General features: G+C 36.2%; 39 protein-coding genes, 1 pseudogene and 1 riboswitch (1 of these 41 only partly in view). Of the genes and pseudogenes, 33 read left to right on the top strand and 7 right to left on the bottom strand.

What is annotated here, in order from left to right; genetic code table 11:
- Positions 1-647 precede the first annotated feature (647 nt).
- The 5 genes from QQZ16_RS00985 (at position 648) to QQZ16_RS00965 (ending at position 5,506) form a co-directional block, all read left to right on the top strand.
- Positions 648-2,342 (top strand): spore germination protein, encoded by a 1,695-nt coding sequence (locus QQZ16_RS00985; RefSeq protein WP_031540429.1) that lies wholly within the window; start codon positions 648-650, stop codon positions 2,340-2,342.
- Complete coding sequence (locus QQZ16_RS00980; RefSeq protein ID WP_031540428.1) at positions 2,339-3,550, top strand: Ger(x)C family spore germination protein; 1,212 nt, start codon at positions 2,339-2,341, stop codon at positions 3,548-3,550. Before QQZ16_RS00985 ends, QQZ16_RS00980 begins: the two co-directional genes overlap by 4 nt.
- Positions 3,550-4,659, top strand: a complete 1,110-nt coding sequence (locus tag QQZ16_RS00975) for a GerAB/ArcD/ProY family transporter (RefSeq protein ID WP_031540427.1) — start codon at positions 3,550-3,552, stop codon at positions 4,657-4,659. The genes QQZ16_RS00980 and QQZ16_RS00975 overlap by 1 nt, the downstream gene beginning before the upstream one ends.
- 99 nt (positions 4,660-4,758) lie before the next feature.
- The gene (locus QQZ16_RS00970) at positions 4,759-5,235 is read left to right on the top strand and encodes a hypothetical protein (protein WP_031540426.1); all 477 of its coding nucleotides are present in this window, start codon (positions 4,759-4,761) and stop codon (positions 5,233-5,235) included.
- A gap of 118 nt (positions 5,236-5,353) precedes the next feature.
- On the top strand, positions 5,354-5,506 hold the full coding sequence (locus QQZ16_RS00965; RefSeq protein WP_155986809.1) for a hypothetical protein: 153 nt from the start codon (positions 5,354-5,356) through the stop codon (positions 5,504-5,506).
- A gap of 194 nt (positions 5,507-5,700) precedes the next feature.
- Here QQZ16_RS00965 and QQZ16_RS00960 read toward each other — a convergent pair whose 3' ends face one another.
- On the bottom strand, positions 5,701-7,335 hold the full coding sequence (locus tag QQZ16_RS00960; protein ID WP_048716718.1) for a PucR family transcriptional regulator: 1,635 nt from the start codon (positions 7,333-7,335) through the stop codon (positions 5,701-5,703).
- A gap of 185 nt (positions 7,336-7,520) precedes the next feature.
- Here QQZ16_RS00960 and QQZ16_RS00955 point away from each other — a divergent pair, with 185 nt between their 5' ends.
- The 8 genes from QQZ16_RS00955 to QQZ16_RS00920 all read left to right on the top strand — a co-directional run bounded on the left by QQZ16_RS00955 (position 7,521) and on the right by QQZ16_RS00920 (position 18,556).
- Positions 7,521-8,897, top strand: a complete 1,377-nt coding sequence (locus QQZ16_RS00955) for an aspartate aminotransferase family protein (RefSeq protein ID WP_031540423.1) — start codon at positions 7,521-7,523, stop codon at positions 8,895-8,897.
- 407 nt (positions 8,898-9,304) lie between these two features.
- The gene (locus tag QQZ16_RS00950) at positions 9,305-10,678 is read left to right on the top strand and encodes an NAD(P)-dependent oxidoreductase (protein WP_031540422.1); all 1,374 of its coding nucleotides are present in this window, start codon (positions 9,305-9,307) and stop codon (positions 10,676-10,678) included.
- A 15-nt stretch (positions 10,679-10,693) separates the two neighbouring features.
- Positions 10,694-11,980: an NAD-dependent dihydropyrimidine dehydrogenase subunit PreA gene (gene preA / locus QQZ16_RS00945; RefSeq protein WP_031540421.1), complete on the top strand. Its 1,287-nt coding sequence runs from the start codon at positions 10,694-10,696 to the stop codon at positions 11,978-11,980.
- Positions 11,981-12,037: 57 nt separating this feature from the next.
- On the top strand, positions 12,038-13,456 hold the full coding sequence (hydA, locus tag QQZ16_RS00940) for a dihydropyrimidinase (protein ID WP_031540420.1): 1,419 nt from the start codon (positions 12,038-12,040) through the stop codon (positions 13,454-13,456).
- A 57-nt stretch (positions 13,457-13,513) separates the two neighbouring features.
- Positions 13,514-14,989 (top strand): NCS1 family transporter, encoded by a 1,476-nt coding sequence (locus tag QQZ16_RS00935; protein ID WP_031540419.1) that lies wholly within the window; start codon positions 13,514-13,516, stop codon positions 14,987-14,989.
- Positions 14,990-15,126: 137 nt separating this feature from the next.
- On the top strand, positions 15,127-15,369 hold the full coding sequence (locus tag QQZ16_RS00930; RefSeq protein ID WP_031540418.1) for a hypothetical protein: 243 nt from the start codon (positions 15,127-15,129) through the stop codon (positions 15,367-15,369).
- A gap of 19 nt (positions 15,370-15,388) precedes the next feature.
- On the top strand, positions 15,389-16,621 hold the full coding sequence (locus QQZ16_RS00925) for a Zn-dependent hydrolase (protein WP_284560990.1): 1,233 nt from the start codon (positions 15,389-15,391) through the stop codon (positions 16,619-16,621).
- 453 nt (positions 16,622-17,074) lie between these two features.
- Positions 17,075-18,556: a glycosyltransferase family 2 protein gene (locus QQZ16_RS00920; RefSeq protein ID WP_235250683.1), complete on the top strand. Its 1,482-nt coding sequence runs from the start codon at positions 17,075-17,077 to the stop codon at positions 18,554-18,556.
- A 147-nt stretch (positions 18,557-18,703) separates the two neighbouring features.
- Here the strand turns inward: QQZ16_RS00920 and QQZ16_RS00915 are convergent, their stop codons facing one another.
- Positions 18,704-19,414, bottom strand: coding sequence for a Crp/Fnr family transcriptional regulator (locus QQZ16_RS00915; RefSeq protein WP_284560989.1), 711 nt, complete (start codon positions 19,412-19,414; stop codon positions 18,704-18,706).
- Between the two features lie 153 nt (positions 19,415-19,567).
- On the opposite strand from QQZ16_RS00915, the gene ric reads away from it, so the two are divergent.
- Entirely contained in the window at positions 19,568-20,257 is a 690-nt protein-coding gene (gene ric, locus QQZ16_RS00910; RefSeq protein WP_109767403.1) for an iron-sulfur cluster repair di-iron protein, read from the top strand.
- Between the two features lie 133 nt (positions 20,258-20,390).
- On the top strand, positions 20,391-21,254 hold the full coding sequence (locus QQZ16_RS00905; RefSeq protein ID WP_109767404.1) for an NAD(P)-dependent oxidoreductase: 864 nt from the start codon (positions 20,391-20,393) through the stop codon (positions 21,252-21,254).
- Between the two features lie 31 nt (positions 21,255-21,285).
- Here the strand turns inward: QQZ16_RS00905 and QQZ16_RS00900 are convergent, their stop codons facing one another.
- Positions 21,286-22,374 carry an iron-containing alcohol dehydrogenase family protein gene (locus QQZ16_RS00900; RefSeq protein WP_109767435.1) on the bottom strand — a complete coding sequence of 363 codons (1,089 nt, stop codon included), beginning with the start codon at positions 22,372-22,374 and terminating at the stop codon, positions 21,286-21,288.
- Between the two features lie 175 nt (positions 22,375-22,549).
- Here QQZ16_RS00900 and QQZ16_RS00895 point away from each other — a divergent pair, with 175 nt between their 5' ends.
- The 13 genes from QQZ16_RS00895 (at position 22,550) to QQZ16_RS00835 (ending at position 37,626) form a co-directional block, all read left to right on the top strand.
- The gene (locus QQZ16_RS00895) at positions 22,550-23,134 is read left to right on the top strand and encodes an AAA family ATPase (RefSeq protein WP_109767405.1); all 585 of its coding nucleotides are present in this window, start codon (positions 22,550-22,552) and stop codon (positions 23,132-23,134) included.
- Between the two features lie 48 nt (positions 23,135-23,182).
- Positions 23,183-23,995, top strand: coding sequence for a MurR/RpiR family transcriptional regulator (locus tag QQZ16_RS00890; RefSeq protein WP_109767406.1), 813 nt, complete (start codon positions 23,183-23,185; stop codon positions 23,993-23,995).
- 107 nt (positions 23,996-24,102) lie between these two features.
- A complete protein-coding gene (locus QQZ16_RS00885; RefSeq protein WP_251627690.1) occupies positions 24,103-25,098 on the top strand; it encodes an NADPH:quinone oxidoreductase family protein in 996 nt (331 codons plus the stop codon).
- Positions 25,099-25,140: 42 nt separating this feature from the next.
- Positions 25,141-26,064 carry a nuclease-related domain-containing protein gene (locus QQZ16_RS00880; protein ID WP_284560988.1) on the top strand — a complete coding sequence of 308 codons (924 nt, stop codon included), beginning with the start codon at positions 25,141-25,143 and terminating at the stop codon, positions 26,062-26,064.
- A gap of 1,242 nt (positions 26,065-27,306) precedes the next feature.
- Positions 27,307-27,747, top strand: coding sequence for a VanZ family protein (locus QQZ16_RS00875; RefSeq protein WP_284560987.1), 441 nt, complete (start codon positions 27,307-27,309; stop codon positions 27,745-27,747).
- A gap of 252 nt (positions 27,748-27,999) precedes the next feature.
- The gene (locus QQZ16_RS00870; protein ID WP_284560986.1) at positions 28,000-30,240 is read left to right on the top strand and encodes a GAP1-N2 domain-containing protein; all 2,241 of its coding nucleotides are present in this window, start codon (positions 28,000-28,002) and stop codon (positions 30,238-30,240) included.
- Between the two features lie 160 nt (positions 30,241-30,400).
- Positions 30,401-31,834 (top strand): NAD-dependent succinate-semialdehyde dehydrogenase, encoded by a 1,434-nt coding sequence (locus tag QQZ16_RS00865; RefSeq protein WP_031540404.1) that lies wholly within the window; start codon positions 30,401-30,403, stop codon positions 31,832-31,834.
- A gap of 237 nt (positions 31,835-32,071) precedes the next feature.
- Positions 32,072-32,464, top strand: a complete 393-nt coding sequence (locus tag QQZ16_RS00860; protein ID WP_285846403.1) for a Na-translocating system protein MpsC family protein — start codon at positions 32,072-32,074, stop codon at positions 32,462-32,464.
- 139 nt (positions 32,465-32,603) lie between these two features.
- Entirely contained in the window at positions 32,604-33,374 is a 771-nt protein-coding gene (locus QQZ16_RS00855; protein ID WP_109767437.1) for an ABC transporter ATP-binding protein, read from the top strand.
- Positions 33,375-33,397: 23 nt separating this feature from the next.
- Positions 33,398-34,258, top strand: a complete 861-nt coding sequence (locus QQZ16_RS00850) for an ABC transporter permease (RefSeq protein ID WP_284560985.1) — start codon at positions 33,398-33,400, stop codon at positions 34,256-34,258.
- Positions 34,259-34,314: 56 nt separating this feature from the next.
- A complete protein-coding gene (locus QQZ16_RS00845) occupies positions 34,315-35,349 on the top strand; it encodes an ABC transporter substrate-binding protein (RefSeq protein ID WP_284560984.1) in 1,035 nt (344 codons plus the stop codon).
- A 56-nt stretch (positions 35,350-35,405) separates the two neighbouring features.
- Complete coding sequence (locus QQZ16_RS00840; RefSeq protein WP_031540399.1) at positions 35,406-36,035, top strand: cysteine hydrolase family protein; 630 nt, start codon at positions 35,406-35,408, stop codon at positions 36,033-36,035.
- Between the two features lie 121 nt (positions 36,036-36,156).
- Entirely contained in the window at positions 36,157-37,626 is a 1,470-nt protein-coding gene (locus tag QQZ16_RS00835; protein WP_284560983.1) for an MFS transporter, read from the top strand.
- 191 nt (positions 37,627-37,817) lie between these two features.
- On the opposite strand, the gene QQZ16_RS23205 is transcribed toward QQZ16_RS00835, so the two are convergent.
- Together QQZ16_RS23205 and QQZ16_RS23200 are read right to left on the bottom strand one after the other, a co-directional pair.
- Positions 37,818-38,738 carry a methyl-accepting chemotaxis protein gene (locus QQZ16_RS23205; protein ID WP_446715442.1) on the bottom strand — a complete coding sequence of 307 codons (921 nt, stop codon included), beginning with the start codon at positions 38,736-38,738 and terminating at the stop codon, positions 37,818-37,820.
- Positions 38,739-38,768: 30 nt separating this feature from the next.
- Positions 38,769-38,960, bottom strand: a pseudogene (locus tag QQZ16_RS23200) (HAMP domain-containing protein); the annotation flags it as partial.
- A 799-nt stretch (positions 38,961-39,759) separates the two neighbouring features.
- On the opposite strand from QQZ16_RS23200, the gene QQZ16_RS00825 reads away from it, so the two are divergent.
- The 4 genes from QQZ16_RS00825 (at position 39,760) to QQZ16_RS00810 (ending at position 42,941) form a co-directional block, all read left to right on the top strand.
- On the top strand, positions 39,760-40,266 hold the full coding sequence (locus tag QQZ16_RS00825; protein ID WP_235250500.1) for a cupin domain-containing protein: 507 nt from the start codon (positions 39,760-39,762) through the stop codon (positions 40,264-40,266).
- Between the two features lie 170 nt (positions 40,267-40,436).
- Positions 40,437-42,173: a phospho-sugar mutase gene (locus tag QQZ16_RS00820; RefSeq protein WP_235250508.1), complete on the top strand. Its 1,737-nt coding sequence runs from the start codon at positions 40,437-40,439 to the stop codon at positions 42,171-42,173.
- Positions 42,174-42,438: 265 nt separating this feature from the next.
- Positions 42,439-42,780: a single-stranded DNA-binding protein gene (locus QQZ16_RS00815; RefSeq protein ID WP_031540392.1), complete on the top strand. Its 342-nt coding sequence runs from the start codon at positions 42,439-42,441 to the stop codon at positions 42,778-42,780.
- Positions 42,781-42,794: 14 nt separating this feature from the next.
- The gene (locus QQZ16_RS00810; protein ID WP_155986808.1) at positions 42,795-42,941 is read left to right on the top strand and encodes a hypothetical protein; all 147 of its coding nucleotides are present in this window, start codon (positions 42,795-42,797) and stop codon (positions 42,939-42,941) included.
- A 278-nt stretch (positions 42,942-43,219) separates the two neighbouring features.
- Here QQZ16_RS00810 and QQZ16_RS00805 read toward each other — a convergent pair whose 3' ends face one another.
- A complete protein-coding gene (locus QQZ16_RS00805; protein ID WP_109767414.1) occupies positions 43,220-43,363 on the bottom strand; it encodes an anti-repressor SinI family protein in 144 nt (47 codons plus the stop codon).
- 26 nt (positions 43,364-43,389) lie between these two features.
- Positions 43,390-43,476, bottom strand: a riboswitch (cyclic di-GMP riboswitch).
- A 255-nt stretch (positions 43,477-43,731) separates the two neighbouring features.
- Here QQZ16_RS00805 and QQZ16_RS00800 point away from each other — a divergent pair.
- Positions 43,732-44,475 (top strand): WecB/TagA/CpsF family glycosyltransferase, encoded by a 744-nt coding sequence (locus QQZ16_RS00800; RefSeq protein ID WP_235250518.1) that lies wholly within the window; start codon positions 43,732-43,734, stop codon positions 44,473-44,475.
- 47 nt (positions 44,476-44,522) lie between these two features.
- On the opposite strand, the gene QQZ16_RS00795 is transcribed toward QQZ16_RS00800, so the two are convergent.
- Positions 44,523-45,877, bottom strand: the end of a protein-coding gene (locus tag QQZ16_RS00795) for an alpha-amylase family glycosyl hydrolase (protein ID WP_235250692.1). It continues 2,257 nt past the right edge of the window; only the last 1,355 of its 3,612 coding nucleotides appear in the window; the start codon falls outside the window, past its right edge — the gene reads right to left on this strand; its stop codon occupies positions 44,523-44,525.

Raw genomic sequence — 45,877 nt, 5'->3', positions numbered from 1 at the left:
TACATTTCTCCATTTTTGTACCATCTCATCCAAGTTTCAATTTGAGTTTTATTTTTGATTTTGTATTTGTTCATAATTTCCCGTGTTGTTAATTTTCCTTCAAGCTTATCTCTTACTACCGCCCATTTAATCTCTTTTGTATATACAGTTTTTTTGCCCACGCAAAAACACCTCCGAATAATGTCACAATACTTATCTCAAGTATTGCCATTTTGGAGGTGTTTTATATTGTCTCACTATTTTAGGTTAGTCCAGTGAATGATATAGGAGAACACTCTTCTTTTGGAAATTATCTCAAATAGAATAAAAGAATTAGAACTTCTTCTCCTCTTTCGAATTTTTCTTTTTTTTCTTTCCTTTTCCCCATTTTAAGATGGATTTTCCATTCATTAAGCACCATATAATGATGGGGGACAAAATATTAAATGTTAGAACAAAAATAACAATCATCCACAAAAGCCATTCTGTATTTATAACATTTTTATATAGCCATGTATGGTAAAAATTCAAAATATCTCCGCCTTTAAATATGTTTCTTGTCACTTGTTTATACGAAAAAAAAACCTTTTATACATTTTCTTGTTCAGCGAATAGAAATTCCTTCACTTGGTTAGGAAGAATAATAGTAAATAGTAAGGGTGGACGATATGGAGACAACAAGCAAAGACAAAAGGTTCACAGCGGAATTAGAAAAAAATATAGCGATAATTAGAAGGGAATTAGGAGATAGTATCGACCTTGTTAAAAGGAATATTTTCTTTCTAGGGAATAGACAAGTTTCCTCCGTTCTTTTTTATATTGACGGTCTCGCTAGTGTAGAGCATGTGGAAAAAGTAATAGATGCGATGATGTTTGAAGGAAATGAATTTATTAAAAGAAATCAATTATTAATTTCCGATCTTCAAACTTTGATTGAACAACATGTTTTAATGAATACTTCTTTTTCCTTGATTGAAGAAGTGGAAAAGGCCCTTATAGCAATCCTTTCTGGTGATAGTATTCTTTTTGTAGATGGGTGCCAAAAGGCTTTTCATATCCAAACAAAAGGATGGGACACAAGAAGTGTGGATGAGCCGCAAACAGAGCAGGTTGTCCGCGGATCAAGAGATGGCTTCACCGAAAGTATACGTACTAATACTGCGCTAGTTAGAAGAAGAATCCGTGATCCAGAGCTAAGGTTAGAAACAATGAGTATTGGTTTACGGACAAGAACAGATGTAAATATTGCATACATTAACGGAGTAGTAAAAAAAGGATTAGTAGATGAGGTAAAGAAGCGATTAAATCGAATTCAGATTGATGGAATTCTGGAAAGTGGATATATAGAAGAAATGATCGCTGATTCTCCTTTTTCCCCGTTTACTACCATAATGAGTACAGAAAGACCAGATAAAGTGGCTTCAGCTTTGTTAGAGGGACGAGTAGCTATTTTTGTCGATAATACACCGTTTGTTTTAGTAGTTCCTACATATTTTTGGCAGTTCTTGCAGGCGAGTGATGACTATTATATGGGATTTATGGCAGGGAGTTTTTTTCGAATCATTCGCTATATTGCCTTTATTATTAGTCTCACGCTTACTTCAATTTATGTCATGCTAGTCAGTTTCCATCAGGAGATGATTCCTACTCCATTAGCATTAACCATTGCATCTGGGAGAGAAATAGTACCATTTCCCGTCCTTTTAGAGGCGCTATTAATGGAGATTACCTTCGAATTAATGAGGGAAGCGGGGCTCCGGATGCCAAAGCCGGTTGGGCAGGCTGTTAGTATTGTGGGCTCTCTTGTTATTGGACAGGCAGCTGTTCAGGCAGGGATTGTTTCCCCTTTTATGGTTATTGTAGTAGCGGTCACTGGGATATCGTCTTTTGCAATACCAAATTATTCTGCCTCTTACTCCATACGGTTAATTCGCTTTCCTTTATTAATTGCATCAGGAACGCTAGGATTACTTGGCTTTTCGGTTATGTTTACTTTATTGGCAATTCATGCGCTGAGTATTCGTTCTTTTGGGGAATCTTATTTAGCCCCAGCAACTCCTTTTCAACCAAATGATCAGAAGGATACACTTATTCGCTTTCCTTGGTGGGGGATGAAAAAAAGACCTCAGCTTGCAGATGGTGACACGATAAAATTAGGTAGCCATCAGAAGCCAAAACCACCAAATAAAGTGAAGGATCCAATAGAGAAGAATAAGGACAATCAATCAGAATCAGGAGGGGAAGAAAATCAAAAACAAGAGACTAAATCAAATATGGAAAGCAGAGATAATAGCGATATAACAGGCTTAAGAAGATGGAAAAAGAAAACCGGGGATAATAAAGGAGAGAAAAGAAAGGAATGAAGCTAGCTAAGTTTTTTATTTTCATTATTTTTAGTTCATTATTATTGACTGGTTGTGCTGGCAAAAGAGAAATCAATGATCTTGTCCTAGTAATGGCAGTTGGGATTGATAAGGGGTCAAAGGATGGAATGGTAAAGGTTACGGCACAAGTTTCTAGACCGGGAGACGCCAGGGGACAGACTGGTGCTCCTATAGGTCAATCAGGAGAAACATCATGGAATGTTGAAGCAGAGGGAGAGACTATTTTTGAAGCGATTCGAAATTTGACTGGCATTTCGTCGCGAAGAGTATTTTGGGCACATAATTTTATTATAGTAATAAATGAAGAAGTAGCAAAAGAAGGCATCGGAGATATTATTGATTTTTTTACAAGAAACCCAGAACTTCGAATGAGAACATTGGTTGCCCTTACCCCAGATAAAGCAAGTGAAATTACATCTACAATAACAAGTTTAGAAGTAGTTCCTGGAGAAGCATTAAGTAAATTATTTCGATATGCCAATATTTCAACCCTTGCACCCCATACGGAAATAAAAGACTTGCTAGCAGCATATTTAAGTGAGTCTACAGAGCCCATACTTGCAAGGCTAACCCTTGAAGAAAGAAAAATTGATAGTCTTAAACCAGAGGAAGGCGCAAAAGTGAACCAAGTTGAGTTATCTGGAGCAGGTGTTTTTAAAAACGATAAATTGGTAGGGATATTACAAGCAGATGAATTGCAAGGAATTATTCTTTTTAGAGACAAGATTGATTCAGAAGTAGTAGTTATTGATTGTCCTAAAGAACCAAAGAATGAGATTAGTGTCGAGTTAAATAAGCAAAAGTTTGATGTGGAACCAACTTATAAAAATGATAAAGTTAGTTTCAATGCTAAGCTAGATGCTACTGTCACTGTAGTAGAAGCAGGCTGTCCATTCTCTATTAGTGATAAAGAAGCTGTAAAACAATTAGAAAAGTCTGTAGAAGCTAAATTAAATGATGACATCAATAAGTCTATTGAGAAAATCCAAAAGGAATATCAATCCGATGTATTAGAATTAGGAAAAGTATTTCAAAATAAATACCCATATGAGTGGAAGAAGATGAAAAAGGATTGGGCAGATACATTTGCAAATGCAGAGATAACTCTTAGCATTCAAGCAAATGTAGAAAGTGGTTCATTATTATTCCAGCCTACAATATCTGGGAAAGAAAGGGAGGGAGAATAATGAAGGTGCAGATATCCAATGGTATGCTAATGGCATTAATTATCAATATGCTTTATGCAAAATCCATTGGCATGACACAAGGAATAATGGCACGTGAAGTGAAAGGAGATATTTGGATATCAACTTTCTTCTCCACTTTTCAGGGAGTTCTTCTAATTGCTCTAATCGTTATAGTAATGAAACGTATACCTGAAGGAGATTTAATTGATCAATTTCACCGCATTTTAGGGAAATTTCCCGGGAAACTTGTCGCTATTTCTGTGTTTGTATTTTTTGTGGGCGCATATGGGAGTATTATGGCAACATTTGTTTATCATTTAAAAGATTATTTCTTGCCAGAGGCTCCCACCTTATTATTTGTTTTAGCTGCCTTCTTAATCGGTATTTATGCTATTCATTTTGGAATTGAAGTGGTTGCAAGAATGGCATTGATTGGAGTATTCTCTATAATTGCTTTGAACATCTTGCTAATGCTTGGATCTCTTAGTAATTTTGATATAAGAGAGCTTCAGCCAGTTTTTCAATCAGGATTTAAAGAAACGGTTTGGGCGAGCCGTCATCATAATACAGATTATGCGATGGCTGCCATGATGATTTGTATGATTCTTCCTTTAGTAAGGGACAAAGAGACATGGATAAAATCTTCCACAGCAGGTATTTTTTATGGTGGAATAATCATCGTTATGTGGCCAATTCTCGAAACAGGAGTGCTTACAGCAGACGTCGCAGCCCAGTATATTGTTTCCTGTATGCAAATGGCAAGGAGTGCGGAAATTGGTCTTTTTATCCATCGTTATGAAATGATTATGATTGCATTTTTTGCGTTATCGATTTTAACTCAAATTATTATGGCATTTCTCTGCTCATCCATAGCTGTTCAAAAGCTATTGGGATTAAAAGATTATCGTCCAGTTATTATTCCTGTAGGTCTTATTTTAAGTGGCTCTTGCTATTGGCTAGTAAAGGATCATCATCGAGCAATGCATTTTATAGAAGGTCCATGGGTATATTTGAGCATTGGAACGGTGGTTGGATTAATTGGTATATTATGGATTTCAGGTCTTGTTTTTCGTAAAAAATGGAAAGCAAATTATGAGGTAAAGCAATAGCTTAGTCGTTTTCTCTTAAGGGTGGAGGTTACTATAACCTTGCACCTTGACTGGGTGAATTGCATAGATTAATACATCAAAAAAGAAAGGGGAAAAATGATGTATTTTCAGCCTTATTATCCTTACTATGTTCAACAAGTATCTCCACAACAAAATAGAATAATCTTCCCGCCGATTGGTGGAGGGACTGTTCCACATATACCTCCAATCGGAGGAGGCGTTTTGCCGCCATTTCCTGGAGGTGAAATGCCACCAGCAGGTCCAGGAGGACATCCTGCTCATCCGGATGCTCCAAATATTGGGGGTGGAGCAGATCACGGACCACCAACAACACCGCCACCATCCTTTACACCACAATTAAATCAGTCGTCTGTAAGTACTTTTGCAGTCGATTCTGGTTCAATGAGACCTTGTCTGTTCCGTTTTACTTATGTTTGGCTAGAGAATGGTCGAGGATTTTGGTTCTATCCAACTTTTGTTGGACGACATTCCATTGCAGGATATCGTTGGCGAATGAATCATTGGTCTTATTACGGCACAGATACTAACCGCATTCGTTCTTTTCAGTGTAATTAATAATAATAGAAAGGGAGGTGAATATAAAAATGTTCACCTCCCTATTCTGTTGATGAATAAATAATAATGAAAACCAAAAGAAGCAGATGCTTGAGGGAAAGTGGTGTTCATAGGGAAGATGAAAACCAAAAAGTGCAGGCAACAGAGAAAAAGTGGTGTTCATCCGGAAGATGAAAACCAAAAAGCAGAGGCAACAGCAGAAAAGTGGCGTTTATCCCAAAAACGAAAGCCGAAATTCATAAAAAATAAGGGGAAACCGGCGTTGCCTTAAACATAAAAGCCAGAATTCCCCATTGAATAGGAGACAAACAGCGGAATGTACCATTCTTCTCTCCAATCAGGACGGCTACCTAAATAATATTCGCCTTACCATAAAAGTAACAACCTAACTTGCTTCTTCCCCACGCAAAATAGGTCCCCACCCAAAATATGAAATAACAAAATCGAAGCATAGTAGAAGTCGAATTATTTTGCATCAGCAATTAGTTGATCTTTAACGTACATCTCGTCTTCTTCTAAGGAAAAGGCCTTTATGGCAACTTCAATTGCTAATCGATTAGACGAATGCATAAAGTCGGGGCCGAGAATTCCTTCAAGCTTCTCTATGCGGTGATAAAGGGTCTGTCGTACGATAAATAAGCGCTCAGAAGCTTCTTTTTTATTGCCGTTACAGTCTAAATAGATAGTAAGCGTTTTAAGGAGTTCGCTATTATTCACTCGATCATAATCGATCACTTTTCCTAGATGAACGTCGATATACGCTTTAATAATATTCGTTTTTAATAATGGAAGAACTAAATGGTAGATTCCTATTTGCTCATAAGTATGGGAATCAATTAATTTTTTCTGTTTTAAGAGGATGATTTGCTTTGCTTCTTCATAGGCAGTTCTTGCTTTAATTGGTTCTTGATGAATGGAACTGATACCAAAAAATGTTTGTGCAGGAAAATAAGTCTCAGTAAGTTTTGATATTTTATCAGTGATTTGTTGCCAATTTACTTTTTTTTCTTTGGAGAGATTCATATATATCATTACTATTAATTCTTGGTGTCGGAAGGAGATGATGGGATGAAATCCTAATTTGTTGAAAAAAGGGCGTAATAATGTTAAGAGATAGAGTTTAAATTCTTCCCCTTTACTGGAATTAACTTGTTCATCTTCAAGTAGTGGCCAGCAAATAAGTCGGAAAGAATGGGAAAAACAATACATTGGTAAGATGTTCTTTAGCTGGTTACTTTCCAAGTTTTCCATGTTAAGGAGTGAATGAATCAGCTCTGCCTCGTCGCTTTGCTTTCGTTCTTCTATCGTTCGATTGCGAAGGAGAATATGAGAAAGTGCAATTGATGCTCGATCTAACATAAGAGCAGTAAGCTCAGAGGAAGGGAATTTGCTAGTTTCTATTAATAGATAGCCCCAAACTTGTTCGAATACTTGCACTGCATTCACGCTAAATGATTTGTTATTTAAACAAAATGTTGATAATGTTTTTGGTTCATTTGAATGGTTATTTATTAATTCTCTAATGGCAGCTTCCGTTTCCCCTTGATTAGTAGGGTAGTAGTATTTTTCATTACTTGTAATGAAAAAGCATGGACTTTGGAAATATAGAGATAGCTCCTGAAGGATTTTTAGTATTCCGTTAGGTTGCAACGAAAGCTTATTAAAATTCTGAGATAAGCGGTCAAGATCCAACATATTTTGATGATGTCGATTAATCAACAGGGAATGAATATCTTGGGTTATATCAATGAATCTCACCGTTTTCTCAAAAATTATGATTGGATAATTTTGTTGTTCTGCTAAAGATAAAAGGTTCCTAGGAATTTCATGCATAAAAGAGCCTAATTCAATACATAATCCAGCTGTTTGCTTTTTTATCAATGTTTCTACATAGTTTCTTTGATTATCAGAATCTAATAATCCGATGCCAGTAGTTAAAATTAATTCTCCTCCATTGATAAATAAATCGATATCCTTCACTTCTAATATATGACACCAATTAATTACTCTATTTAATCCATTTACACCTGTCAATACTTTCGCGTGCTGAAACGTATGTCGTTTTAATGCTTCTTCAACCGTTAATTTGCCAAGAACCATTTTGAGCACCCTCCTAAATGTAAAATAAAATATTAAAACATTTGACACCATGTAAAATGAAAATAGTGAGAATAATCTGTAAATTATATAGTATCTTAGTTAACAAGCATCGTCAATTAATTGTCCTTTCTTTTATGGCAATTAAAAAAGTACGAATGCTTAACCTGTTTTTAAGGAGTGGTTCCATGGAAAAAACAAAGACAGATTCATTAATTGAACGGGATCAAAGTAATGTTTGGCATCATATCTCTCCATATGTTGAAGAAAACCCAGCAATGATTGCTGTTAAGGGGGAGGGATCATGGATTATCGATTATGATGGGAATCGCTACCTAGATGGAATGTCTGGACTCTGGTGTGTCAATATCGGATATGGAAGAGAGGAATTGGCAAAAGCAGCATATGAACAAATGAAAGAATTATGCTATATGCCCTTAACCCAAAGCCATATTCCGGCTATAAAGCTTGCAGAGAAAATTAATGAATGGCTAGAAGGAGAATATATGATTTTCTATTCAAATAGCGGTTCAGACGCGAATGAGGTCGCCTTTAAATTAATTCGTCAGTATCATCAGCAAAATGGAGAGCATGGTCGATTTAAATTCATTTCAAGACACCGTGCCTATCATGGAAGTTCAATGGGAGCCTTATCGGCAACGGGACAGGCACTTCGAAAATATAAATATGAGCCCCTTGCAAGTGGATTTCTTCACATCTCACCTCCAGATTCCTATCGGAGACCCGACAATATGTCAATAGAGGCATTTCATTCTATGTTGATGGAAGAATTGGAGAGAAAAATAATTTGGGAGCAAAAGGAGACAATTGCAGGGGTTATTATGGAGCCGTTGATAACGGGAGGAGGAGTATTAATTCCGCATCCTTCTTATCTAGAAAAGGTACAGGAGCTTTGTAAAAAATATGGAATCTTACTTATTATGGATGAAGTAATTTGTGGCTTTGGAAGAACTGGCAAGAAATTTGGTCACCAACATTTTAATATCAAACCAGATATTGTAACGATGGCTAAAGGGTTAACAAGTGCTTATTTACCTTTATCTGTAACAGCTGTTAAAAAAGAAATTTTTGAGAAGTTTAAAGGAACAGAAGAAAATGTCCATTTTCGCCATATCAATACCTTTGGTGGGAATCCATCTTCTTGTGCTGTTGCCTTAAAAAATCTCGAAATATTAGAAAAGGAAAATTTAGTAGAAAAATCTGCTCAGAGTGGGATATATCTTTTAGAACATCTAAAAAATGGCTTACATAGTCATCCAAATGTGGGAGATATAAGAGGATTAGGACTAGTTTTGGGTATAGAGCTAGTCGAAGATAAATTTACAAAGGTGCCTGTATCATCTAAATATATGGCTAAGATTGTTGCAGAATGTAAAAAAGAAGGACTTATAATAGGGAAAAATGGGGACACAGTTGATGGATACAATAATATTTTAACACTTAGCCCGCCATTATCATCTACAGAAGATGACCTAAACTTTATTATTTCTGTCTTAATGAAAGTGCTACAAAATAATCAATCGACTCAGAAAGTTCTTTCTTAGATAAAAATCGAAGTACCAAGAATATTAATTACGAAAGAAAATCTAACATGTTTAGCAACAATTTTAAGAAAATAGTAGGATATTGTTAATTTTCTATAAAATCCATTTACTAAATATGTCAATCAGCTTATAATAGGGAAATCTTATCCTATAAATGTTATGAAAACTAACATCATCAATCGTAACTTCTTCTTCGTCGTTTAACATTAAAACAACTATTCTACTTATTCTACAACAACACTTACTTAAACAGATTTAATTCCATACAAGACTCCGACACGGTAGAGAATTTTTTTCATGTCCAATAGGCTGTGATTTATTTAATACTAATTAAAGAGTTTGTTGTATAAACAGCCTATTAATTTTTCTTAATCGCAATTTAATAACCAATTTAAAGGAGGTCGATTATGAGAAAATCTAATGCTACGCTTTCTTATGAACAGTTATTGGCTAATTTCTCTGAAGTAGAAGAAGCACTTTCCAATCAGGAGGCATTAGAAGAAGCAAATCGTTGTCTATATTGTTATGATGCGCCTTGTATAACGGCTTGTCCAACTGGTATTGATATCCCTAGTTTTATTAAAAAAATTGCTTCAGGAAACTTGAAGGGATCTGCGAAGACAATTATGTCAGCAAATCCTGTCGGGGCAAGTTGTTCTAGAGTCTGTCCAACAGAAGAATTGTGTGAGGGAGCTTGTGTGCTGAACAATTCAACAAAACCAATTATGATTGGAAACCTTCAGCGATATGCAACGGATTGGGCGAGGTATAACAACCAGGTACTATTTAAGCGAAATGTCCCTCCAATAAATAAAAGCATCGCAATTGTAGGCGGTGGTCCAGCAGGACTTTCAGCAGCAAGAGAACTGGCGCTACTCGGGTATAATGTCACTATTTTTGAAGCGGAAAGTAATGCGGGAGGTTTAAATACATATGGAATTGTTTCCTTCCGCCTCCCAAAAGAAGTTTCTTATTGGGAAGTAGAACAAGTAAGAGATTTAGAAGTTGAAATCCGGACGAATACAAGGGTTGGAGAGGATATTTCTGTACAAGAGATTCTTGAAAACTATGATTCGGTATTGCTTGCGATTGGAATGGCTAATGTACCTAATATAGGTATTCCAGGTGAAGCATTAACTGGCGTTTATGATGCGATTGAGTTTGTAAAAGAAACAAAGACAAAGCCATTATCGACAGATTTAATTGGAAAAAGGGTTGCGGTAATTGGCGCTGGAAATACAGCGATAGATGCGGCAACTTGTTCCATTCGCTTAGGCGCCGAGAATGTCAAAATAGTATATCGGCGTACAGAAGCCGAAATGTCTGCATATGATTTTGAGTACGAATTTGCAAAACAGGATGGCATTGAATTCAGATGGCTAACTGCTCCGAAAAAAATTATTGGGAATGAAAAGGGAGAAGTTATTGGCTTAGAATGTGTCAAAATGATGCTTGGAGAACCAGATGCAGATGGTCGAAGAAGACCTATTGAACAAGAAAACTCAGAATTTATATTGGAAGTAGATGCTGTAATTAAGGCAATTGGGCAATCTAGATATATAGATTTAATCGAGGAATTCGGATTAGAGCATGATCAAGGAATTGTCAACATTCACTCTGCAACCTATCAAACTAGTAATAGTAAAGTATTCGCATGTGGTGATGTTATATTTGGAAAAGGGCAAGGTGAGGCTATGGTTGTATCAGCGGCACAGCAAGGGAAGGAAAGTGCCTATCGTATTCATCAATCTTTTCTTTCGAAAAAGATGGAAACCGCATAACAAAGGAGGAATAGCATGGCAGACTTACGTGTTGATTTAGCAGGTATTAAATCACCAAACCCGTTTTGGCTAGCTTCTGCTCCGCCAACAAATTCTGGTTATCAAGTGCAACGCGCCTTTGAAGCGGGTTGGGGAGGTGCTGTGTGGAAGACACTAGGAGATCCGATTTTAAATGTATCCTCAAGGTTTGCAGCTGTAAGCTTTAATGGGCAAAGGGTTGCGGGTTTTAATAATATTGAATTAATTACCGACAGACCATTAGATGTAAATTTAAAAGAAATATATGAAACAAAGAAAAGATTTCCCAATCATGCCATAGTTGCTTCTTTAATGGTGGAACCAAAGCAGGAAAAATGGCATGAAATTGTTAAAAAAGTAGAGGCAGTAGGTGTTGATGGATTAGAACTTAATTTTGGCTGTCCACACGGAATGGCAGAAAGAGGAATGGGGGCTGCATCTGGGCAAGTTCCAGAGTTGGTTGAAAAGCAGACATATTGGGTGAAGGAAGTAGCACAGACACCTGTAATTGTAAAATTAACCCCTAATATAACGGATATAACTGCAACTGCAGAAGCAGCAGTGAATGGAGGAGCAGATTCCATTAGTATGATAAATACAATTAATAGTTTAGCAGGGGTAGATATTGATACTTGGGATACGATTCCTCATGTTGCTGGAAAAGGGGCCCATGGTGGCTATTGTGGACCAGCAGTCAAGCCAATCGCATTGCATATGGTAGGAGAATGTGCTAGAAATCCATTAATTAATGTTCCTATTTCAGGAATTGGCGGCATCTCCAATTGGCAAAATGCTGTGGAATTTATGCTAATGGGAGCAACAAATGTGCAAATCTGTACAGCTGCTATGCACCATGGTTTTCGAATCGTCGAAGATATGATAGATGGGTTGAATAATTATTTAGATGATAAAAATCTTTCATCTGTTATGGAATTAGTAGGGAAATCTGTACCGAAATATTCGGACTGGGGAGACCTCGATTTAAATTACCAAATTGTAGCACAAATCAATAATGACGTTTGCATCAATTGCAATAAATGTCATATTGCTTGTGAAGATACAAGTCATCAATGTATTGACATGCTAAAGGATAGTAATGGAAAAAGCTATTTAAAGGTAAGAGAGGAGGATTGTGTAGGATGCAATCTCTGTTCCATTGTATGTCCAGTGGATGGAGCCATTGAAATGATAGAAGTTGCTCATTCTATGCCTGCGATGACATGGAATGAACGACAAGCCGTAATTGGAGCATTTCCTACTGCATTAGGAATAGGAAATAAGTAAATTTTTTCAGCTGAAAAAGATAATGTTCAGACCTAAAAAGTAAATGGAGGAATGACCATGAAAAAAATTATTAAAAATGGTTGTATTGTAACAGCAACTGATACGTATAATGCAGATATTGCAATGGAAAATGGAGTAATTACCCAAATTGCCGAGAACATAATAGATCTTCAGGCTGAAATCATTGATGCAAAAGGAATGTATGTTTTTCCAGGAGGCATTGATCCGCATACGCATTTAGATATGCCGTTTGGGGGGACAATGACGAAAGATGATTTTGAAACAGGAACAATGGCTGCTGCGTTTGGAGGGACGACTTCTATTATTGATTTTTGTTTAACGACGAAAGGAAAAAGCTTAAAAAGCGCAATCGAAACTTGGCATGCCAAAGCTAAAGATAAGGCAGTGATTGATTATGGATTTCATTTGCAAATAGTAGAAGTAACAGATCTGGTGCTAGAGGAACTACAGGAAATGATCACAGAGGAAGGCATCACTTCCTTAAAAGTATTTATGGCATATAAAAATCAATTTCAAGCGGACGACGAGACATTATTTAAGACGTTAATAGCAGCAAAGGAATTAGGCGCACTAGTTATGGTTCATGCAGAAAATGGGGATGTAATTGATTATTTGGTAAAAAAGGCATTGGAAGAAGGAAATACTGACCCCATTTATCATGCATTAACAAGACCACCAGAAGCAGAAGGAGAAGCAACAGGTAGAGCTGCAACATTAACACAGCTAGCCAATTCACAACTTTATGTTGTCCATGTTTCCTGTGCAGAAGCAGTGAAACAATTAGAGGAGGCTAGGAAAAAAGGAGTAGATATTTGGGGAGAAACATGTCCTCAATATTTGGTATTAGATCAATCCTATTTGGAAAAGCCTAATTTTGAAGGAGCGAAGTATGTATGGTCTCCGCCTTTAAGAGAAGCTTGGAATCAAGATGTATTATGGAATGCATTGAAAACTGGTCAACTGCAAACATTAGGATCAGATCAATGTTCATTTGATTTTAAAGGACAGAAAGATTTAGGGAGAGGCGATTTTTCAAAGATACCGAATGGTGGACCAATTATTGAAGATAGAATGAGTATTTTATTTTCTGAAGGTGTAAAAAAAGGAAGAATTACCTTAAATCAATTTGTAGAGATAACTTCCACTCGTGCTGCCAAGTTATTTGGTCTATATCCGAAAAAAGGAACGATTGCTATTGGTGCAGATGCTGATATCGTTCTTTTTGATCCAGAGACAGAAAGAATAATTTCCGCTGAAACACATCATATGGCTGTTGATTATAATCCGTTTGAAGGCATGGAGATTATAGGAGAGCCAGTTACGGTATTTTCAAGAGGAGAATATGTGATTAAAAATAAAGTATTTGTAGGGACAGCAGGTAAAGGTCAGTATTTAAAACGTGCAAAGTATGGAGAAGCATTATCTGCAAAAAGCAAATCACTAACAATGAAGTAGTAATGTATGATTTTTGAATTCTTAATATTCTGAATAAATAAAAGGAAGGTGTTTTATATGTCCCAAAAAAGTAATTATTTAAAATCTCCTGATTTATTGCCGATTAGTCACGAAAAACGAAGTATTGGACCATTTGGTTTTGCGGTTATTTGGGTAGGGATGGCAATTGTACTGGCGGCATTTGCCATTGGCGGGGGAGGGATTATAAACCTTCCTTTAGGTATGGTTATCTTAGCAACAATCATCGGTTCAGTAGCTATAGGAATTCTTATGACGATTATTGGCGATATAGGGGTGGAGCATGGCCTATCGTTTCCTGTTTATATGAGGGCTCCATTTGGAACGATTGGGACACATATTCCTTCTATTGTAAGGGGGGTTACTGCCGCTTGCTGGTTTGGAATTAACACGTATTTTGGATCGACTGCCATTAATGCCATATTAAATTTATTATTTGGCTTTGACAATTGGCTAGTATGCTTTTTTCTCTTTGCTGCATTGCAATTATTAAATACTTCATTAGGGATTAAATCAATTGAACGATTTGCTGATTTGGCGGCACCTATTATTATCCTCATCTCATGCTGGATGTATGTCTCTTTATCTGATAAAGCCATTGCAGATGGAAAGGATGTGTGGACTTGGGTGGAAAGCCCTGTAACAGGGGGAGCTGCTTTTACAGCATTTATGGTCATTGTCATGAGCAATATGGGATTTTGGGCAACATTAGCTGCCGATATGCCTTCTCTCTCTCGTTTTTTTAAAGCACCAAAAGAAGAAAGAAATTGGTTTAAAAGAAATAAAACACAGCTACTAGGAAGCATTGTTGTAATGCCGATTGTGAATACATTTATGATTATCATTGGTGCAGTATCCTATATGGCTGTTTCTAACGCAGATCCTGTCGTTGCTTTGCAAGAAGCTGCAAGTGGTTTCGCATTAGGAATCTTATTATTAATGATTGTTCTTGCACAGTGGTCTACAAATACATCTGCTAACGTTATACCAGCAGCCACTATTTTTTCAAATGTAGGTGGACCAAAGATGCCTTTTTGGGTAGGCGTGGTGATTGCAGGAATTATTGGTGTCATTGCACAGCCATGGAGTTTATTTGAAGTATTAAATAGTGCCCTGCTTGTTATCGGCGGAATTTTAACATCCATTGTAGGAATCTTGTTTGCAGATTACTATCTTTTAAGAAAAAGAAGGGTAAATGTCATCGATTTATATGAACCAGATGGACAATTTCGATATATGAAAGGAATAAATCTTGCTGGATTCATCGCTTGGATTGTTGGTGGAGTGCTGGCAAATCTTCTTTCTTCTTATTCTTCCATCGTTGGTTTTGTTGTAGGATCAGGGCTTTATTATGTATTGGCAAAATATTGGTGGTTTAAAAAATATCCACAAGCAGAAATAGAGGATCCTTGTGATGAAAAATATTTAGGTATCACGGTAAGTCATGACTGGTATATTGATGGAGCAGAAGAGGAAGCTACAGAAATAGAGGATGCAATGGTGGAAAGAGTTTAGTTACTAGAATGTAATTGGAAATATTTAAACAGCGACAGTAAGTGAATGGGAAGCTCCCCTGCTTGAAGTAGATTTATCTTGAATAAATAATCATGTTGAATCCCGTGAAGAAAGACTTTTTAAAAAGGAGGAGTTAGATGTCCGATTATCAGAAATTCTTACATGAGCGTGACCAAATAGATTATTTAATTTCGGACGGCTATCGAATAAAAAGTATATTAGAAGATTTAAATGGTGCGATGGTTCAACTAGAAAAACAGGATAGAACTAATCGACTAGTAGAACAGCAAACACTACGAATCCATACGGCTAACGGAAGAAAATACTTTTCTGTGCTTTTACTAGAGCAATTAAAAATGCATCACGCTTCAAAAAGTTAAAAAAGGGAGTGAATCAAGGATGGAGGGCCAAAAAGTATTAATAAATGGTGATCGCTTAAAAGCTTCATTAGAAAAATTTGCAGACTTTGGTAGGACAGAAAATAATGGCGTTACGAGACTTGCCTTGTCAAAAGAAGATGAGGAGGCTAGAAATTATTTTCGCAGCTGCTGTGAAGAACTGGGGATGATCGTGAGTATTGATGATATGGGAAATATGTATGCCCTTTTGGAGGGGGAAACAGAGCATCCACCAATTGTAATGGGATCTCATTTGGATTCTGTGAAAAAAGGGGGCCGATTTGATGGAGTATTTGGTGTTGCAGCAGGACTTGAGGTCATTAGAACGATTGTAGACAATAGCATTAAACCAAGGATTCCGTTAATGCTTGTTAATTTCACAAATGAAGAAGGAGCAAGGTTCGAACCTTCCATGATGGCTTCAGGTGTTATAACAGGAAAATTTGAAAAAGAAATAATGATGAGAAAAAAAGATGAAAATGGCATTACTTTTGAACAGGCATTAAAAGCAATCGGCTATGATGGGGATAAGAAAAACCGATTAACAAAGGCCACAGCATTACTAGAAATGCATATTGAGCAAGGACCAGTTCTTGAAGCAGAGAATCTAACAATTGGCGTTGTTGAATGTGTTGTTGGAATGGTGTGTTATGAAATAACAGTAAGTGGCGAATCGAATCATGCTGGAACGACGCCAATGTCAATGAGAAAAGATGCGCTTTTTGCTGCTAATGATATAATAGCGGAAATAAGAAAGCAGCTTGGAAAATTAGATAGTGAATTAGTTTTTACGATAGGCAGAATGAATACATATCCTAATATTCATACTGTTATTCCCAATAAGGTGATTTTTACAGTAGAGGCTCGGCATAAGGATCCACTTATTATGAAACAAGTGGAAAGTGTTTTGCAAGATTTAGATACTTCTGTTGAACTAGAAGATTGTAGCTTGACGGCCATAAAACTATGGGATAGAAATACCGTCTGGTTTGATGAAAGGATTTTGGAACAAATAGAAGAGTCCGTAAAAACTTTAGGCTACTCCTATAAGACAATGGCAAGTGGCGCGGGACATGATGCTCAATTTATGGCAAGTGTGGTACCTACAGCGATGATTTTTGTACCAAGTATAAAGGGGAAAAGTCACTGTGAGGAAGAACTAACGCCATGGGAGGATTGTGAGAAGGGTGTAAATGTTTTATTAGAAACTGTCTTAAGTTTAGGAAAACAATAGTAAGAGTAAATAGAACGGTAGCGAAATAGTCGAATGATGGTTGGAGGCTGGTCAAAACAATGGCTAGCCTTTTATTTTGACATAAAGGGGACAGCAAAAATGAAAGGGTTCCAATAATAGCTACAGGTGTTCATTATTTTGAAGTGTTTTTCCTGTCATCCAGAAATGATGTTGTTCTATAAAAGGAACGAAAAAAGAAAAAGTAAAAGGATGTGATTGACTTTTAGGCAATTATAATGATAAAATGTTCTTAAATAAGAACGAATGGTGGAGATGAATCCAAAAGTTATTATTTTATTTTTTTTTGTTCACTTGTTCTTTTTAAAGAACGATTTGTTTTTTAGTAAGACAACTTGATGAAGTCTAACATAGCATTATGAAGAAAAATGAAAGTTGGTGGATTCATTGTCATTAGTAGTAGAAGAGGAAAAAGGTAGTATATCGTTTTTTAGCATGCCTGGTATAAAAAAATCCTATATGAAACCTAGAATTGTAGCACTAATTCCTGCTCACAACGAAGAAAAATCCATTAGAGATTGTTTAGCCGGAATTAATGATCAATTGCTACCAAAAGGCGTAGAGTTAGATGTTTATGTCATCGCAGATAACTGTACAGATCGCACGGAAGAAAAGGCAATAAAGGCAGGCGAAGAATTCGGCTTAAATCTAAAAGTGATTATTACGGAAGGAAATAAACTTCGGAAGGTTGGCGCTTTAAATAGCGGATGGAAATTATTGTATGGGGATATTATGGATTTCTATAATATTCAATTAACCGAATCGCAAGAATTATATAAACAAAGTATTAAAGCGATTCTTGGGATGGATGCAGATAGTCGTTTAGCCCCTAACTGTTTAAAATATCTATGGGAAGGGTTGATGAGTGGCCGCAACATTGGTGGAGTTATGGCTAAATATACAATGCGTATGCCGAAAAAGAAGAGCTTATTAAGCAAACATGATGTCTATTATGAAGAAAAGATAGCTAGCGGTGAGTACGGTGGTCCCATTAGTAGATGGTGGACACATCAGCAAAAACAAGATATGGCAAGCTGGCTATTAGATCTTCAGTATCATGGTGGCAGCACATATGTACTTGGAGGTCAAGCAACCTTATTTCGACCAGAAGCATTGCAAGAAGTAGTAAACCATAATAAATTAGATGGCCCATGGCAGAATGATAGTGATGTAGAAGATATGCTACTTACTTGGCAATTGCAAAAATCGGGATGGAAGACGCTTATTAGTCCAAAGGGCCGCTGCTTTGTAGATGCAATGCGCTCGTACCATACTTTTAGGGAACAACGAAATAAGTGGAATTCCGGAACGGTTGAATTGCTTACAAATAAAGATTTAAGTATTCAGACGCGACACAAGGGGAAAATTTGGCGAAACCAACTAAAGTCATTTTCGGATTTAGTAATACGTGTCCTCTTTGTCATTTTATTAAGTGTTGCATTAGCGACAGATCAATTTTATTGGTCCTGGATATGGTTAACACCAATAGTACTGGCATCTATTCTTAATACGGTTCTTGCTATCAAAACACCGATGCATCGGACAATAGATGTCATTTTTGCGGCACTATTGATTGCTCCCGAAGTTTATTTATGGGTGAATTTAATGACTTTTAGTCAGGTGTGGCTGCAAAAGCTATCTGCTAATAAGAAAGACGGATGGGCAAATCAATATGCTGCCGAGTCAGGAAAAACGCGAAGCAAATTAGCCCAAGGAATCTTGCTTGGAACAATAACTATTTTAATTATCGGCTATATATGTTTTTCTTATCGTGATTTTCTAACAAGTGAGGCTGTTCAACAAGCAATTAATCCATATTTGATGGGTGGTTGGATAACATTAACATACTTGACTATTTTAAAATCTTTCATGATGGCTTATCAAATTTGGACATTGCGCGGAAGACATACAGCTTAAGATTTAATGGAGAAACGTTTAGATAGATTATCTAAGCGTTTTTTTTTGCTTATATGGAGAGGTAAATTCCTATTTTAGACTCCGCAAAATGGTAATAAAACCACATCTAAATAACAGGAAAAAAGAGTGACCACGAAAAATGATTGGTTAAAAATCGAGGAGGAAATCACCCGTCGTTTGCAGCTTTCCTTTATTTTTAATAAGGATTTGTTTATTTCCGATCAACGTAAGAATTCCTTTATCCGCAAACTTTGCAAGTTTTCGACTAATTGTTTCTCTTGTTAAACCTACGTAACTAGAAATCTCTTCTCTTGTAATGGGAAGATTAATCAGAATAGCATTTTGTTTCTCTGTCCCAAAAATTTCACAAAACTCTAGAAGCATATTTGCAATTCTAACTTCAGGGTCTTTTGTCGCTAATGTTCTCGCTAAGTCCTCTGTATGGGCTAAGCGCTTTGTGATTGTTTTTAGAAATTTGAAAGAGATGTCAGGATTATTTGCCATAATTTGATCAAAATCTTGTTTCTTTAAAAGGCATATCTTTGTATCTTCTACTGCATAGCCGCTCAAGTTCATAACCGTATTGTCATGAAAGAGATTTTGTTCTCCAAAGAAATCACCAACTGTTAATAAATGGACAATTTGTTCTTTCCCCTGAACAGTTAATTTAGATAATTTTATTTTTCCACTATGAATAATATAGAGGGAAGTTGATTTTTCCCCTTCCTCTATAATTCTTTCGCCTTTTTTAAAGACTTTATGATGGACAACGTCAGTTATTTTTTGAATTTCTAGTTCGGATAAAGAATGGAAAATTGGCACACGTTTAGGACAAGGCTCATTCGCATATGGTTGCATATAAACACCTCAGTAGAGTTTGTGTATTTTTTCACAATTAATAATGTGAATATCTGAATAAATTATAACAAGGATTGATATGTGATTTCAATCCTATTTTGCTTTGCTTTTTTCTCCTATACTGAAGCTATTCTAAAAAAGGAGAGTGTCAAAATGAATACCATTTTTACAGAGGATACAAAAACAGGTGATATTATTATTAAGTTTCCAGCTGCGAGTAAGCTATTTAAAGAATATAAAATTGACTTTTGCTGTGGAGGGAACCGTCCAATTGGCGAAGTTATTAATTCCTTACAGCTTGAAGAGAAGGATTTAATAAAAGTGCTCAATATTATGTACGAGCAAATGCAAGCAACAGAAGAAGTGGATTGGATGAATATACCGTTAACAGATTTAGTAAACCATATCATTCGCCATTATCATGCACAAACAAGGGATTTACTAGAAGAGTTATCTGCATTTGTGAGTAAAGTATACCGTGTGCATGGAGAAAGAGACACCCATTTGAAAGAAGTATATACCCAATTTTTCTTATTAAAAGATGAATTAGAGCAGCATTTGCTTGGAGAAGAGCAACGAATTTTTCCAAAGATAATGGAATATGATTTAAATAAATCACTTGATATTCTTGAAGAAGCAAGAGCAGAAATTAGTATATTAGAAGAGGAGCATGAAGGGGCAGGAGATATACTGAAAAAAATCCGTCAAGCTACAGAAGATTATTCCATTCCTGTGAATGCATGCAATACCTACAGATTAACCTATTTAAAATTGGAAGAATTAGAAAGCCTAACATTTGATCATATTCATTTAGAGAATAATGTATTGTTTAGAAGGTTATAAAAATCTAAGAAAATATGAGGAGAACCCTCTTTCATTATATTTTTAACCTAGCGCCTCTCCTTTCCATACGTATTTTTATATACGATATGGTAAAATGTGTATGAATAGGAGAACGAAAGGACGGGATGTTTGCGTGAAAATTGGTTGGATTGGATTAGGAAATATGGGAATTCCAATGGCTTTAAATTTAGTAAAGGCTGGATATGAATTAACATTTTATAATCGTACACCAGATAAGGGAGAGGAACTGGCTGAACTAGGTGCTAAACAGGCGACTTCTTTAACAGAATTAGTTAATCAAAGTGATGTCATTTTTACGATGGTATCTGACGATAATGCGGTGAAAAGCATTTATATTGAAAACGGGATTTTATCGCAAGCAGAAGCAGGCAAAGTATTTATTGATGTGAGTACTGTTTCCCCGCAAACATCTCAATTCATATACAACACTGCTTTAGAAAATGGTGTGAAATATCTTGATGCTCCTGTATCAGGAAGTGTTCAGCCAGCAAAGGATGGGAAACTACTAGTTCTGGTCGGCGGAGAGGAAGAAGTGTATGAACAGGTAAAATCGATATTTGAACCGATGAGTAAACTATCTATTTATCTCGGAAATTCTGGAGCTGGCAGTAATGCTAAATTAGCGATCAATCTTTTATTGGGGATTACTGTACAGGGAATTGCTGAATCTGTTCTTTTTGCAGAAAAACAAGGTATTAAGCAGGAGGACATGTTAACCATTATTAATGAGAGTGCGGTCGGAACCGCTATCTCGAAAATGAAAACACCGTCCATATTAAAGAATGAATTTCCTGCTGCATTTGCGCTAAAGCATATGGCAAAAGATTTGCGCTTAGCAAGTGAAACAATGGAATTACAGGCAGTTGGTGCATCTGCCAATAAAACCTACCAGCGTGCACTTGAAAAGGGACTAGGAGAATTAGATGTAATGGCTGTTTTAAAAGAGCTAAAAGGAGATGGATCAACATCGCTTTAATGCGATGTTAGATTCATCTCCTTTACAATTTTTACACTTGTTTCATAGCAGTGAGATTTTCAAGTACATTTATTGCTGCTATAACTTCATCCACCGTATATGAACCCATTAGCTGAAGAGATTCTTTTGGATTAACAGCATGTGCAGCAATTTTATGCAAGGCTTCTGGTTGATTGTCGACAATATTTAACTCGGCTAAATTGGTAGGGAATCCAAGCTTTTGATAATACAATAATAATGCTTCGATTTCGTCTAGGCGATTTTCTAAAGCAAGCTGAACTAAAATGCCAAATGCTACCTTTTGTCCATGAAGGATTGTATGTGTTTCTTCAATAAAGCTTAGTCCGTTGTGGACGGCATGCGCTCCAGACATTCTGCCATATCTTCCTCCAAATCCACCTACTGTTCCTGCTAAAGTGATGACTGCTTCAATCGTTTTAGTAAAGCTTGGTGTAACATTACCTGCTTCACTGTTTTGAACAGCTTCAATACTTTCTTTTAGCAAAATATCGCGGATAAATACAGACTGGCTTAAAGCAGCTTGGACAAATAAAGATTGTGATCTTTCATCGTTCGCATTGCGAATAATAGCTTCTGCTTCATACCACTTTGTTAATGTATCACCAATACCACTTTTTAAATAATCAATTGGCGCATGTATTAAAAAGGAAGGATCGATTAATGTTAAATAACTAGAACGACGATGATAAGCAACTCGTTCAAACACTCCTTCGGGCGAATAAATGACACTTAATGGAGTACTAGCAGCACAGGTTCCTGCAACGGTTGGAATTAATACCACTTCGATATTTAGTTGATTTGCAATAGCTTTAGCCGTATCTAAAACAAGACCACCACCAATGCCGACAATTACATCTGTACCTGTACACGTTTGAGAGATTTGATCTACTGCTTGTTGAGAACTATAGCCTGTATGCTGAATAACTTGCCAATCAATAGGAATAGAATCAACATACTGTGAAAATGCTTGAAAAGACTTATAGCCTGTTATAATAGTAGGAGATTGAAAAGGAGACAGAAAACTACTTAATTCCTTTAGAATTCCTTCTTTACAAATGTATTGATTAGGACCACTTCTAACGATATCCTCTGGTTGAATTTGCATGTTTTTTCCTCCTTACAATAATCCAATAGTAATAAATTCTATTATTCTAAAAATTATACAACTTTTGAGAACCGAAAAGTAGATATTCTTATAAATTTCATAAAGAAAGAAGAGTGCTTGAGAAATTTGCTATAGTAAAGAGAAGAATCTTTCTGTTTGGGGGAGTCCTATGATTATTTGGATTAATGGAACATTTGGTTCAGGAAAAACGACAACAGCCTATGAGTTAGAAAAAAGAGTAGAAAAAGCATTTGTTTTTGATCCAGAAAGCTTTGGATATGTATTGATGAAAAATATCCCTAAGTCCTTACAAAAGGAAGACTTTCAAGATTTTCCTATTTGGAGAGAAACAAACTATTCCTTATTAAAGCAAATCGCCATAAATTATGAAGGGATCATTATTGTACCGATGACAATCACAAATGAAGAATACTTTCACGAAATTCTCTCTCGATTACGGAAGGATCAAATACGTGTTAAGCATGTTACACTTATGGCATCGAAAGCTACCATTAAAAAAAGGTTACGGAGCAGATTAGAAGGAGAAAATTCTTGGGCATACAAACAAGCAGCAGCTAGATTACAGCAGCTACAAAGACCATTATTTAAAGAACATGTAGAGACAGATGATTTAACTGTAGAGGAAGTCTTAGAGAAAATTGCACAAGTTACAGGTTTAAAACTGAAAGAAGAGAAAAGAAGTCTACTTAGAAAAAGAATGGATCGATTCTTGATTAAGCTAAAAAGAGATTAGCTTATTTAAGTAAAGGTAAATAAATTAAATGAATAATGGTGGTATAAATTGAAAGATATTATTTTTCGTTTATTAGATTTTATTAATAATTACAAAACAAAAGATACAAATTATTCCATTGCATTAGCTCTATTAAAGGATGTACATCATATTGCTAGTATGAATATCAGCATTTTGGCAGAATCCTGCTATACCTCACCAGCCGCAATTACGAGATTCTGCAAGAAAATTGGCTATGCCTCTTTTCAAGAATTTAAAGATATAGCAAAAAATGATAGGCTAGAAAATCCAGTGGATGAATATATTGATCATGGATTACAAGGGAATGAAGTTGGCGCAGAACTTCAAAAACAGTTTTATCAAAAAATGGTAGAGTGGCTTGACACAATGGAAAAAGGGATGGATGTGGCGAATGTGAGGAAAATTTTAGACGTTATTCATCGTTCTAAGAAGGTTTCTTTTTTTGGAACCCAGTTATCACAAGCAATGGCCCAAGACTTCCAATATCGTTTAGTAAAGTATGGGAAGTTTATTCATGCCTTTTCAGATATACAAGAGCAAATGGAGGATGTAGCAGAATTAGACGAACATTCTGTTGCAATAATCACAAGTCCTTCTGGAAGGTTTATAGAAGGAAATAGGGAGTTGATCCAATCTATCCAAAGGAGTAAAGCAAAAATAATAATCATTACTCATAATGAAAAGGTTCCATTTATTGACACAGCTGATATAGTATATCGACTCCATGGAAAAACATATGATCGAACTGGTTTCTCCTCTGAACGATTTGGTCTTATGTACTTTTTTGATTTTGCCATTGGATTTTATCAAAAGCTTTATCCGGTTAAGCGTACAAAATAATTTGGTGTAATGGGGGAATTGTGCGTTATTACTGTGGAAATAGGGTAATTTCTTTGCTTTGACCTGCAATTTTTAAATTGGTACTATGAGTACGAGGTGACATAATGATGGAAAAAAATTTTCAAGCAGTCGTAGTTGATAATAAAGATGGTAATTTTTCAGTAGAAACAAAGCAAGTTTTTTTAGAAGATTTATCTTCTGGTGAAGTAGTTATCAAGGTTCATTATTCTGGAGTGAATTATAAAGATGGACTTGCTAGTACACCTGATGGGAAAATTGTCCGCTCCTATCCCCATATTCCAGGAATTGATTTGGCAGGTACTGTCGTTTCCTCAGAAGATAGCCGTTTTAAAGAAGGGGATCAAGTCATTGCGACTAGCTATGAAATTGGTGTATCTCATTCTGGTGGTTATAGTGAATATGCTCGTATTCCAGCTGATTGGATCGTACCACTGCCAACAGGATTAAGCCTGAAAGAAGCGATGATTGTCGGAACAGCAGGATTCACGGCAGCTCTTTCTGTGCAACGATTATTGGATAATGGGATGAAACCAGAAAATGGACCTGTATTGGTTACAGGTGCAACTGGTGGTGTAGGTAGCTTCGGTGTTGCCATGCTTTCTAAATTAGGCTTTAACGTTGTTGCAAGTTCAGGAAAGAAAGAGGCAGAAGACTATTTAACAAGCATCGGAGCATCAAGTGTCATCGGAAGAGAAGACGTGTATAACGGCAAGGTAAAAGCAATGGACAAGCAGTTATGGGCTGGAGCAGTTGACCCTGTCGGTGGAGAATCGTTGGCAGCTATTCTTAGTAAAATAACCTACGGCGGATCAGTTGCAGTAAGTGGTTTAACAGGTGGAGGAGCTGTACCGACAAGTGTATTTCCATTTATCCTGCGAGGAGTAAATCTCCTTGGAATCGACTCCGTTTATTGTCCAATGGAGAAAAGACAAAAAATCTGGGAGCGAATCGCAACTGATTTAAAGCCAGAAGCTCTTACTTCTTTTATATACAAAGAAGTAACTTTAGAGCAACTTCCTAATGAACTGCCAACTATTTTAGAAGGCGGAATAACAGGAAGAATCATTGTTGCTGTAGTATAAAAAAAGGTGAGGCTGTTCTTACGGAATAGCCTCTAAAAAAGGATGAGTCCAATTATTATGCTTTACAAACCTCGTACAGTATCTCCAGAAATATTCGTTTTAAATTCCTTGAATAAGCGGTTGGAACTTAGTGCGAATGAAAAACAATATTTAGTTAATTTGCAAAAAGGTTTTGAAGGAGAAAAAATGTTTGATAGCTTCACGGAAAAACTTATAGAAAATGGCTATATCATCCATGATTTATTGCTCCAAACGAACAATAACATTTTTCAGATTGACTCCACAATCATCACATTAGAAGAAATTCATCTTTTTGAAATAAAGAATTACGAAGGAGATTATTACTATCAAAATGATCGCATCTATACGATGAATCATAAGGAAATCAGTAATCCATTAAATCAAATAAGAAGGAATGAAACACTATTTCAACAAATACTTCAAAAGCATGGTTTGGAGAATAAAACAATCACTTCCTCTGTTGTTTTTATTAATCCTGAGTTTACCCTATATCAAGCACCATTAACGTTACCTTTTATTTTTCCAACACAAATCCAGCGATATTTAAAAAGAATAAATCATCATTCCCAAAAGACAAACAAATCTCAGAAGCAACTAGCTGAAAAATTAACATCCTTGCATATTAATAAGTCCCCTTTTTCAAAATTACCTCCATATGAATTTAAAGAATTAAAGAAAGGGATTTTCTGCGAAGTGTGCAACTCATTCGAAGTAGCAGAAGCAGGAACGAATGTACTTTGCAAAGAATGTGGACATGAAGAAGCATTCGAAAAGGTGGTATTACGAAATGTAGAAGAACTTAAGATACTTTTCCCCAATGAAAAAATAACAACACCCCTATTATATAATTGGTGTAGAATCATTGCTTCGAAGAAAAGGATCCGGAAAATATTAGAAAAGCATTATAAGCTAATCGGAAACAATCGTTGGAGTTATTTTGAATAATTATTGAAAGAATGATTAAGTTTATTGTTCTTGAGTGGGAAAGAAATAGAGACAGTCTGCCCCCCCTTTTTTTTAAAAAAGAGAATTGGAAGGGAATAGAGAGCGCCTCTCTGAGCCCGAAATGCAGCAAAAGAAGGTGCAAAGGTAACAGAGAGCGTCTCTCTAAGCCCGAAATGCGGAAAAAGGAGTAGCAAAGGTAACAGAGAGCGCCTCTCTGAGCCCGAAATGCAGCAAAAGAAGGTGCAAAGGTAACAGAGAGCGCCTCTGAGCCCGAAATGCAGCAAAAGAAGGTGCAAAGGTAACAGAGAACGCGTCTCTAAGCCCGAAATGCAGCAAAAGAAGGTGCAAAGGTAACAGAGAGCGCCTCTCTAAGCCCGAAATGCGGAAAAAGGAGTAGCAAAGGTAACAGAGAGCGCCTCTCTGAGCCCGAAATGCGGAAAAAGGAGTAGCAAAGGTAACAGAGAGCGCCTCTCTAAGCCCGAAATCCAGCAAAAGAAGGTGTAAAGGTAACAGAGAGCGCCTCTCTAAGCCCGAAATGCAGCAAAAGAAGGTGCAAAGGTAACAGAGAGCGCCTCTCTGATCCCGAAATGCGGAAAAAGAAGGTGCAAAGGTAACAGAGAGCGCCTCTCTAAGCCCGAAATGCAGCAAAAGAAGGTGTAAAGGTAACAGAGAGCGCCTCTCTAAGCCCGAAATGCGGAAAAAGGAGTAGCAAAGGTAACAGAGAGCGCCTCTCTAAGCCCGAAATGCAGCAAAAGAAGGTGCAAAGGTAACAGAGAGCGCCTCTCTAAGCCCGAAATGCGGAAAAAGGAGTAGCAAAGGTAACAGAGAGAGCGTCTCTGAGCCCGAAATCCAGCAAAAGAAGGTGCAAAGGTAACAGAGAGCGTCTCTCTAAGCCCGAAATGCGGAAAAAGGAGAGGCAAAGGTAACAGAGAACGCGTCTCTGAGCCCGAAATTCAGCAAAAGAAAGTGCGAAGGTAACAGAGAGCGCCTCTCTAAGCCCGAAATCCGGAAAAAGGAGAGGCAAAGGTAACAGAGAACGCGTCTCTGAGCCCGAAATTCAGCAAAAGAAAGTGCGAAGGTAACAGAGAGCGCCTCTCTAAGCCCGAAATCCGGAAAAAACAGTAACCAACGTAACAGAACCCCCATATCTAAGCCCCCACAATCTCCCCACAAACAAATTATTGGAATAAAACACCAAATAAATGGATAATCTAATTAAAAAACTAAAAATGTAGGTTGTTTATGAATAGAAAACAAATAGTTATGGATGGTTTATTCCTCACTTCTTTATTAGCTATCGTTTATTTAACAATGTTTCCCAATATGTATTTAGGAACTGGTATCGCCAAAGGGGGACATAATTTTACACCCTTTTTGATGATAACGGAGATTTTCCTAGATGGTAGTGTATTTTCTGCTATTGTAAATAATATTGGAAATATCGCTATGTTTATTCCATTTGGATTACTTTACCCGTTAACCTTTCCGAAAAAAAGTTCGTTTCTCCCCGTGCTATTAGCGGGAGCAGGGCTTTCATGCTCTATTGAAATGATTCAATGGTTTATGGAAAATAGATGGAGTGATATAGACGATTTGATTTTAAATACATTTGGGACTGTATTGGGATACGGAATATATCGAGGAATTAGGAGAATGAAGAAAAGAATTTCTATATTTCTTTGAAAAGTCTTGCAAAGTTGGTTTTTAAAAAAACGGCATGCCTGTATAATACAGGTATTAGCTGTTTTTTTATTTATCCATATTCATGGAATAATTACTCTCCTCATTAGGAGAAACAAATGTTTTTTTAGGAAAACGGACCATTAGAAGCGATAAGTATGCTGCTTTTTATTTACTATTAATGTAGCGTTTTTATATATGTTTTTGGAAAATTTACAGTAAATTCCTATTAAAGAGAAGAAAGGGGAGAGGATAATGGAAAAAAGCCTGATACAGCAGCAAATAGTAACGAAGGATAGTAAAGGTTTTTTTCTTTCCGGTGAGGGTGCTGATACAATAGTCATTTCGCCAAACGTTGATGAAAGCTTCGTGAAAAAATATCTTAATCCCATTAGTACCTATCATATGCCGAGTGAATTAAAGAAAAGCGGTGATAAAGAAATAGACGCCTATCCGCCGCTATTTACCATGATTCAGCCTGAGTCAGGTGAATTCGTTATAGGAAAATCTAATTTTGCACCTGCAGAAAGCTCGAAGCAAAAGAATCGTCTTTTTGTACATAATTATATTATTCCGGCAAATAGAAAAGAAGAATGGATCCTTCAGCCTTCCCAAATTTTTCATATTGATCAATTTTATGGTTTGGAAGATATGGAAAATCTAAAGGGGAAACTAGAAGAAATCGACCATATACCTTATAAAAACGAAAATATATATGCTAAAAAGCAAGAACTGTTTCATGTTTTACAGTTGGATGAAAAGAAATATAAGGAGCTGCTGTGTGCGTGTATTACTGCAGTTGCTGAAAAGAAAAGAGTCTATATATCGTTTCAGGCTCCACCTAACATACAACATAAATATGCCATGTGGCTATTGGAGTTACTATTTCTATATATGCCCTATGAAACAAGAAAACTGTTTGGAGCAACCACATTTCATAATGAACCGGAGATTATCGAAAATATCCATGTTATGTTTGTAGAACAAGGATCGATTCGTCTACGAAACAGAGCGGTGGAAAATCAATTTACATTTGATTTAAGTCAGCATAAAAGCAGTGGATTAACCTTTAAGGAAGAAGAACATGATTATCTCCATTTCGCTTATGAAGCACTTCAGACTGCCACGGAGCTTGACGAGTTTTTCATATACTGTGAGCGGGCCTTACAAGGATTAGATCAGCAAAAGAAACTAACTATTCAAACATATGATGATTTATTTCTGCTGTTTTATATGGAGAAGCTAGATTACTATTTTTATGAAAAGGATAAAGTAGGCACTTTACAAATGCTGTTAGCTTTTCTTCAAAAAAATCATCGAGAAAAAGTGGAATTGGTAAATATATTCACACACTTGCTTCAAAGAGAAGAAAGAATGAAGGATGCTTCCATTGTACAGGATTATTTGAGATTCGTTTTGGAAATTCAAAAGGCAGTAGAACATGTAAATGTTGTTGACTTTATAGTGAAAAGCCTTGCTTACTATGAAGGAGAAGCTATCTGTCAATCACTATGGGGGATTTTAGAAAAATACCCAGACATTTATCAGCAAGTTTTATCTTATATGAGTGATATTTTTTCTTACGCTGAGATGATGGAAGATTACTTAAAGGATAAATTTAGCTTTCAACATTCATTAGCAGATGTATTGATTAATATAAAGAGCTTATTAAATGTTAATTCCTCTTTTGAACATAATGCGATATTCTTAAAATTAACGAAAAATAGACTAGTGTATGAAGTTAAAAAAAGTAGTCATCCTATTTCTGTCGTTTTTGAAGTAATTACATACTTTGAACGATCCATTCCATTTCAAACATATAAACGAATGGCTCTGCCAGATGTAAAGGCACAGCTTTTGGTGCAATTACAGCTAGAAAAAGTGAATCTAGTAGATGTGAAAAATTTTGGGGAAATATTTTTACTAGATAAAGAGGAACATAGCTTTGAAATTAAAGGCTGGGAGAAGGAGAAATTTGAGGTGTTAGAGCTGCTATATACCTACTTCTATCTTCCTATTGAACAAACACAGCATGTATTTCGGATGGCAAGTACTCCAATCAAGGCGAAAGCAAGTGATTTGGCACAGGAGATTATCAAAGAAAATGGCCTTTTTAAACCATATGAACGTTTCCTCCTTTTGTTCCCAGGCGGAATGGAAGGGGTGGAATTTCGCCAAGTATTTTCGAATATAGCCATCTATGGATCAGAAGATGAAATGCTTGATTATATAGAATGGTCTCTGAAAAAATATGGGACAAGTCCAAGATTTAGCCATGCTTTAAAGGACTATTTAATAACAGATCGAAACTCCATATGGAAGAAAAAAGACATGAAAAAAGAATTAACAAGTATCCGGTCACAATCATTGAAGAAGTTATTAAAAGAGGTGCGTGAGCAAACGGCAAATCCAGGAGTAAGGTTTTTTCGAAAATATGGTGTACTATTAATCGTACTTGTCATTTTGGGAGTCGTTGGTTATTTTTATGTGAATTAATCGAAAAAAAGGAGTATCTTTTAAAAAAGGATGCTTCTTTTTTTATAGAATCTATTCCATTAATAGAGTAATTTTAGGAATGGAGTGAAGTTTAATCAAGTGGAATTAATCAAAATGTTTGTTATGATAAGAAAAAAACAGACGAGAAAGGAGAATAGAAATGCAATATATTAATGGAGAATGGTGTCAGGCAACCACAGGAAAAACCTATCCAGTCTATAATCCAGCTACCGGTGAAGTTATTGAACAGATAGCAAGAGGTGGAAAGGAAGAGGGGAATTTAGCAATCGATGCAGCAAAGAATGCTTTGCCTTCATGGTCAAAGAAAACAGCTAAAGAACGTGCTTTTTATCTGAAAACAGTATCGGAAAAGTTAAGGGAGAGAATAGATCATCTCGCAACCATTATTACGACGGAAATGGGTAAACCAATAGCAGAAGCAAAAGGAGAAGTGAACTTAGCTGCTGACTATTTAGAATGGTATGCTGAAGAAGGAAAACGAATCTATGGGGATACAATACCTTCTAGTTCTGAAACAAAGCGAATCATTGTGCTAAGACAGCCAGTTGGCGTCGTTGCTGCCATTACGCCATGGAATTTTCCAATTGCCATGCTTGCTCGAAAAATAGCGCCGGCTCTTGCTGCTGGATGTACAGTTGTCTTAAAGCCTGCTGAATCTACGCCTTTAACAGCCATTGAGGTAATGAAGATATTTCATGAAGTAGGACTGCCAAAAGGTGTGTTAAATTTAGTCCACGGGGAAGCAGCTCCAATTGGCGAGGCGATGATGGAAAGACAAGAAGTAAGAAAAATAACCTTTACAGGATCCACTAAGGTTGGAAAAGAACTTGCAGCAAAAGCTGCAGCTACCATGAAAAAGATATCAATGGAGTTAGGGGGACATGCTCCATTTATTATTTTTGAAGATGCCGATTTAGAAAAAGCAGCAGAAGGAGTTATTGCAAGTAAGTTTCGTAATGCTGGCCAGACATGTATATGCACAAATCGTATTTATGTCCAGAGAACTATTGCAGAGCGTTTCTCCGAAATATTGGTAACGAAAATGGACAAATTAGTAGTTGGGAATGGCTTACAGCCAGAAGTAACAATTGGACCACTAATTAATGAAGCTGCAGTAGCTAAAACAGAGGACCATATTTCTGATTCTGTTAAAAAAGGCGCAAAAGTAGTATATGGGGGAAAGAAACCTACAGGGGAAGTCTATAAAAAAGGACATTTCTATGAACCGACCATTTTATTACATGCTACCCATGAAATGAAAATCGCAACAGAAGAAACATTCGGACCAGTCGCGCCAATTTTTGAATTTGATACAGAAGAAGAAGCATTACATCTTGCCAATGATACGTCGTATGGATTAGCGGCTTATTTTTATACAAAAGATGTATCTCGTGTCTTTAGAATGTCTGAAAAACTAGAATACGGAATAATTGGCATTAATGATCCGGTACCAACAACGGCACAAGCCCCATTTGGAGGAGTAAAGGAATCAGGAGTAGGTCGTGAAGGTGGAAGATATGGTTTAGAGGACTATTTAGACTATAAATTTCTTTCCTTAGAATTAGAGCTTTGATTTGTTTGATAGGGGGAAAATTCATTATTCAGGCTATGCCAACAAACTAGATGAAACAGCCTCTTTAAAAAAATAGAGTAAGAAATTCTGACAAAAAGGAAGAAAGTTGTACAATGATATGATATTATCCAATAAACAGAATATTCACTATTTTAATAAGTGGATAGATCACGTTTTGCTTGTATGATGTGAGCATTTGGTCGACAAAGGAATCGCTCATTCATTCTGCTATATCTATTGGGGGTGATAATCATTTTAGTTGATCAACTACCAAGAACACTAGGAGAATTGAAGCAAAGCATCATGAGGGAAAACAATCTTGTGAATCAATTGATTTTCAAAGTTGGTCTTACCGAACAGCAGATTAGTTTAATGGATAATAAAATTATTATTATTGCTAAGCATAAACGTATTCCTGTACTAGAAATAATAGAAAGTTCAAGTGATAACCTTGCGGAGATCATTGATCGTCTATTAATTGATAAATACAAGGAACTGCTTTTGCGTAATTTAGAAGAAAAACTGCACTTTAATGTGCAGCTAATATTAAAGGACTATGATTCCATGAGAGAAATTAGTGGAACAATTATTTTGTTGGAAAACAAAATTGAATCCTATTTGGCTGGTTAAATGAACTCTATTTAAGAGAGCAGGAAAACCGTCAGAATTAGACTGAGCGATTACGCTCGGTAAATTCTGGCGGTTTTTTTATTTGGAAAAAGCAAGTGTATATATAATGGCAATTCAAAGGAAAGAAGGGAGTTTCACTATGTATAAACTAGAGGTTCGCCAAACGAATAAAATTTTTAAAAAAGAAGGGAAAGAGGTTGTTGCCTTAAAGGATGCCAATTTAAAAATCGAAGAAGGAAAATTTATCAGTTTAATTGGTCCGAGTGGCTGTGGAAAATCGACGTTATTTAATATAATTGCAGGGCTTATTAAGCCAACGACAGGTGAAGTGCTTCTCGATGGCAAGAATATCGTCGGAAAAAATGGAAATGTAGGCTATATGCTTCAAAAAGATTTGCTACTACCTTGGAGAAGTATTTTGCAAAATGTGATATTAGGACTGGAAATCAAGGGAGTTACCAAGAAAGAGGCGATCGAAAGAGCAATGCCCCTTCTGCAAAAATATGGCTTAGGTGGGTTTGAACATCATTATCCAGATGAATTATCTGGCGGCATGAGACAAAGAGCAGCATTATTGCGAACCCTTTTATACGATCAAGATATCATTTTGCTTGACGAACCTTTTGGTGCCTTAGATGCACAGACTCGGTTGCTGATGCAAACATGGCTTCTTAATATTTGGACTGATTTTAAGAAAACGATTCTTTTTGTAACCCATGACATAGATGAAGCGATTTATTTGTCAGATGAGATTTATGTTCTATCTCCGAGACCTGGACGGATTAAGGAAAAGGTAGATGTACATTTATCAAGACCACGAAATGAACAAACGTTATTACAACCAGCATTTATTGATTTAAAACAGCATTTATTTGCTTTATTAAAGCAAGAAGTAGTCTTAGAAAAATAATTTACATAAAGGAGGAGTTAGACATGCGTGACAATCCAGAGCAAATCATATTGCCGCATAAGGTGAAAGTGAAAGAGATAGACTCATCCATTCTTATTGAGGATGAAGAGCTAAAGGAGAGAAGAAGGAAACGGATTACGCTTATTGGGCAGCTTTTAATCGGTATTTTTGGCTTTGTTCTTTGGGAGTTGTTTGCAAAGTGGAAAATCATTGATGCTTATTACTGGAGCAGCCCATCGATCATATGGGAAACAGGCCTTATTGCTTTTACGGAAGGGACTTTATGGAGCGACCTCCTATATACATCAGGAGCAACGATATTAGGGTTTCTATTTGGGACTTTTTTTGGGGCATTACTTGGATTATCCTTCTGGTGGTCCTACTTTTATTCCAGAATAGCGGAGCCTTATTTAATTGCTTTTAACGCCATTCCGAAATTAGCATTGGCTCCGGTATTAGTCATTCTTTTTGGAATTGGTTTTAGTTCAAAGGTTGTTTTGGCATTTATGATGACGGTTATTGTCACAGCCATTGCGGCACATAGTGGGGTGAAGAGTGTTGATTCTGATTTAGAAAAAATGCTTTTTTCTTTAGGAGCCAAAAAACATCATATTTTTGCGAAAGTCGTTATCCCGTCTGCGATGCCATGGATTGTCAGTAGTTTGAAAATTAATATTGCATTAGCGTTAGCAGGTACAATCGTAGGCGAATTTATTAGTTCTAGACAAGGAATTGGTCGAATGATTTTGTATGCGGGACAGATTATGAATATTAATTTAGTTTGGGTAGGGGTTGTTGTTTTATCCATTCTATCTGTACTGATGTATGTTGGCACCGTATGGCTAGAAAAACGTTTATTAAGAGGACGAAGAATAAGAGAGTAACGATTTTAGGATTAATTAAGGATATAAAAAGTATGCATAGAGGGGGAGAAAAGGAAATGAAAAAAAGTGTTTTCTTTAAAGCTGGAATTTATTTGTTGCTTCTTTTAATGATTTTAAGTGGATGTTCCTCATCAGAAGGTACAAGTGGAGAAGAAAAGTCTGAAAGTGGAACAAAAAAGCTTGTTATTGCAGAACCAGTTCACTTAATTGGCTATTTACCATTATATGCAGCGATTCGAGAAGGCTTTTTTGAAGAAGAGGGGCTGGAGGTGGAAGTCATTACAGCAACAGGAGGAGCACATGTTACTTCAGTAGTAAGTGGGGATGCGTGGGGAAATATCGGTGGTCCAGAATCAAATCAGATGGCAAACACAGGTAACTCTGACCCGATTGTTTCTGTAGTAAATGTCGTAAACCGAGCGAATGTCTACCTAATGGCGGATACAGAACAAACAATAACAAATACTAGTAAGGAGAGCCTTGCTGAATATTTAAAAGGTAAAACCATTGCGGCTGGGCGATTTGGTGGAAGTCCCAACCTACTAACTCGCTGGTTATTAATGGATGTAGGATTAGATCCTGAAAAAGATGTCAAACTAGAAGAACCAGCAGATGCTAGTGCTGTCGTCTCTTTAGTGGAATCTGGTCAAGCTGACATCGCAAATGGAGCAGAACCACAAATTACAGAAGGAATAAATAAAGATGTCTGGGCCGAACCATTTTACAGCTTTGCAAGTCTTGGAGATTATCCATATTCTGTTTTAAGTGTCAAAAAATCAACTATAGAAGAAGATCCAGAGACGGTAAATAGCTTTGTAAGTGCTGTTATGAAAGGATTAAAGTTGATTGATGAGGATCATGAATTGGCACTGGAGATCTTAAAACAGGAGTTTCCTTCTACCTCAGAAGATAGCTTACAGGCTTCACTTGATCGAGCTTATGCAGATAGCCTTTGGAGTATAGATGGATTTATAACGGAAGAAGCGCTTGCGAAACCAATGGAAGTTGTAGAAAAAACAGGCGTTTACACAAATGGCTATAGTTATGATGAGTTAATTGACATGCAGTTTGTAGAGGCACTTTCCCAATAAACGAAAATTGCTTAAAAATACGGTAAAAAGAGTAGAAGTGAATTTGACTTGAAAGGATGAAACAGATGAAGTTGGAATGGAATCCACAACATAGTGCTTTACTAATTGTTGATGTTCAGAATGATTATTGTCATAAAGAAGGATGTTTGGCTAAACAGGATTTGGACGTTTCCATGGTCGAAGAAATGATGCCTAATCTAAAAAATATGATTGCAACTATGAAAGAGGAAAATGTTCCTATTATATATATCCAGACGATCCATGAGAATAGTACGGATTCGGAAACGTGGATTAAACGATTAAAAGGAAAGAATCAAACAAACTTATGTAGAAAGGATACGTGGGGAGCGGAGTTTTATCAATTAGAACCAGATAATGATGATGTTATTGTGATAAAACATCGATACAGTGCATTTATTAATACAAGATTGGATTCCGTACTTAGAGCCTTGAAAATCGAGACACTTTTAATGGCAGGGGTTAGTACAAATATTTGTGTGGAATCAACAGCAAGAGATGGCTTCATGCTTGATTATGATGTTATTTTCTTATCTGACTGTACAGCAGCCTTCTCAAGAGAGGCACACAATATGACATTGCAAACCATCAATCAGTTTTTTGGTACAGTTGTTACTAGTAATGAAGTTATCCAATCTATTCATGCTATACCTGTTGGAAGTGAATGAATTCATTCGAGATTTTGATTACTTTAGTAGTAGTAAAATGTATATAGGAGAGAATGATTCTCTCCTAATATACTCACAATTAAAAATATGCAGATGTTCAACACCACAAAGGATGATTCAAATGACTAAAAACAAGATAAGCTATTTGGAGGTAAGGAATGAGCCAAAAGCAGAGGATAAAAAGTATCAATCGATACTTTTATTGTTATCTGTATGTACAGGCGCTTTTTTATCTCATTTTTCTGCAGGCTTTGTCAATATTGCTTTAACCGATATATCGATTGATTTTTCTGCAAAGCTATCTATCACACAATGGATTGTCAATGGCTATCTTCTATCCATCATGCTATTTTTACCGCTAATGGGTAAATTAGCTGATCAATTTGGAAAAAAACGTATACATAATATGGGCTATCTTATTTTTGCCGTAGGGGCATGTGGTTCTGCGTTATCATCAAGTATCCCCATTTTAATTATTGCGAGAGTTATCCAAGGTGGTGGTGCTGCCATGTTACAGGCCGTTAATATGGCAATTGTAACAGATGCCTATCCTGAAAAACATCGGGGAAAGGCACTTGGCATTATTAGTACTTCTGTTGGAATAGGTGCTTTATTAGGTCCTTCCGTTGGTGGGTTCTTTATCGAAGCATTTTCTTGGCATATGTTATTTTGGACCGTTGTGCCAATAAGCATCGGAGCCTATTTTTTGGCACAAAAATTTGTGCCGAGGGATAAGAGCTTTCAGAACTCCAGTTTTGATTATAAGGGGAGCATCTATTTTGGGATAGGGATTGTTTCGTTTGTTTTTGTACTTAACTCAATAGGGGAGGGTGTTTATAAGGTATATTTATTAGGAATAGCATGTGTTAGTGTTGCATGTTTTCTTTTCTTTTTTTTCCATAGCAGGAAGGAAGAGCATCCCTTTATACAGCCCTCCATTTTTTCTTCCCCAATCGTTAAAGCAGGTGGGTTGATTTTAATGGCGAGCTATTGTGCAGCGTTTGCTTCTACTGTCATTATGCCGTTTTATTTACGAGGCGTATTAGGATTCTCAGCAGATCAATCAGGACTTTTATTAATGTGTTATCCATTATTTCTTGCAGTACTCGGTCCAATAAGTGGATCATTATCAGACCGATTTGGCGGGGGAAAGGTAGTAGTAATTGGTTTAGGACTATTATGTATGACCATGCTTGGGCTTAGTTTTTTAACACCAGGAACATCTTTAGCAACATTAATTATTTTGTTTAGTTTATTAGGTTTTTCAATGGGGATTTTAACCACACCGAATTACAGCATTATGATGCTATATGTTCCCCTGCAATATTTGGGAATGATGAGCAGTACGATTGCTTTGCTTCGTAATATCGGAATGGTTATCGGAACAGCACTTGCGATTACCTTTATGAATACATGGCTAGATGGCACGATAACAGATTGGATGAATGATACAAAGCGCTCAGAATTCGAGGCAGTAATGCTAGGTTTCCATTATTTATTTCTACTTTTGTTTATCCTTTTAGTGTTGATTGGTATTTACTTTCTTTATTCTATTTTGCGAGGTAAAGATGATGAAAGAGGTTTTTCTTAAAAAATTATGTGGATTCTTGTGAATTTTGCTTTAATTTTTAATTATATTAGCCAACCTTATGAATATATCAGTCAAAAGCAAGGGGAAATCAGCCAAAATAAAGTTATATCAGCCAAACCAATTCAATTTAGTTCCCCAAAAAAGGAGTATGGAACAGATTGTCCTATACTCCTTTCACCTCATATTTAGATTTATTCTTTATGATTAAACTGTGATACAATATCCATTAATTCATCGGCCATACTAGATAAAGATTCTGCAGATGCTTTAATTTCTTCCATGGATGCGAGTTGCTCCTCTGTAGAAGCGGCAACCTCTTCTGTACCACTCCCATTTTCTTTAGAAAGAATGGCAATCTCGTTAGCAACCTCCACCACATCTTCAATTTGTGTCGTAATCTTGGCAACTGTTAGGGCAACTTCTTCTATTTCTGGAGCTACTTTTTGCGTATTTGATACAATGATGGAGAAAGATTCAACGGTATTGGTTGATATGCTTACTCCTGTCTTCGCTTTATCCAATGTCTCATTCAACATGGTGACTGCTTCAGATGTATCCTGCTGAATTCCATGTAAGGACTGTGAAATATCTTGTGCAGATGCTTGTGACTGCTCCGCTAATTTACGAACCTCATCAGCAACAACTGCGAATCCTTTCCCATTTTCCCCTGCTCTAGCAGCTTCAATGGCAGCATTTAATGCTAATAGATTTGTTTGGTCAGCAATATTGCTTATTAATTCAATCATTTTTCCAATTTCATTTGATCGATCAGCCAAGGCGGCAATAATCGAATTGGAACGTTGAACAGAGTCATAGATGAACTCCATTTGATTCAAATTATCATGAACTTGTTTCGTTCCTTTTTCTGCATTTGTAAAAGCAGCTTGTGATAGTGCAGATACATGCAAGGAACGTTCCTTAATTGCCTCCACTCCGTCAAGAATCGAATCTAGGGCGAGCTTGTTATCAGAGATTTTAGCAATGGTATGCTCATTGCTCTCAGCAATAGACTGTATAGAGGACGCGACTGTAGCAGATGCATTACTCGATTGTTCTGCACTTGCAGTTAATTGTTCTGCGGATGCTGCCACAAGAGTAGAGCTATCTGTCATATTGGAAATCATGAGCGATAAATTATCTTTCATTTGCTCAAAAGCCTCGTTTAAATAGTAAATTTCATCTTTTGCTTTAATAGAGAATTTATCTGTATGTAAGTTCCCTTTAGCAACTTTCTGCATATTTGTTTTCAAACTTTGAATCGGCTTCGTAATAAGAGAAGCGTGTAGGAAACCAATAGCTAAAGAAATAGCAGTAACGAAAACACTAACTATCATAACAAATAACATTTTTTGTTTAGAGTGTGTTTGAGCACTTTCAATTTCTGGATTCAAGACATCATTTGTCAGCAAAATATTTAAGGTCTCAGCCTGTTGTGATAAGTTATCAGATAGTGTAGTAACCTCATCTAAAGCAGTTTGAGAAGGAGTAATGCTATTCATCAGTGCGTTAGCCTTATGTGTAAGTTCTTTATTTAAAGTCTTTAATTCATTTAATCGTTTTTCTATTTCTGCATTGGTAGAGATTTTAATCCCATTGTCTACAAAAGTATCAATATTACTGCTTGCTCCATTTACTCTGTTTTTGTAATCAGAGGTTCCATAGACAAAATAACCTCTTACGTTTGCAATTTGTCTAGATGCATTTGTGTTGATTTTTTCTGAGATAGAGCGTAATTCTGTAACTGTTTCGATTAAATAATCATATTTTTCTACAGTTTCCTTTGTACTTCTATAAGAATAATAGGACAGAATCATAAATAAAATAGAAACAATCAGAAAACTTGCTAATAATTTCTGCTTAATGGATGTTCTCATGTTATTCTCCTTTCTTTTATAACACGCATAAGATGAAATGGACTTATTAAGCTTTTCAAAAGAATCTAGCAACTTAATGTACATCGCTTTATATCGACGAAAATCCTCTAATTTTTAGTAGAAAAAAAGAAGTCGGAATAAAAAGAAAAGCGGTAATAATTCAATAGAATCATTGGATTTTAGTGTTGCTAACTAAAGGAATGATTTAGGAAAAAGAGGGGTATACAGTAGTATCAATAGATAGAGAGGTGTACATCCAATGGCTAATCCAGATATTACAATGTATTATTTCGAACAAAATAGATATATACCAAATCACCCTTATTTGCCTGCTTTACATTATAAAAGGGCAATGGAGAATAAGGAGGAAAATATAGAAAAAGTTTTTCATTTAAATAATTGGAAAAATAGTTGGACGAATGGAGTTTTTCCATACCATCATTATCATAGCAATGCACATGAAGTACTTGGTATTAAAAAAGGATCTGTTTTATTACAAATAGGTGGGGAAGGTGGATCAAAGCTTATTGTAAAGCATGGAGATATTTTATTGCTTCCAGCTGGAACAGGTCATAAAAAATTATCTGCTTCACCAGACTTTGAAGTGGTTGGGGCATATCCTAATGGAGTAGAGTATAATCTCAAAAAAGACGTGGAGGAGGACTTGGAAGGGGTACAGGAGGAAATCGAAAATGCCGTGTTCCCTGTTGCAGATCCTGTTTATGGGGAAAGTGGTCCTCTTGCAAAAATGTGGAGAAAAAAATAATTTTTTGAAGATAATCTTTATGGAACCCTTATCACTGTAGGTATTAAGGACTACTCAGAGATATTGGTTCCATAAAAGCGCTTTTTAAAAAATCTTTACTTATATACATATTTTAGGTAATGTAAAAGATATATCGTCACATTAATTTAAAAGGTGGGAGAACAGCGACAATGGTTTATAAAGAAATCGTAGAAAAGTGGACAAGTTTTGCAGGATTAGAAGCTAACTTAAAGGCGCAACTAACAGAATTACAAACATCTGATAAGTTGCTGGAGGACAGTTTTTATAAGCATTTGGAATTTGGTACTGGCGGTATGCGTGGAGAATTAGGGCCTGGTATTAACCGAATGAATATTTATACTGTTCGTAAAGCAGCAGAAGGATTAGGGAAATACATAGTAGAACAAGGAGAAGAAGCGATGAAACGCGGAGTAGCTGTGGCGTATGATTCCCGTCATCAATCTCCAGAATTTGCTTTAGAGGTTGCGAAAGTAGTAGGGAAGCTTGGAGTTAAATCCTATGTATTTGAAGAACTTCGTCCAACACCAGCATTATCTTTTGCTGTACGCTATCTAAATACATTTGCTGGAGTAGTGATTACCGCTAGTCACAATCCTCCTGAGTATAATGGATTTAAGGCATACGGAGAAGACGGTGGACAACTTCCTCCTGAGGCTGCAGATATCATTATTAAATATGTAAATGAAGTAGAAGACGAGCTTACAATAGATGTTTTAGAAGAAAAAGAGCTATTAGATAAAGGACTATTGACATATATTGGTGCAGATGTAGATGCTGCCTATGTAGAACAATTAAAGACAATTCAATTAAATCGTTTGCCAGAAGCAAAGGATTTAAAAATAGTTTATACGCCATTACATGGTACAGGAAACAAGCCAGTTCGTGCAGGATTAGAAGCATTCGGATTTGAAAATGTAACGATTGTAAAAGAACAGGAATTACCTGATGCAAACTTCTCAACTGTAAAATCGCCAAATCCAGAAGAGCATGCCGCTTTTGAAATTGCGATTCGTTATGGCAAAGAAATCGATGCGGATATTCTTCTAGCAACAGATCCAGATGCAGACAGATTAGGAGTTGCGGTTAAAGATTTAAGTGGAGAATACACGGTTCTAACAGGAAACCAATTAGGTGCATTAATGCTTGAATATCTACTATCAGAGAAGAAAGCGAAAGGCATTCTTCCTGATAATGGTGTTGTAATCAAAACGATTGTAACATCTGAAATTGGGCGCACTGTTGCCAAAGCTTATGGAATTCCTACAATTGATACATTAACTGGATTTAAATTTATTGGTGAAAAAATTAAGGAATTCGAACAAACACATGAGCATACATTCCTTTTTGGATATGAAGAAAGCTATGGCTATTTAATTGGTGATTTTGTTCGTGATAAGGATGCTGTTCAATCTGCTATTTTTGCTGCAGAAGTTGCTGCATACTATAAAGCAAAAGGCTTAACACTTTACGAAGGTTTACTAGAAATCTTTGAAAAGTACGGCTACTATCAAGAAGGATTAGAGTCCTTAACATTGAAAGGGAAAGATGGAGCAGAACAAATTGCTTATATTATGGACACTTTCCGTAAAGCTCCAATCAAAGAAGTTAATGGCTTAAATGTTGTTGCAGTAGAAGATTATTTAACAAGTCAACGTCAAGAAGGCTTAACAGAAACATTGATTGATTTACCAAAGTCCAATGTAATCAAATATTATCTAGATGACGGTTCATGGTTCTGCTTACGTCCATCAGGAACAGAGCCGAAAGCTAAGTTCTACTTTAGTGTAAATAGTTTTACTTTAGAAGAAAGCACAAGTAAGCTGAGCGCATTGAAGGCAGGCGTTATGGAACAAGTGAACACTGTAATCGCTGGATATAATAAGTAAAACTAATTGAGTATAACTAAAAAGAACTATCAATCTCTTCTTCCGATGCTTTATATGCATCGGAAGAAGAGATTTTTTTAGGTTTTTTAAAAAAATGCAAAAATTAAAGTTTAAAGCTATTTTATGTTTAAAAATGCAAAAATGGCCTAGGCGAAAATTCGATGTTTTATGTCGAAATAGTGACAAAACTTGAAATTTCGACATTTGGCAATCTTCATCCTTAATAGTATGATTTAACTAATTTATAATAGAGAGGAGGGAAAAGATGATTAATCAGGTTACTTTAGTAGGAAGGCTAACGAAGGATCCAGAGCTAAGAGTTACACAAGAAGGAACGTCTATAGTGAATGTTACTGTCGCAGTAAATAGAAACTATAAAAATCAAGCTGGCGATTACGATGCCGACTTTGTCCTATGTACTTTGTGGAATAAAGTGGCAGAAAATACAGCACAGTATTGTAATAAAGGTTCACTGGTTGGTATTACTGGCAGGATCCATACGAGGAATTACGAAAACCAGGATCGAAAAAAGGTCTATGTGACAGAAGTAATTGCCGAATCTGTTCGTTTCTTGGATCCGAAAAAAGTGGAACATACCATTCCGTAAAGGAGGTAAGGATGGTGAATAATGCACCAGATTTAATGGTTACATTAATTAAAATGCAAGCAAAGACAAATGAAAAATTAGAACAATGTAATAGAAGAATAAAGCAATTAGAACATATTATTCACATGGAAAACATCTCGCGTACTTCCCCAACATCTTAAGACTTTCACCCTATACACTACTCACACCCATTATCTTTCCGTTTCAAAATTCATTTGAAACAATCAATCTTTTAATAGAAAAAATCAATAAACTCCCCCAAGAAATCCTTCTTTTTTGAAAGTGCCTAATGAGGCGCTTTTTTTGTGAATTATTGAACAATATTATTGTATGTAAAGGCGGCATGAAAGGTACATTGGCTTATGCTTTTGCAAAAAAAATAACCTTAAAAATAATTAAGGCTAAAACGTTATCATTATTGAATATTCTGATATTGTGTTCAATTGCTATCTTCTAATATTGTTAATAGGGCACGTACTTCTTCTTGGGTGAAGCCTTGCTTTTTTGCCTCCATTATGAGTGTTATCCATTCACTGTCCAAATTACTTTTCGTCAAAACATCTGTGGGAAACAAATTAATCATGATAATTAACCTCCTTATAGAGAATATAAGGTGACCCAGCCATCATAGTAAAAATCTACCTTAGACCTGAAGCTTTGCGTCCCACCCTTTCAGATGGTTTGCCTTTATCTGATAATTGTACAAGTAAAATTTTATCACTATTGTGCTAATGTTAACAACCTTTTCATATACAATCTTTCGACATATTTCAACATATGCATAGTGAATATTTCTGTTTAATAGAAGGGTTGTTGAGAAAATAGAATGCAAGCCTTTTTTCCTTTAGAAATGTTACGAGTAAACCATCACTAGCCTTAATTGTTTCTAGGAGACAATTTTTATATAATAGAAAGGGGCTTTTTAAAAATTTTCTCATTAGGGGATACAAAATGGATAAGAAATGGCTAGGAAATTTAAAAGTAGATGTTTTAGGCTCAAAAGAAGCTATTACATATATAAAAGAAAAACTGGAGAAAAAAATTGCATCGGATATTTTTTTTCTAAATGACCATGGATATAATATTGCACAAAAGGATTCGGAATATCGCTATATGTTAAATAATGCAGATTTATTGTTAAATGATGGAATCGGTATCGAAATGGGTGCTAAGCTTTTTGGCTTTTCTTTTAAGGAAAATTTAAACGGTACAGATTTTATCCCTGCATTATTTGAATCATTAAATGAAGAGAAGAGTAACCAATATCGAGTGTTTCTTTTAGGCGCTAAGCCTGGCATTGCACAAAAAGCTCAAGAGCGGTTGCAACAACAATACAAGAATCTCCTGTTTGTAGGGAATCAAGATGGGTATTTTCCAAAAGAAAGTACAGGAGATATAATTGATCAAATTAACAATCGTAAAACAGATATCCTTTTGGTTGGTTTTGGGATGCCCTTACAGGAACAATGGATTAATGAATATCGTTCGAAACTGGAGTGTACTGTTACGATGGCTGTAGGCGCTTTTATCGATTTTTCCTCTGGAGAAGTTGCAAGAGCTCCGAAAATTTTCCGCGATCTTCGGCTTGAATGGCTGTATCGAATGGGGAAAGAACCGAAAAGACTATGGAAACGAAATGTTGTTGGGCATGTTGCCTTTTTCAACTCTATTTATAAGCAAAGAAAAACAAAATAAAAACCTGCCTGATGGAGATAATCCTTTTATCAGGCAGGTTTTTATTTTTAATTAGAGGCTCGCTTCTTTCTCTGCACAAGTACAATTATTGCTCCAATAAGTAGGAGACCTAAACCGATTAAAACAAGGTTATAGGAGGCAGTTGCAGTATTAGGTAGTGACTCGCCTTTTCCTATATTTTGCTTTTCTGTAGGCTCTGAAACTAGTTGAGAATCAGATTGCTTTGAATCTTCTAAAACAGGTGTTTCCGTGTTCTTCCCATCAGATACAGGAGGAGTTTCTGTATCTATTTCTTCAGATGTTTCAGGAGTTTCTGGTATAGCAGGCTGAGTCGGCCTTGCTTTCTTCGCATCTACTAATAAAATAGTGCCACCATCATCTCTAGAAGGGAGGATAACTGTGATTTGACTATCTGTAATTGGATACGTTTTACCAGAATATAAATCGACTGCTTCCTCCGCAAATGGAATCTTAAAGGTTACCTCGGTTGCAGTCTCCTTTGTATTTAATCCAACAAATACTTGCTGATTGGAGTATTCACGCTTAAATACAGAATAACCTTCTACATCACTTCCAGATATTTGAGAGCGAGTTCCTTTTGAAAAAACGTCAGAGTATTCTTTTCTAGTATTTAATAGTTTAGTATAATGCGCTAGAATCTCATTATTTTCTGTTACATTCCAATCTATGCTATATCGGTTATCATAGTAAGGATAATTATTTGCCCCAGACAGGCCTAATTCTTCACCGTAGTAAATGACGGGCTGGCCTTTTGCTGTAATTTGTAAAGCTGCTGCCAGCTTTAGCTTACCGACATCGCCACCTACAGATTCTAAAAAGCCATCTTCATCATGACTACCTAAAAACTGTCCTAATGTACCGGTATTTGAAAGCTTGTTATTTCTTTCTTCTAAAGCATTTTGTACGCGTATGATATCGCCATTTGCAAAATCTCGCGCCAAATATTTGAAATCAAAATCCAATAGGGAATCCATCATTCCAGAATTTAAATAGCCTTGGTCATCATTAACCTGTGCTCCCCAAGCCTCGCCAATTAATTTAAAGCTTGGCATTATTTTCGTTAATTCATTTTTAAAGCTCATCCATGTTGTATTTTCCACATGTTTTACTGTATCAACACGGAAATAATCGATGGTATTTCCTTTGGCAGTTTTCGATTTTTCAATCCAACTAGTTTGCCAATTGATTATTTGTTTTCGTACTTCCTCGTTTTCGGTTAATAAATCAGGTAGTCCTGATAGCTCTCCTTGTACGGTATCGGTACCGCCATCACGGAACATACCAGCAAAACGATTTCTATCTTCCTGTGTCGGGAAGTTGGCAATCTTTCCATCATTTATTGCATCATTTGTTTTTAAACCATAGCCAGCATGGTTAACAA

This window comes from Bacillus sp. T2.9-1 (assembly GCF_950097965.1).
GTDB classification, from domain to species: domain Bacteria; phylum Bacillota; class Bacilli; order Bacillales; family Cytobacillaceae; genus Niallia; species Niallia hominis.
Note: the sequence above shows the minus strand (reverse complement) of the source record. Positions and strands in the feature narration are given on the sequence as shown.

Excerpts from the sequence above, each read along its gene's own strand:
- QQZ16_RS00865 (WP_031540404.1), top strand. The coding sequence starts at position 30,401 with ATGCAATATATTAATGGAGAATGGTGTCAGGCAACCACAGGAAAAACC.
- QQZ16_RS00895 (WP_109767405.1), top strand. The coding sequence starts at position 22,550 with ATGATTATTTGGATTAATGGAACATTTGGTTCAGGAAAAACGACAACA.
- QQZ16_RS00985 (WP_031540429.1), top strand. The coding sequence starts at position 648 with ATGGAGACAACAAGCAAAGACAAAAGGTTCACAGCGGAATTAGAAAAA.
- QQZ16_RS23205 (WP_446715442.1), bottom strand. The coding sequence starts at position 38,738 with ATGACAGATAGCTCTACTCTTGTGGCAGCATCCGCAGAACAATTAACT.
- hydA (WP_031540420.1), top strand. The coding sequence starts at position 12,038 with ATGAAAAAAATTATTAAAAATGGTTGTATTGTAACAGCAACTGATACG.
- QQZ16_RS00915 (WP_284560989.1), bottom strand. The coding sequence starts at position 19,414 with ATGCAACCATATGCGAATGAGCCTTGTCCTAAACGTGTGCCAATTTTC.
- QQZ16_RS00955 (WP_031540423.1), top strand. The coding sequence starts at position 7,521 with ATGGAAAAAACAAAGACAGATTCATTAATTGAACGGGATCAAAGTAAT.
- QQZ16_RS00980 (WP_031540428.1), top strand. The coding sequence starts at position 2,339 with ATGAAGCTAGCTAAGTTTTTTATTTTCATTATTTTTAGTTCATTATTA.
- QQZ16_RS00815 (WP_031540392.1), top strand. The coding sequence starts at position 42,439 with ATGATTAATCAGGTTACTTTAGTAGGAAGGCTAACGAAGGATCCAGAG.
- QQZ16_RS00875 (WP_284560987.1), top strand. The coding sequence starts at position 27,307 with ATGAATAGAAAACAAATAGTTATGGATGGTTTATTCCTCACTTCTTTA.
- QQZ16_RS00825 (WP_235250500.1), top strand. The coding sequence starts at position 39,760 with ATGGCTAATCCAGATATTACAATGTATTATTTCGAACAAAATAGATAT.
- QQZ16_RS00805 (WP_109767414.1), bottom strand. The coding sequence starts at position 43,363 with ATGATTAATTTGTTTCCCACAGATGTTTTGACGAAAAGTAATTTGGAC.
- QQZ16_RS00965 (WP_155986809.1), top strand. The coding sequence starts at position 5,354 with ATGAAAACCAAAAAGTGCAGGCAACAGAGAAAAAGTGGTGTTCATCCG.
- QQZ16_RS00935 (WP_031540419.1), top strand. The coding sequence starts at position 13,514 with ATGTCCCAAAAAAGTAATTATTTAAAATCTCCTGATTTATTGCCGATT.
- QQZ16_RS00845 (WP_284560984.1), top strand. The coding sequence starts at position 34,315 with ATGAAAAAAAGTGTTTTCTTTAAAGCTGGAATTTATTTGTTGCTTCTT.
- QQZ16_RS00925 (WP_284560990.1), top strand. The coding sequence starts at position 15,389 with ATGGAGGGCCAAAAAGTATTAATAAATGGTGATCGCTTAAAAGCTTCA.
- QQZ16_RS00885 (WP_251627690.1), top strand. The coding sequence starts at position 24,103 with ATGGAAAAAAATTTTCAAGCAGTCGTAGTTGATAATAAAGATGGTAAT.
- QQZ16_RS00800 (WP_235250518.1), top strand. The coding sequence starts at position 43,732 with ATGGATAAGAAATGGCTAGGAAATTTAAAAGTAGATGTTTTAGGCTCA.
- QQZ16_RS00970 (WP_031540426.1), top strand. The coding sequence starts at position 4,759 with ATGTATTTTCAGCCTTATTATCCTTACTATGTTCAACAAGTATCTCCA.
- QQZ16_RS00850 (WP_284560985.1), top strand. The coding sequence starts at position 33,398 with ATGCGTGACAATCCAGAGCAAATCATATTGCCGCATAAGGTGAAAGTG.
- QQZ16_RS00960 (WP_048716718.1), bottom strand. The coding sequence starts at position 7,335 with ATGGTTCTTGGCAAATTAACGGTTGAAGAAGCATTAAAACGACATACG.
- QQZ16_RS00930 (WP_031540418.1), top strand. The coding sequence starts at position 15,127 with ATGTCCGATTATCAGAAATTCTTACATGAGCGTGACCAAATAGATTAT.
- QQZ16_RS00975 (WP_031540427.1), top strand. The coding sequence starts at position 3,550 with ATGAAGGTGCAGATATCCAATGGTATGCTAATGGCATTAATTATCAAT.
- QQZ16_RS00855 (WP_109767437.1), top strand. The coding sequence starts at position 32,604 with ATGTATAAACTAGAGGTTCGCCAAACGAATAAAATTTTTAAAAAAGAA.
- QQZ16_RS00920 (WP_235250683.1), top strand. The coding sequence starts at position 17,075 with ATGCCTGGTATAAAAAAATCCTATATGAAACCTAGAATTGTAGCACTA.
- preA (WP_031540421.1), top strand. The coding sequence starts at position 10,694 with ATGGCAGACTTACGTGTTGATTTAGCAGGTATTAAATCACCAAACCCG.
- QQZ16_RS00870 (WP_284560986.1), top strand. The coding sequence starts at position 28,000 with ATGGAAAAAAGCCTGATACAGCAGCAAATAGTAACGAAGGATAGTAAA.
- QQZ16_RS00840 (WP_031540399.1), top strand. The coding sequence starts at position 35,406 with ATGAAACAGATGAAGTTGGAATGGAATCCACAACATAGTGCTTTACTA.
- QQZ16_RS00820 (WP_235250508.1), top strand. The coding sequence starts at position 40,437 with ATGGTTTATAAAGAAATCGTAGAAAAGTGGACAAGTTTTGCAGGATTA.
- QQZ16_RS00950 (WP_031540422.1), top strand. The coding sequence starts at position 9,305 with ATGAGAAAATCTAATGCTACGCTTTCTTATGAACAGTTATTGGCTAAT.
- ric (WP_109767403.1), top strand. The coding sequence starts at position 19,568 with ATGAATACCATTTTTACAGAGGATACAAAAACAGGTGATATTATTATT.
- QQZ16_RS00835 (WP_284560983.1), top strand. The coding sequence starts at position 36,157 with ATGACTAAAAACAAGATAAGCTATTTGGAGGTAAGGAATGAGCCAAAA.
- QQZ16_RS00880 (WP_284560988.1), top strand. The coding sequence starts at position 25,141 with ATGAGTCCAATTATTATGCTTTACAAACCTCGTACAGTATCTCCAGAA.